Source organism: Vibrio sp. 10N.222.52.B12 (genome assembly GCF_002875385.1).
GTDB lineage: Bacteria > Pseudomonadota > Gammaproteobacteria > Enterobacterales > Vibrionaceae > Vibrio > Vibrio jasicida.
In genome coordinates, this window is record NZ_MDAW01000163.1 from 1 (window position 1) to 56751 (window position 56751).

Consider the following 56751-nt stretch of genomic DNA (forward strand, 5'->3'; position numbering starts at 1 on the left):
TATCAAAGATACCGACTTCGCGAAAGAAACGACTCAAATGACCAAATCACAAATTCTATCGCAAGCGTCAAGCTCAATTCTTGCGCAAGCGAAACAAGCGCCAAACTCAGCGCTAAGCCTACTAGGTTAATCAACCTAATACGACGCGATACAAAAGCCAGGCTCACCCCTGGCTTTTTGCTTATTCAAATCACGCATTAGGTACACCGAATAGGACAGGTGACAAGGAGTTCGTATCGATTAGATGGTCTCTTTAAATACCAATGTCACTGCGATGATGACGCAGCGACACCTCAGTCATGCGGCTGAGCAAAACATAGAGTCACAGCGAAATCTCACTTCAGGTTATCGGATTAACTCAGCCAGTGATGATGCTGCTGGTTTGCAAATTTCCAATACTCTTAATGTCCAAACAAGAGGGCTTGATGTTGCCTTAAGAAATGCGCACGACGCGTATTCGGTGGCACAAACTGCGGAAGGGGCTTTGCATGAGAGTAGTGATATATTGCAACGCTTACGTTCTCTGGGGCTTCAAGCTGCGAACGGCAGTAATGATTCAAGTGATCGGCAAAGTATTCAATACGAGGTCGTAGCGCTGCAAGATGAGCTTGATCGTGTCGCGATCACGACGACATTTGCAGATAAGAACCTATTTGATGGATCTTATGGTTCTCAAAGCTTTCATATCGGCGCGAATGCCAACTCAATCTCTTTGACGCTGAAAAATATGCGCAGCCATATCCCAGAGATGGGCGGCCAACATTATATTGGTGATGCCGTTGATAAAGATTGGCGAGTTACGAGTGACAATCAAAGCATATCATTTGAATATCTTGATAAAGAAGGGCGACACCAGACGGAATCTATCGAATTCAAATTGGGTGACCGCGTTGAACAAGTAGCGACTTATATCAATGCTCAGCAATCGATAGTAAGTGCCTCAGTAACAGAAAACCATGAACTGCAATTCTTTGCTTCAACCTTGAATGCACCAGAAGGTGTAGAGCTGAAGGGGCGTTTAGCGAATGGGCTTGATGTAAGTTCCGGTGAGCTCGTTACTATGGATGATATCGATATGTCGACAGTTGGTGGGGCACAGCTTTCGATTGGGGTGATTGATGCCGCTATTAAGTATGTTGATTCACACAGAAGTGAAATAGGTGGCTTTCAAAACCGTGTCAGTGGCACCATGGATAACCTGAATACGGTGAACCATAGCGTGACGGAATCCAAAGGACGGATACGAGATACGGACTTTGCTCGTGAGTCGACGGAGATGGTGCGTTCGAAAGTACTGCAAGATGCAACAACTGCATTGTTGGCTCAGGCGAAGCAGAAACCAAGCTCGGCACTTGGGTTGCTCAGTTAAACCAGTTTTAGCGATGAAAGTTGTTTGGAAACAAAAGCTTCAGGTAATAAAAAACGCTGCCAATGGCAGCGTTTTTTTCGTGTTAGGCTAGGTAAAAAATTACTTAGTTACACGTAGAACTGGAGTTTCACCAACAGTTACAGAACCAGAAAGCTTGTTCAGCTCTTTGATTTCGTCCATGTTAGAGATAACAACTGGAGTTAGCGTTGATTTCGCTTTCTCTTCTAGAAGAGCAAGATCGAATTCAATTACAGTGTCGCCAGCTTTAACAGTTTGACCTTCTTCAGCGATGCGCTTGAAGCCTTCGCCTTTTAGTTCAACAGTATCGATACCGAAGTGAACGAAAAGCTCAACACCGTCGTCAGACTCGATAGAGAATGCGTGGTTTGTTTCGAAGATCTTACCGATAGTACCGTTTACAGGAGCTACCATTTTGTTACCAGCAGGCTTGATAGCAATACCGTCACCAACGATTTTCTCAGCGAAAACAACATCTGGCACATCTTCGATGTTCACGATCTCACCAGAAAGTGGTGCGATGATTTCGATTGCACCTGCGTCAGCGCTGTCGTCAGATACTAGCTTCTTAAGTTTGTCAAACAGACCCATTGTGTCATGCTCCTAACGTTTTATTTAATTCTGTCGAATTATAGTATACCAATCTTACGAGATAGACGACTTTTTTTAACCGCCTATCCCATTGGAATTAGTTGATTATTGAGTTTTCTCTGCAATGAACTTTTCTACAACAGCTTCGATTTCTGCTGCTGTTGGTAGAGAAAGTGCTTCTTCAGCCATTGCTTTCACTTCTGCGAAGTTAGAGTTACGGATAACTTTCTTCACTTTAGGGATAGAGATGCCACTCATAGAGAACTCGTCTAGACCCATACCTAGAAGTAGAAGTGTTGCACGCTCATCACCTGCAAGCTCACCACACATACCAGTCCATTTACCTTCAGCGTGAGAAGCGTCGATAACTTGCTTAATCACAGTAAGTACCGCTGGTGATAGTGGGTTGTAAAGATGAGAAATCATCTCGTTACCACGGTCAACCGCTAGTGTGTACTGAGTTAGGTCGTTTGTACCGATAGAGAAGAAAGCAACTTCCTTCGCTAGGTGGTGCGCGATAGCTGCTGCAGCTGGAGTCTCAACCATTACACCGATTTCGATGCTTTCGTCGAATGCATGACCTTCCGCACGAAGTTCCGCTTTGTACTCTTCGATTGCTTTCTTAAGCTCACGGATTTCTTCAACAGAGATGATCATTGGGAACATGATACGTAGCTTGCCGTGTGCAGATGCACGTAGGATACCGCGTAGCTGGTCACGTAGGATTTCACGACGATCCAAGCTGATACGTACTGCACGCCAGCCTAGGAACGGGTTCATCTCTTTTGGTAGATCCATGTATGGAAGATCTTTGTCGCCGCCGATGTCCATTGTACGGATGATCACAGACTCACCGTTCATTGCTTCCGCAACTTCTTTGTAAGCTTGGTATTGTTCTTCTTCAGTAGGAAGTGCATCACGGTCCATGAACAGGAATTCAGTACGGTACAGACCAACGCCTTCACCACCGTTACGGATGATACCGTCACAGTCTTTAACTGTACCGATGTTACCGCAAACTTCTACGCGGTGACCGTCAGTCGTTTCTGCGTGTAGATCTTTTAGCTTCGCTAGTTCTTCTTTCTCAGCGATGAATGCCGCTTTAACTGCTTTCGCGTCTTCTAGTTCAGCTTCAGATGGGTTGATAACGACTTTGTTGTTCATCGCATCAAGAATCAGCATGTCGCCGTTCTTAACTTGCTTAGTGATGTCGTTAGTACCAACGATCGCTGGAAGTTCTAGTGAACGAGCCATGATTGAAGTGTGAGAAGTACGACCGCCGATGTCACAAGCAAAACCAAGAACGTAGTCTAGGTTGATTTGTGCCGTTTCAGATGGCGTTAGGTCGTAAGCCACTAGGATAACTTCTTCATTGATGTCGCTTAGCGAAACAATGTTGATGCCTAGAGCGTTCTTAACGAAACGAGAACCGATGTCACGGATATCAGTTGCACGTTCTTTCAGGTATTCGTCGTCTAGTGACTCAAGAGCACATGCTTGCTCTTCGATAACTGAATGAATAGCGTGGTCCGCAGACATTTTGTCGTTTTTGATAAGTGCTAGGATTTCTTCTTCTAGCTCTTCGTCTTCAAGAAGCATGATGTGACCTTCAAAGATCGCTTCTTTTTCTTCGCCAAACGTTTCAAGCGCTTTTTGCTTGATAGTTTCTAGTTGAGCAGAAGATTTGTTACGAGCGTCAAAGAAACGTGCAACTTCTGCTTCTACTTGATCATCAGAAATAGTGTTTGTGTTTAGGACAATTTCATCTTCTTGAAGTAGTAGTGCTTTACCGATTGCAATACCAGGAGATGCTAGGATGCCTGAAATCATAGCCTTACCTTAAGTTGGTCAACTTTATAAAACGGGAGAATAATGGGTGCGCTAACGAATAGTATTAGCTTAGTTTTGAGCCTATTTCCAACGAAGCCATTTTGCTTTCACAAAATGGCTTCTGAAATAGGAGACCGAATTAGTGTAGTTGGTCCATTAGAGCAACTAGGTGGTCTACTGCTTGCTGAGCTTGTGGGCCTTCAGCAGAGATAGTTACTAGAGTACCTTTTACTAGGCCTAGTGTTTGCAGCTTGAATAGGCTCTTAGCGCTAGCGCTTTTACCGTTAGAAGTCACAGTGATGTCCGCGTCGAATGCTTTAGCTTCTTTAACGAACTGTGCAGCTGGACGAGTGTGAAGACCGTTTTCTGCTGTGATTTCTACTTGCTTCTCGTACATGTGATATACCCCAATAAATGTATTTTTTTGTTAGTTTGTGACTGAGTTTTAGCTTAACTGCTTTACTTCATGTGCGCTAGCACGGGAGAGTTCAAAGCGTGTCAGAACTGATACTAGTCAAAAGTTTGGTAATTACGCAACTGTTTGCGTGCACAATTACTTAGAAAACTTTTTGGTTTAGATTCTTTATTTTGAACCTAAAAATAAAACACCCTGATATTACCAAAGGTGGGGCAGGGATCAACAAAAAAGCCCCTGACCGGGGCTTTTTTAAACGAAAAATTGATTTGACCACATATTACTGTTGGTTCTCTTTCTCAGTAAAGATACCGGCAAATAGTGCTGTACTTAGGTAGCGTTCACCTGAGCTTGGAAGTACAGTTACAATTGTTTTTCCTTCAAATTCAGGAAGTTCCGCAAGGCGGTTTGCTGCCACTACTGCTGCACCCGATGAGATGCCAGCCAGAATGCCTTCCTCTTCCATAAGGCGCTGAGCCATCTCAATTGCCTCTTCAGAAGTCACTTGCTCAACACGGTCCAAAAGCTCTAAATCTAGGTTGCCTGGGATGAAACCAGCGCCAATACCTTGGATTTTGTGTGGTGCTGGTTGGATTTCTTCACCTGCTAGTGCTTGTGCGATAACCGGTGATTCTGCTGGCTCAACAGCGACAGAAGTGATTGCTTTGCCTTTTTCACCTTTGATGTAACGGCTTGTACCAGTGATAGTACCGCCCGTACCAACACCTGCTACGAATACGTCGATTTCACCGTCTGTTGCTTCCCAAATTTCAGGACCCGTTGTCTTCTCATGAATCTCTGGGTTTGCAGGGTTGTTGAACTGTTGTAGAAGTAGGTATTTATCTGGGTTGCTTGCTACGATTTCTTCGGCTTTCGCAATCGCGCCTTTCATGCCTTTTGCTGCTTCTGTTAGTTCTAGGTTTGCACCTAGCGCTTTTAGCAGTTTACGACGCTCAAGGCTCATTGATTCAGGCATCGTCAGTGTTAGCTTGTAACCGCGAGCTGCTGCTACGAATGCAAGCGCAACCCCTGTGTTACCACTGGTTGGCTCTACTAGCTCAACGCCTGGCTTGAGCGTGCCTGCTTTTTCAGCTTCCCAAATCATGTTGGCACCAATACGGCACTTAACGCTGAAGCTTGGGTTACGCGCTTCGATTTTCGCCAAAACTTTACCTTTGCTCACTTTATTCAAGCGAACAAGAGGCGTGTTACCAATAGTAAGAGAGTTATCTTCGTAGATCTTGCTCATAGTGATGTTCCTTCATTACACGATTTGTGAATATGATTAGAAGAATATGCGGTATGAAAAAAAGGGAAAAGGATTAAAAAGTTATATCTTATGAGGTTGGTCGAGAATTGAACAAAATAACAGAGGAGGCTTATTCGGCCTCCTCTGATTGATTCAAAACTGCGCTATTGCTGGTGTTTAAACTCAGTTACCCACATTGCAGTTGCACCACATACAGCAACAGGCATAACAATGAGGTTGAGAATTGGAATGGTGGTAAATACGGAAACCAAAACACCAAACCCATAAGCTTTACCTTGCTTTTGTTTCAATTTGTAACGCATGTCATTGAACGGCACTTTATGGTTATCAAATGGATAGTCGCAGTATTGGATCGCCAACATCCAGGCTGTGAAGAAGAACCATAAGAAAGGTCCAACCGTTTGACCCAGAGCAGGAATCAACAACAACAGGAATAAACCAATCGCTTTTGGCAATACATACAGCAGTTTTCGCCATTCACGAGCCATAACACGAGGTACATCTTTGACCAATGCTGCAAACCCATCGTCATTGACTTTCTGACCAGTCAGCGACTCTTCTACTTTTTCAGCAAGCAATCCGTTGAATGGTGCGGCGATAAAGTTCGCTAAGGTGCTGAAAAAATATGAAAAGGTGGCGAGAATCGTTAGGACGAGCATTGGCCACAAGAGGTAAGTCAACCAAGACAGAAACTCAGGGAGTTGCCCAATCCAGCCTTCAATCCAAGCGTCTAAGTGAGAGAAAAGATAGAAGATAGCACCACCAACTAGCAATATATTCGCCAGCAGAGGGAGAACGACAAAACGTCTGATCTCTGGAGAGAGCGCCAATTGAATTCCGTATAGGAAATAACCAAAACCGGTTCTTTGTTGAATGTTCGACTTCATATCTATTTTATTTCTTGTGAGTGAAAACTCATTGTACCTGTCGATACTTTTCTTTCAATGCCCTAACAAATGAGGTCTTGTAAAGTGGAATCGTGGCAAGAATCACAACAAAAAACGGAACTTCTTGCATTAAGTTGTTCTAAACCTGCATATAGTTTTGGTAAAGTAAACGCATCATTCAGATTTATTGCACTTGGGTTACTGCTCAAGGATGTGCGAGTAGTAAGAACAGGTAGATTGAGAGTAAATAATGCAGGAATTGCGATTCGTACTCATTGTTGTTGGCGCATTAGCCATCGCCGCATTGCTTTTTCATGGCCTATGGACAAGCAAAAAAGAAGGCAAAGCGAAGTTTGGTAACAAACCACTTGGTAAGTTGGATGTTGACCAAGAAGAAAAAGAACCTCAAGAACAAGAGCGAGATTTTGCTCCTGCTCCAGAAGATGATTTCGAGATTATCCGTAAAGATCGCAAAGAGCCAGACTTTGGGATGGAAAGCTCGTTTGACAACAAGTTCGCCTCAGACCCTCTGATTGATGATGTTCTTGATGTAAAAGAGAAAGAGCATAAAGAAGAACCTGAGATCCCTGCTTTTGTTGCAACTAAAGCGGAACAAGAGCCTGAGCCAGAAATTGTTGAGCCTGTTCAAGCGACGTTCGAAGAAGAGATTATCGAGCCAGTGTTCGAAACACCTGAAGTTGTCGAACCAGAAATCGATGTTGCACCAGTTGTTGTAGAGCAACCTGAAGAGCCAAAACCAGAACCTGAAATGCAAGTCATTGTGTTGAACGTTCACTGCGCTGGCGATGAGCCGTTCATCGGTACTAAGTTGTTCGATAGCATGCAGCAAAATGGATTGATTTACGGTGAGATGAATATCTTCCATCGTCATGTTGATTTGTCTGGTAACGGTAAAGTGCTCTTTAGTGTCGCCAACATGATGCAACCGGGCACATTAGAACATGGTGACCCTGCCGAATTCTCTACCAAAGGTATCTCGTTCTTTATGACATTACCTTGCTACGGTGAAGCAGATCAAAACTTCAACCTAATGCTGCGTATTGCACAACAAATTGCAGACGATATGGGTGGTAATGTCCTTGATGACCAACGAAACCTAATGACGCCGGACCGATTGGCATCTTATCGTCGTCAAATAGTTGAGTTTACTGCCGCTAGCGCATAATCTTAACACCAAATAAAGAGAGGGCTCCGTTAGGAGCCCTTTTTCATAGAATTCTCAACCTCATTTATTGAATACACACGGGGCTTTAATATGTCTGAACCAGTACTTCAGCGACTAGAAGAACTCAAAGAATCGTTGCATTACCACGCTGTTCGTTACTACGTGGAAGATAACCCTGAGATTCCAGATGCAGAATACGATCGTATGATGCGCGAGCTTATGGATATTGAAGCCGAACACCCAGATCTTGTTACAGTGGATTCTCCAAGCCAGCGTGTAGGTGGTCAGCCGTTATCTGAGTTCAGCCAAGTGACGCACGAAGTTCCAATGCTGTCTTTAGACAATGCTTTCGACGATGGTGAACTGGATAGCTTTCATAAGCGCGCTCAAGATCGTGTTCCTGACCAAACTATCAAGCAGTATTGCTGTGAACCTAAGTTAGATGGATTAGCTGTAAGCTTGCTGTACGAGAACGGTGTACTTGTACAAGCAGCAACGCGTGGTGATGGTGCGACAGGTGAAAATATTACTGAAAACGTACGTACTATCAGCGCGATTCCACTTAAGTTGCAAGGCAAAGACTGGCCTGCTCGTCTTGAAGTTCGTGGCGAAGTATTCATGCCGAAAGCCGGTTTTGACAAACTTAACGAGACTGCTCGCAAAAAAGGCGAGAAAGTGTTTGTGAACCCACGCAATGCAGCTGCGGGAAGCCTGCGTCAATTAGATTCGCGCATTACTGCTTCACGCCCATTGAGCTTCTACGCGTACAGTGTTGGTGTTGTGGAGGGCGCAACGTTAGCATCAAGCCATTACGAGCGATTCCTTCAAATCAAATCTTGGGGTTTGCCAATGTGCCCTGAAACCAAGCGAGTCGATAGCTTGGAAGAAGTGAAAGCCTACTATCAAGATATTCTGACTCGTCGTGAAGCATTAGCTTATGAAATCGACGGTGTCGTAATAAAAGCTGATGACATTGCTATTCAAGAGCGATTGGGCTTTGTTGCTCGAGCACCTCGTTGGGCTATCGCATACAAATTTCCGGCTCAGGAAGAAATTACAACGTTAAACGAAGTCGAGTTCCAAGTGGGTCGTACCGGTGCGATTACTCCAGTTGCGAAGCTTGAGCCTGTCTTCGTTGGCGGTGTAACCGTCAGTAATGCAACCCTACACAATGCAGACGAAATTGAACGTTTAGAGGTAATGGTTGGTGATGAAGTTGTGATTCGTCGTGCTGGTGATGTTATCCCACAAGTTGTTTCGGTGATCAAAGAGCGTCGTCCTGAAACTGCGCGAGAAATTATTTTCCCTGAAGCGTGTCCTGTATGTGGCTCTCATGTTGAACGTATTGAAGGGGAAGCGGTAACACGTTGTACTGGTGGATTAGTGTGCCAAGCACAACGTAAAGAAGCACTAAAACATTTTGTTTCTCGTAAAGCCCTTGATGTTGATGGTCTTGGCGACAAAGTGATTGAACAGCTCGTTGACCGAGAAATGGTTGAGACACCAGCAGATCTGTTTAAGTTGTCGGCCGGAGTGTTGACAGTCCTAGAGCGCATGGGCCCTAAATCGGCAACCAACGTAGTTAGTGCTCTTGAGAAATCAAAATTGACAACATTACCGCGTTTCTTGTATTCGCTAGGTATTCGTGAGGTAGGGGAGGCGACGGCTGCCAACCTAGCGCAACACTTCAGGTCACTGGATTTGATTCAGGCAGCGACAGAAGAACAGTTAATTGAAGTTCAAGATATTGGCGTTATTGTTGCCAAACACATCACGACCTTCTTTGGTGAAGAGAAAAACCAGGTTGTTGTACAGGATTTGTTGAATCAAGGTATTAATTGGCCTGAGATTGCCGCTCCGCAACAAGGTGTTGAGTTACCGTTAGAAGGCAAAGTTGTTGTATTGACGGGCACGCTTTCTCAGCTGGGACGTTCCGAAGCGAAAGAAGCGCTGCAGAATCTAGGTGCAAAAGTGACGGGTAGCGTTTCAAAGAAAACCGATATTCTTTTTGCTGGAGAGAATGCTGGCTCTAAGCTAGCGAAAGCTCAAGAGTTGGGTGTTGAGGTTAAAACCGAACAAGACTTGCTCAATTTGATGAAATAACTTCCATCAAAAAAGATAAAAAAATAACTAAAAGCCCTAAATGACAGTCATTTGGGGCTTTTTCTTGCCAATTAAAAAGTGACAAAATTAGCGCTATTTTCCTATTGAAATCATTTCAGTGATCAAGATCTCTCCTTTAATTTTTCCTCGTATCTAGCAGTAACTCTGCGATCAACTTCAAATTGACGTTTCCTGCTAGCTTTTAAGTCATTGATAAATAAGTTTTTTATATTGCCCCGCAGTTTGGGTGTTAAAAATAAGATCTGGATCAACAAGTTATATGGAACTTTGGCGTTGGTCATATTTTTTTAGAAAAAAAATAAGTTCCGTTTGGATGTTTTTAGATGCGAAGTTAGTCTTAGAAGCGTGGATACACGGTGTGTATGCAGGAACTAAAAAGAACCAATTTAGAAATATTGAGGTTCACTCAGGAATTTACTTCTCTCCTTCGGCGGCCAACTTAAGGTGAGATAGAAAAATACAGCTATATCCATTTTTAGGAGTTTTTTCCATGGACAAATTTTTTAAAGTATCTGCCCTTACTGCGGCAATGATGGGTGCAGTAGTTGCTGCTCCAGCAATGGCTGAAGATCCAGTAGGTCCAGAGTATGCAGGCGCAGTTTCAGAGTTTTTCTCTGAGTCGACTATCAGCGGTAACCTTAACTTTTGGATGCGTGCTCGTGACCGCGGTAACGTAGATGCCAATGGTAATGACACTAAAAAGGTAACGAACCTAGACCACGGTTCTATCTTTGCAAATCTAGGCTTCAACTCTGGCTATGTTGGCGGTGTTGCTGGTCTTGATGTTGTTATCTACAGCACATTCGACATGTGGCAAAATGGTGGTGCAGACCACGAAATGAACTTCTGGGGTGTAAACAACCCATACGATAAAGAAGCGAAAGACAGCGCATGTTCTGATGTATGGACTGACTGTACTGACAACGGCGTTTCATTTGCTACTGCGGCAGCGAAATTTAAACTAGGTGACTCTGCTACTGCGAAACTTGGTTACTTCCAACCATCTGTACCTAGCTCTCTAGGTGTTAACTGGTCATTCGCTCCTGGTACTTACCTAGGTGGTGAAGTTGGCGGAAAAATCGGTGGTTTTGACCTAGGTTTGGTTGTTGCAACTGAATACAAAGCACCGTGGTTCAAAGAAACTTACGAATTCAGAACAACTAAGGGTGAAGACGCAGGTACACTTTACTCTGTAGGTGGTCGTTACACTCTAGACAACGGTATCTCTCTAGATGCAGCATACGGTGGTCTATCTGATGGTGACCGTTGGAACGCTCACTTTAAAGTGAAAGGTACAACAGACGGCGGTCTATACTGGTCTCCTCAACTATACATCGTTGACGATAGCGAACAGTACGACAGCACTGCATTCCAGTTAGCACTTTTGACAAGCTTCTCTTCTGGTCAGTACTCATACCGTGCTGAAGCGACATACACTGGCGCAGATTCAGGTGACCCAGCAAACGTTGGTAACATGTCTTACCGTCTAACTAGCCAATACGGTGGTTCTAATGGTGCTTATGAAATCTGGTGGAACAACCGTTCAGACTTTAACCACGATGAAGAGCTAGCTGTATTTGGTTCTGTGTCTCGTGATTTCTCAGACATCGGTGGTAAAGGCTTTAGTGCTGGTCTAAGCGGTGCTTATGGCTTTGGTTCATCAGCTCAAGGCTACGATGATCTTAGTGAGTATGCGTACAGCTTGTTTGCAAACTATGCAATCCAAGCAGGTGCTCTTAAAGATGCTAACATCAGCTTCTACTACACTAACTACTACAATGACACAAACGCTCCAAACTGGACTGGCTACTCTAACTTGTTCCAAGATGAGGAAGATTTCAAGCTAGCATTAACTATTCCTTTCGCTGTTAAATAAGCGAACTGAATATACTAAATAGTGTCTAAAAAGCTGAGCATACGCTCAGCTTTTTTTGTCTCAGAGACCAAGGAGCTAACCATGAAGAAAGCACTGATCATTCCATTTGTATTATTCTCCCTTCAAGCTTGTAGCACTGCCCCTAAAACTCCAGCCGAATATTGGTATGGGCAAGGTGAACGTTTTGGCTCAAATGGCTACCGCTACGACAACGATGTTTTAGCGAACTTAAAAGAGAGTGTTTCTTTTGACGAAGCATCCTACAAGGCGGGCTATGAAGCAGGTAAAGCAGAGTACTGTGATCCTTTCAAAGCGTTTGAAAAAGGTATCCAAGGTACTCGTTATACTGACCAATGTGCAGGTCAGCCTCAAGAAGTCATGATCAAAGCGGAATGGCAAAGAGGGTGGGATGCATTTATCGGTTCTGACTTCTACAAGTTCTAAGTTTTTTCATTTAATGGCCAACGAAGTTTATCCCCGTAAAATAGATAAACTTCGTTAAAACCATTGATAATGTTAATTATTTAAATGTCCCACCGTACATTGTGCATAATTCGCGTGGTAGGTGTTTTACTGTACCATCACTAAATGTGCAATCTACGCCGGCACCGAATGCATGTCCCGCTGAGTTTTGTGCTAAAGAAATTGGAGACGCAAAAATAAAGCACGCGATAAATAAAGCAGCAATCTTTTTCATGGTGAATCCTCTCACTCATTAAATTTCCAGTTTAGGCTGAATAATTAATTTATCTTTCAATTTAAAGTTAGAGTTATTTTATTTCTTTATCGTACCATTTTGATGTTGGCATAAGACGATTGGCATATAATCGCTAGTCCCGTTTGGTAGATAGCATTGCACGTTAGGCCCTGTAGCACTGTTACCGTTTGAGCCTGAATAGGCAAACACGCTTGATGAGAACAACATCACAGCGAACAACATCATTGTATTTTTCATAGTACTTCCTCTTACTTACCTTAAAAAAATATAAGCACTTAATAGACATGCTTATGCGTTAAGTATGTATGGAGACCTAGAAAGATCAAAATTAAATTCAACAAGGTTTTATTTTTTAAAATAAATTTAGATTTTGAAAAAGTAATTATATTTCGCTATGTGTTTGAATTATTAAAATTGAAAATTTAAAAATAGGTAGAAAAGAGAGGATATTGATAATATTTCTATCACTTAATTCACATGATTAATTTAAATAAGTAGATGAAATAAAAGAGGTAGTGGGGTTAGGAATAGAATAGGGCGCATAGCACCCTATTATTTTGACAAACATCATCGAGAAATAGGTTTTATCTTAAGAATTATGCCATCAACAGCAATAATTTCGACTCGAGTTCCTGCTGGTAAATCGTGTTCTGACTCAGCAGACCAAGTAGTATCTGCCACTCGTAAGCGGTTCATCCCCACCGTGAAGTCTTCATCTAACGTCACGATACTGCCGACTAATTGCTTCTGTTTTTGGTTAAGATCGCGCGCACTGTCGCTCTTGCGATCTTTCGACCATTGTTTTCGCCACCATAGCCAAGTTGTCACCAAGCTGAATGCCGCAAAGGCTAACCACTGCATTTGCCAGCCGATTGGTAGCACAGATAAAATCGCACCTACGATCAATGCAGAGATGCCAAGCCATAGGAAGTAGCCTGCTGTGCCGAGTAACTCAACAGCTAACAATGCGAGGCCGAAAGCAATCCAATGCCAGAAAGTGATGCCTTCTAATAAACTAAATAAGTCCATAGGCTAGCCTTTGTCTTTGCTTTGTTGGAACATTTCAGCAATACCAGCAACAGAGCCCATTAAACCAGTTGCTTCGATTGGTAGCATGATGATTTTCCCATTTTCTGCTTGGCCAATACTCTTCAATGCGTCGGTATAGCCTTGAGCAATAAAGTAGTTCACCGCTTGAACGTCACCTTTAGCGATGGCTTCTGACACCATGTAAGTCGCTTTTGCTTCCGCTTGCGCCGCACGTTCGCGGGCTTCTGCGTGTAAGATCGCAGACTGCTTTTCACCTTCCGCTTTTAAGATCTCTGATTGTTTTTGACCTTCTGCTCGTAAGATTTCTGCTTGGCGCACACCTTCAGCTTCTAAGATCTCTGCACGTTTATTACGTTCTGCTTTCATCTGAGCATTCATTGCCGCAGTCAGATCTGCTGGTGGCTGAACGTCTTTAATCTCAATACGTGTCACTTTGACACCCCAAGGGTTAGTAGCTTGGTCAACAATAGAGAGAAGCTTGGTGTTGATCATGTCACGCTGGCTGAGCATTTCGTCCAGCTCCATTGAACCAAGTACGGTACGGATGTTGGTTAATGTGAGGTTACGAATAGCATGTTCTAGATCGTTGACTTCATAAGCCGCTTTGGCTGCGTCGATAACTTGAACAAAGCCGACTGCGTCGATGACGACATTCGCATTATCTTTAGAAATAACCTCTTGAGCTGGAATGTCGAGAACGCGTTCCATCATATTGATCTTCTGACCAATTCTATCAATAAACGGAATAATTAAGTTCAGGCCCGGTTTAAGTGTGTGGGTATAACGTCCAAAGCGTTCAACTGTCCAGTTGTTCCCTTGAGGTACAGTCTTAATCGCAGAGGCAAGAATAATAACGGCTAGAGCAACGAAAATACCGATGGTGATCAATGAGTCAATTGGCATGTGCTATTCCCTTAAGTGCATAATGTTTAATCCATTCTTACTTATTTATGCGTATTAAACAATCGTAGAAATGAGAGCTTGGATAGATAACAGGCAGAATAAAGGCCGGAATACACCAGCCTTTATTATTGCTAAAAATTCATGCCGTTAACATGTGAATGCTATTTAGTTGGGTATTCAATCCAACTGGTACCATCTAATGAGACGTAGTACTTACCATTTACCTCAATTACGGTTGAGCCAGAGTTTTGAGCGACCACACGGGTTTCTGGTAAGTTGCCAGCCAATTTGCTCGGGTTGAATGATCCCTTGTCATAAATGTTTTGTTCAAGAATATTCGATACCAATTGTGATAGGGCTAAGTAGCTTGAAGGCGCTTTAACGTGCTTCGTATTGCCTTGGCGTTGAATTCCTTCACCGAAGACTTTAATCCCAACCGGTGTGTGAACGATGGTCGGAGCTGGAATTTCACGCATACCAGAGATCTGCATTCTATCACCTCGCATACCGGCGCCATGTTCTGGCACTAATGCAACAACAATATTACGTTTGGAGGCTTTTAGCTCTTGGAAGAACGAGTAAAGATCATCAAGAAGATTCTTTAGGCGTTTCTTGTAACTCACCATAGACGTTGTCGAGTTTGCATTGATGATGCGGTTACCATCATGCAATGAAATGGTGTTATACAACACAACCACTTTCTTATCATCGCTTTTGATTCGTTGCTGCCACCAGACATCAAGCACCTGTTTATCACGGAAGATCGAGGAGCCATCAAACGACTTTTGGTAAGGCTTGAACCCTTCTTGAGACATCAGGTTCGTTTTTAGATCGCCATCTTTTTTGATCAGTTCTAAGAAGCTATCGAACACACCGTTGTGGTTCATCAACAGATTTTCTTTGAAGCCGAGATCTTTCAGGTTATCGAACAAGTAACATTGCTTTGGAGCAGGCTCGAACAATTTACTGTGTTCTTGCTGGCCACAACTTGCTCTCAGCAGCCTTACAACGGCTGGTCCGCTGTAGGATGTTGCCGCGCTGAAGTTATCAAACATGACATCAAATTCTTTGAACAACGGGTGATCGGCCAAACCAGCAATCTCGATGTCATCCCAAGCGACGGAACAGATGCTCAAGAACAGCAAATCAAACGGAGCATCTTGTGCACTATCAGGGCTGAACGAGACACGTCGTGACGCTTCTTTCGCAAAGAAATCCGCGGTCATACTGTTGAGCGACTCATCGTTGATTTCTGTGACTTGAGGTTGTGCCGTTTCCGCCACTTCCGTAGTTGCTGGTAGCGTAGGTTGAGTTGTCTCAACGGTGACTGAACTCTGTGGCGTTTTTGGAATGCTGACGTAAATCATCGCGATGACAACGAATACAGAAACACGTAAAAACTTACTCAGAATGAAATACGCTGCGCACAAAGCAAACAACCCAAGCAATGCTTGAACAGAGATGAAACGTCCCATGAGCTCGACAAGATAGCTAAACTCAAACTGCATCAACTGACCCGCCTGAGCCCATAATCGCTCTAGCGGAGGTAAGAAAGAGTCATAATGCAGTAGCCATGCAGCGATGATCACTGCGATAACATGTCGCAGGACATTCAATGCTTTGATTGGCACTGGTAACAGAATAAAGAGCAAGAGCGCAAAGTTTTCTAGCGGATGGAAATCGATGGTCCCTTGGAGGAAAAGGGCTACTTTGGCAATAAAATAAATGTTCCACCAACCCAATCCAATTGTGAACTGAGCAGGCTGTTTAGAGTGTGAAGTCATCACTTAAGCTTCTTGTTTTTGTTTACAGAAAGATCTTGCTCAAAGTACTGAGCGCGTTTTAAGTATCTATCGTAGAATCGCTTTATCGCGCTTACTGCATCACGCAGAAAGTAGCCTAGGATTAATCCGATGCAAAGGCTAATGCCTACGGTGAGCATAAAGTCATCAATGTTCATTCCTGCTCCTTAATGTTGATGGCTTTCTTTACTGCGAACAAAGCAGGTACCTCGCTCATCGGCTTTTTAGTTACCGCGAAAATCTGCTTCTCAGTGGTCAAGCTTGATACCTCCTCAGAGATGCTGACTTCATCCTCTAGGATGTATTTTAGTTCAGCTTCGATGTCATAATGGGTATCAAAGGTGCGCGTTGAGTGAAACAGATCTCGAGGTGGAAACTCGAAAATATTATTAAGAGCAACATCGATGTCGTTATGACGAATAGCGCTGAACAAAACATAAAGTGCTTTGTTACACGCGGTGACGACATCACCATCTCGTCGGATGTGGCACAAACGAAGACATTCTTCAGGACTCATTCCCAGCAGCAAATTCAACTTAATCAGAGCAAAGTTGACGTTAGAACGGCTTGAACTGGCGATCACATCCGTACAGTATTGACTGAAGTCTCTGTTATGCAGGTAACCTTTGCTGCCAAATTTAACGTCGTACTTTAGTAAGGCCTCTAGGCTTTGAGGTAACGCACGCGTCAGCATTTGTCCTTGTATGGCCTCTACCTGAGTCATAAAGCGCATCTGAGGCACCTGCACCGGTGAAATCAGGTTTACGCCAGCACGAAGCAGAAACTTTTCGTCCGCATATCGTAAACATTGTTGTGTTTCTCTGATCACGAGCTTGAGTTGTCTGCCCGCTTTCGTGCGCAGTCGGTAGCAATCCAATGCCAACTGTTGTACTTCGCTTTGGCTTGAGCAGTTGAAAACCATGGTTGATGCTCTTGGGCTGTCTAACATCTCTAATAATTGTTGGTTATTTTCTGCTAGGTGCATTCCTTTCGGAACTTTTGTGCTATCACCTAAGGCTTCTTTCGTAATGTAAAGTCGTTCGCTATCGGCTTTGTCTTCTGTAACGTCGTTCGTTTGCAACTTCTCATAAGGTGTCGCGAGCAAGTGGCCGTCATCATCAAAAGATAGGATGTATTCTTCTTCTGATTTCACCCCATGCTTGTTGGACCAAAAGTCGACAAAGTAACTGTATCGTGTTTCATCTAATGCGCTCATCGTCGCGAGACCGGCGAGGTATTGATTATTCGTCAACAACTTAGGCTTAAGTATCGATGTCGCCAAATGACCATAGATACATATATTGATTATGAGCGATTTTTTATGAGCGAATTCATTAATTGTTTTTAGGAATATGCCTACATCTTTGTCGCTGCAGTGAGATAAAATCGAGTCGGGAATAAACAAAATATAGTTAGAGTTCTTAATGATATTTATTTTGTGAATGTCTTTGGCGAGAATAATTGGGTTTAACTTCTTTTTATGGTTTTTATTACTTACAAAGTAGACCTTATCAAGATAACTATCAGATAAGTCATTGAATTTTTGTGATGCTTTGCGATTTAGGCCGGATAGGAAGGTTTCTTTATTGGTGAAACTTGTAAGCGAAGTGTTGTGACTTTGGTCTGATGCACTAGTTAAGAATTCAATTGTCATGTGTTTGTGAGAAAATAAATTGACGTATACCGATTTACTTGCTCGATCACTGGTAATTGCGGACAGACCGTTTATTAATGACATCAAAATAGCCTTTTAATCAGATGGTTATGTTCAATCTTGGTTGTCTTTATCGTTGTGCTGTATGTAAAACGTTACAGAAAAAAATGCCAGTGTGACAATAAAATGACGCGAAGATATTAAACGAAATTGATCAAAAATAAAATTAGATATAGCATTATCTGCCTTGATGTTTATAAGTTTAAAATTAGGCATTTGCAAATCAATATATTTAAAGTTCGCCTATAGTTTTATCTTATATGTCGTAAACGGATAATTACAACTCATCTTCATAATCTCAGTTTCTGAAGCCTAACATCGTATAGGAATTTAATAATCATGTGATCAATGACTTAGGTTGTTCACATTTTTTCTCATTCTATAAATATGTGATGCACGGGTTAGGTGCGTCAAATTTTCATCATCGTATTTGATAAAAATTTAAGCAAGATAGGAATGTCTTAGCGCTTTATCAGATCCGTGGATAACGTGGAAAGATGTCGTGACAGAGCCAGCAAAAGACATTAATTCGATCTACTCTTCATATGACTTAACTCAGCATCAATATGTTGAGACGACAGAAAACGAGTCGTATCTCAATGTGAAAAGTAAATGGTTGGTTTTTCAATCTCAATCGACCAAAGACAGTGGCGTTGGGATCAAAAACAAACAAGCAGGTATTGAAACGGAAGCGATATGAAGCGCCTTCTTTTTGTTAGCCTGAGAGGCGGATGTGGATCAACCACGGTAACCGCAAACTTGGCTCAAGCTTTAGTCAAAATTAACAAGCAGGTTCTAGCTATCGACGCAGTGCCTGAGAATCTGTTACGCCTTCATCTTGGCCTTCCTTATGAAGAGCAAGACGGTTGGGCAGCACGTGTGTTGTCTGGCGATGCTTGGGTAGAGGCCGGGTATCAAAGCCCGCAAGGCGCTCTGTTGCTACCATTTGGCGAATTGGATGCCGATCAAAAGGGTCAGTTCGCTCAATCTTATCAATACCTTCAAGCGCTTGGTCGCTCAACGTTGCAAGTCACAGATGCAGAGCAATGGCAGTTGTTCCACGGTGATATGTCTTACCTCATGACTCCAGAAATGAACGCGTTTGTTGAGTCGGTGGACATGGTGTTTGTGGTTATTAACGCTGATGCAATGAACTACGCAGCGTTACAAACGGCGCTTAGACACTCGTCTCAAATCAGCAACCTAGTCGAGTCTGGTAAGCTGCGTTACATTCTTAATCAATATCAGCCTGAGACTGAGATTGGTCGAGATTTCATGCTGGTGTTTAAGAAGGAACTTCAAGCGTCGTTAGTGCCTATTCTCATGCACCGTGATACGGCATTGGCTGAATGCGCCGCCAATTTGACGACCGTTCAGCATTACTCTCCGACGAGCCAAGCAGCGAAAGATTACCAGTCTTTGGCATTTTGGTGCGTTTCTACGCTTGCTGCTGCAACTTCTCAGGGCTAATGCATGCGTAGCCTCAACCTTATCTTCCAAAGCTGGATAGTCGATCAATTTCAGTCGCACAAGCAGGCGTATGAGCAAGCTTGGGAGTGCAAAACCAATTGGTTGGGCAACATTGTGCTTTCTGTTTGGTTTTCATTGAGCTTTGTTTTCCTAAAACCTGTGATTTCTGGTGTTCCCTCTTGGAAGCTGCCTCTGGTCTATTTCCCACAAGTTAACTATGCCGCTCCTCGCTTGTTTGACCCGATTCGATTTGTTGTCCAGAGCGTTTGGTTACTGTGTTTTAAGCAAAGTGTGGCGTCCGCTTGGTCTCATCAAGCCAGTAGTGTCGTGATGCATCTTGCTGAGAAAATCCGCAATGCTTTCTACTTGCCGTTTGAGCTGGTGGCGAAAAGTGTTCGTTGGTTAGAAAAGGCCGCAAACCAAGTTAAAGATCCTGAAGTTCGTGAACGCATGAAAGCCAGCAAGTCTGCGATGGCCTTGAACTACGCATTGTTGTTCCTCGTTGTGTTGATCGCGTTGCTCTGTTTTACAGTGCCATTCGGTTACCAAGCGCAGACTGTATTTGTGCTGCTGTTGTGGGCGCTTGCCATGATGGTGCGACGTATGCCGGGGCGCTTTCCGACCATGTTGCTCATCATTCTTTCGGTGACAGCATCGTGTCGTTATCTCTGGTGGCGTTACTCATCAACCTTAAACTGGGACGATCCTATTGCACTGATCTTAGGGGGTATATTGCTTTTAGCAGAAACCTATTCTTGGATAGTGTTGATGCTGGGCTACTTCCAGAATATTTGGCCGCTTAACCGTAAGCCAGTTTCAATGCCACAAGATCAATCGACTTGGCCAACCATCGACTTGATGATTCCAACTTACAACGAAGATCTCGATGTGGTTAAAGCGACGGTATACGCAGCGATGGGGGTGGACTGGCCAAAAGACAAATTGAAAATTCACATTCTCGATGATGGTAAACGAGACAGCTTCCGTGACTTCGCAAAGAGTGTAGGGGTTAACTACATTCGCAGGCCGACTAACGAGCACGCCAAAGCCGGTAACATCAACTATGCGTTAAAGCAGACGGATGGTGAGTTTGTGGCGATCTTCGACTGTGACCACATTCCAACTCGAGCATTCTTCCAGCTCACCATGGGCATGTTCCTCAAAGATCCGAAGCTGGCGCTGATTCAAACTCCGCACCACTTCTTCTCTCCGGACCCGTTTGAACGTAACTTATCGAACTTCCGTAATGTGCCTAACGAAGGCAATTTGTTTTATGGGTTGATTCAAGATGGTAACGATTTATGGGACGCGACGTTTTTCTGTGGATCGTGCGCTATTTTGCGCCGTGAACCGCTTGAAGAAGTGGGTGGTATCGCAGTTGAAACCGTAACGGAAGACGCACATACGTCACTGCGCATGCACCGATTGGGCTATCGCTCTGCTTACCTTAAGCAGCCGATATCAGCGGGTTTAGCGACAGAAACCTTATCGGCACACGTAGGACAACGTATTCGCTGGGCGAGGGGCATGGCGCAGATCTTCAGGGTCGACAACCCGCTCACCGGTAAAGGGCTGAAGTTGTCGCAGCGGCTTTGTTACGTCAATGCCATGCTGCATTTCTTATCCGGTATACCGCGTATTGTGTTTTTGATTGCACCTCTGGCGTTTTTGTTGCTGCACTCTTACGTCATTTACGCACCAGCATTGGCGATTATCTTGTACGTTTTGCCGCACATGATCCACGCTAGTATGACCAACTCACGCATGCAGGGTGACTATCGTTACTCCTTCTGGGGGGAAGTGTATGAAACCGTGCTTGCTTGGTACATCGCAAGACCAACGACCGTCGCTTTGTTTGCGCCTCATAAAGGGACATTCAATGTAACGGCGAAAGGGGGCTTGGTTGAAAGATCGCATTACGACTGGGTGATCTCTCGACCGTATTTGGTGCTTGTGGCACTGAATATTCTTGGTTTTGCCGTGGGCCTGTATCGAATGGGGTGGGGGCCCCAAGATGAGGTCGGCACTGTTATCGTTAACTTAGTATGGACGATGTACAACTTGCTGATCTTAGGTGCAGCGGTCGCGGTTGCGGTAGAAGCGAAACAGGTACGAAAAGATCACCGCGTAGAGGTGGCAATTCCTGTTGCGGTGAGATTGCACTCTGGGCATTTGATTCAAGCTCAGATGAAAGACTTTTCATTGGGGGGCGTCCGCATCGAAATTGATGGCGTTGACGAACAAACTTGCCAGTACTTACTCGGTCAGTCACTCGAAGTGATTCTGAATCGTGGCGGGCAAGAATTCGTGTTCCCGATGACGGTTGCCTATGCTCATAAAGGCATGTTCGGTATGCAACTCAATGAGTTGTCGCATCAACAACAAATCCAATACGTCCAATGTACATTTGCGCGAGCAGATACATGGGCGAAATGGCAACAAGGCTATCAAGCAGATAAGCCACTATCGAGTATGCAAGCCGTTCTACAAGTCGGCTTTAATGGATACAAGCGCTTGCTACAACACTGCCCTAAATTTGTCGTGGTCAGTGTGGATGCACTTTTATTTTGTATCGAATTTATTTGGTCACTTCGACCTCGCTATGTCCCAATCAGGACCACAAGTCATGCTAAATAATAAAAAACTAACAGCGTTGACGACGGCAATCACTCTGATGTGTATGTCGGGCAGTCTCGCGGCACAAGAAGTAAAACAGCAATTGTCGGAACCCCAAGCTCAGAAACAAGACGCGGAAAATGCCACCGTCTTTAAGCGAGTTGTTCCATTTACTCAATTGGGCTACAGCGGCTCAATTGCAATTCAAGGCAGTGAAGCGAACGCTTATGTTGGCTTTGGCTCTCGCCTTGATGAGGTGGTTTCAAAAGCCACGTTGTACTTTGATATTACGCCTTCGCCGGCATTACTTGCCTTGGTTTCACACGTCAAAGTGTACTTGAACAACGAGTTGATGGGCGTGGCGTCTATCGTTGATGGACAGCAGGGTAAAAAGCTTAGTCTTTCTATGCCACTGGATACGCGCTACTTTAGTAACTACAACCAAATTCGTTTTGAGCTGATTGGCAATACTCAAAAAGACTGTGCCAACCCGAATGATTCCAGTATTTGGGCCGAGATCAGCCAAAGTAGCCGCATCGAAATGTTTGTGCAAAAAACGCAGCTAGAAAGCGATTTGAGCTTACTGCCAGCGCCTTTCTTTGATGTTCGTGACTTTAGCCAACTTAATTTGCCTGTTGTGATGGGCGATAAATATGACTTAGACGAAGTGAAAGCCGCTGGTGTTTTGAGTTCCTACTTCGGCTCTTTAGCGGCTTGGCGCGGTGCGCAGTTCCCTCTGAGTTTCGACACTTTGCCAGAGCGCAACGCCGTGGTGTTTATCACTAACGACAACAAACCTGAATTCCTAAAAGACTTCCCAGATACAGATGGCCCGCGTGTACAAGTGATCACCCACCCAACCGACCCATACGTGAAGCTATTGCTGGTAATTGGTCGTGATAGTGCTGACCTAAACACCGCAGTACGTGGATTGGCATTGGGTAACCAGATTCTTACCGGACCCATTGCCAAGATCAACGAGGTGAAGCAAATCAAACCTCGCGTGCCTTACGATGCGCCAAATTGGGTGAGCACAGATCGCCCGGTTGCGTTGTCTGAATTGGTTGAACAAAAGAGCATGCTGCAAGTGGAAGGTCGCACGCCACCACCTATCAGCGTGAGCTTACGTTTGCCGCCAGATTTGTTTACTTGGCAGAGTCGTGGTATTCCAATGGATCTGAACTACCGTTACTCACCACCGACGGAAGACCATTCTGGTTCCCGCCTGACGCTGAGCATTAACGACCAGTTTATCGAAGCTTTTAACCTGACCACTGCGGGTCAAGGTGGCGACTCCAACCGCGTTCGTGTGCCATTGTTGGATGACAGCATTCTGAGCAGCGACGACCGTGTTCGTATTCCGGCATTCAAAGTGGGTAGCAAAAACCAGATCGATTTTGAATTTGGCTTTGCCTCTGTCACAGATGGTCAGTGTCAGGTCACTCAACCAAGCAAACAATATGCCGTGGTTGATGGCGACTCTACGCTCGACTTTAGCGGCTTCCCGCATTACATCGAAATGCCAAACATGCGTGCGTTTGCAACGTCTGGTTTCCCGTACACACGCATGGCGGATCTGTCTGAAACCGCTGTTGTGGTGCCAAAAAACGCACCAAAAGAAGCACTGCAAACCTTCTTGAATGTGATGGGATCTTTGGGCGGTGATTCTGGCTACCCAGGCATCCAAGTATTGTTGACCGATAAGTGGGATGCACAAGCGCTAAAAGACAAAGATATCTTGAGCATTGGAGTGGTGCGTTCATTAGAAGAAGCGGCGAACGACCCAGATCAAGTGAATCTGGTTGTTGAAGCGGGCGAGCGTCAAATTCGTCTACCAAGCAAGAATGAACAGCAGCTTGGTATGAACTGGATGAACCCAAGCGATGCTAACCAAGTGCCTGCTGATTATGTTTCAGTGGAAGCCGGCGGCTCCTTTGCTGCGATTTATGGTATGGAATCACCTTACACAAATAATCGCAGTTTAGTGTCTATTATGGCTGCTCATCCTGCTGATTTTGCTACGGTTGATGAAGCTCTCGCGGATTCGGGCAAAGTGGAGCATATGTTTGGCTCTGTGGTGACACTAAGAAAAGATGAAGTCGCGAGCTATAACGTTGGTTCTCACTACTTTGTGGGTGAATTGCCAGTGTGGCAATTAGTGTGGTTCCACTTCTCAAATCATCCAATCATCGTGGCATGCTTCGCTGCGTTATTGATGGTGATCGTGACTATTGTGCTTTGGCGTGTTCTGCGTCAGGTTGCTGCAAAACGTCTAGAGAAGACTGAGGAGGAAGAGGAATGAAAAAGTTGATTGCACTTATCATGCTACTGACTTCTCCTCCGCTGTGGGCAAACACGTGTGACTGGCCACAATGGGACACATTTAAGTCGGTTTATATGGAACAAGGTCGAGTCGTGGATGGCAGCGATGAACGCATGATCACCACATCGGAAGGCCAGTCCTATGCGTTGTTCTTTGCTTTGGTTGCCGATGATCAAAAAGCGTTTGCCGATGTATTAAACTGGACTCAAGTGCATTTAGCTGGTGGCGACCTTACGGCAAGATTGCCAGCTTGGTTATGGGGCCGAAAAGCGAACGGCAGTTTTGGTGTGTTAGATACCAATGCTGCATCGGATTCCGACCTTTGGATTACTTACGCTTTGGTAGAAGCGGGTCGACTGTGGGATAACTATTATTACCAATCGCTTGGTCATCTGCTTGCTAGTCGTATTCTACGAGAAGAGACTGTGACCATTGACGGTTTGGGCACCGTGTTACTGCCTGCACCAACAGGGTTTGAGTTTGGTGATCGCTACCGTGTGAACCCGAGCTATGTGCCGTTACAGTTGATTGCACGAATGGAAGCTCTGTATCCGCAATATTCATGGGACGGCATGTATAAAGCAAGCGCGCAAATGCTAATGCAAACCATGCCAAAAGGTTTCAGTCCTGATTGGGCAACGCTCAGCCAAGGTCAGTACAGTGCTGACTCGGTGACTGGGCCAATTGGCAGTTACAACGCCATTCGTACCTACTTATGGGCGGGTATGCTTGATGACCAAGTCACAGAAAAAGCTCAGCTGATTCAGCAAATGCAGCCTTTTGTCGCAGCGACTAAAGCGCTCGGCGCACCACCACGAGAAGTGAATACAGAAACGGGTGAGTACACTCAAGTTGGCAGTGCAGGGTTTTCTGCTGCTGCATTGCCTTTGTTGGCGGCGTCTGGTGAGTCTGAGCTGCTCAAAGCACAAGCAAGCCGAGCGCAGCAAGAACTTATCTCGGACAGAAACGACCATTACTACGACAATGTTTTGAGCTTGTTTGGCCTAGGCTGGCATCAGGCACGCTACCGCTTTGGCAAACAAGGTGAACTGTTGCCGGCATGGAGCGAGCAATGCCAATAGCAAGACGTGCTTCGTGGTTGATCTCGCTGGCCATGATGGCGAGCGGGATTGCTCCTGTTTATGCACAAAGTTTTAGCTCAAAGCCGCTTAGCAAAGCGCAGTTAGCCGTGGTTTATCAACCGATCGAAACGGTTCAGTTCTCGACGTCTCTTGCTCGGGTAAACTCGGTGGAGTGGCTGGTTGAACAGCTGAAACTGGCGGATGCAATAGGACGCGACGACATTGTTGAAAGTACGTTAGAGCGTTTGTTTGCGATTGAGGAAGGCAACCCGATTGGCTTGTATTACCAAGCCAATATGTACTTAAAGCGTAAGCAACCTGAGTTGGCGAAGCAGACGTTTCAGCGTTTAACCAAACAATCGCCAAATTCTCCACAAGCCAAAGACTTGGCTGCCATCATGTCTCTTCAAGGAGATAAGAAAGGCGATTACCAACGAGCTAAGTTGCTAGCTAAATCTGGCCGTTACGAAGAAGCCATCCAAGCGTATAAAGTCATTTTTCCAAACGGCATGCCTTCTGCTGCATTGCAGTTAGAGTTTCTTCAGCTGCAAAGCAATCTTGATGGAAGTTGGCAGACAGTAAAACAAGGTTTAGAGCGCTTAAATGCAGATTACCCGGGTGTGCCTCAGTTTCAACTCGCATTGGCGAATCATATCCGCAAAGAGAATCCAGCTGACCCATGGATTTTGGATACCTACAAAAAGCTCGCTTTAGCGCCAGTCATTGGCAGCAGTGCAGCGACATCTTGGCTGCGTGCTCTCGATCAACTGCCTATCTCAGAACAAGTGGTTCAACAATACGCGATTCTTGCGAGTTACTATCCATCAGATCTTGAGATTCAACGCGCCAACCAAGGCGCAAAGAAGCGCTGGGAAACCGAGCAAGATCTACGTAAGGACCCAACCTATCTTGCCAAATTGAAAGGTCTCAAACTGCTGGATGAAGACAAAACCTTGCAAGCTGAGAAGCAGTTGCGTTATGCGATGACGACGCGTCCGAACGACCCAGAAATATTGGGTGGTATGGGCAAGGTCTATCTGCGTAAAGGTCAGCAACAAAAGGCACTTGAGTACTTTGAACGTGCACAGCAGTTAGATAAAGACCCGGATAGTGCCTCGAAATGGGCCACTCTGATTGAAACCTCGCAATATTGGGCTTATTTGGATCAAGGTGATGCACTGGCTGAGAAAGGGCAGTTTAAACAAGCTGAAAGCCTTTACCGTAAAGCCATTCAGTCTGATAAAACACAGCCTTATGCTTTTACCTCTTTAGGGGCGCTTTACTTAGCACAAAAGAACTATGCCGCGGCAGATAAAGCTTATATCCAAGCACTAAAACTTGAAGCGCTGAACGGATCTGCCTTACGTGGACGACTCGATGTTCGTATTGAGCAGCAGGACTGGGCGGGCGCGGCTTCGCTTGCACAGCGCTTTTCTCCAGCGCAAAAACAGGTGGTGTCTGAGAAAATCAATGGCATTCAATCTGAGATCATTCTGGCGAGATTGCGCATTGCGATAGCGAAAGATAACCAAGTAGGTATGCAATCTGCAGTGGAAGAATTGATTGAGCTAAAACCAACATCGCCTTGGTTGAGACTGGACATCGCCGATGTGGTTCACTCTATGGGTGATAAACGTCGTGCCGACAGGCTGATGTCTGAATGGGCGACGAACAGCACTGATCCGGAAATGAAGTTCGCGTATGCCTTGTATCTCGCTCAAGATTTTAAAGTCGATGCGGCGATTTCTGAGTTAGAGAGTGTGCCGAAGCGCGAGGTTACCCCAGCCATGGAGCGTAACCTCACACGCTTAAAGCTCAATGCCGATTTACAAGATTTACCCGCGCGTTATCAGGCCTCACCGAAGACGGTTACTACCATGTTGACGTCGCTTGAGTCGCAATATGCTGGGCAAGTTCAACCTCTAGCGAGGCTTGTAAGTGCTTGGGTAGAGATTGAAAAGGTCAATGAAGCGCAGCGTATTTATCAAAGTATTCGCCCCTCAAGCAAATGGTCTACCGACGAAAAACTCGCTTACGGCAGTATGATGGTGAGCCTGAATCAGTTTGACGATTTCGACCAATGGTACGAAGGCTTGGCGTTGAGTAAAGACCAGCAAGCAGTCAGTGCCTCTGAAGCGCTGCAATTTGATGAACTCAAAACACGTCGTACTTTAGCGCAAGCGGATTTGTTACTCGCGAATCAACGACCAGAGCAAGCAATGGCTTTGTATGAACGTATCTCATCAAAACCTGCACCATTCAAGACGCAAGCTCAGGTGGGGTTGTTGCAAGCCAGTGTGCAGAGCGGAGATGAGGCAACCTATCACGACTTGCATCTGAGCTTGAATAAGAAACGCGACACGCTGAATGCTGCTCAGTTGATGACCGTTGCTTCGGTATTCAATCAACTCGGTTACCGCAATGATGCGAACACCCTGAACCGCTTGCTCGATGATACACAGGACGCTGACGCTCTGGCGTATCGAAACAGCATGTCTATTGCGATGGACAATCAGCAATGGACGTTAGCAGAAGAGCGCGGACGTCAGGCACTGAACAGTGATCGAATTGAAAAAAGTACAAAACCAGATGAAGCAAGTCTAGAGACGCTTACTTTGCGTGAGTTGTATGACACAGCCGATGACTACTGGCTAACGCGAAATGTTAAGTCGGACATCGATACACTCCATGACCGCAGTGATGGTCATGTACTTATTGGTTGGGATTACAGTGCGCGTGATGGGCGTAACTCATCTAACCAAGTGCCAATCGAAGCGCGTATTCCGATTGAGTCACTCGATGGGCATCTGCTGCTGAGAGCGGATTACGTATCTATCGATTCGGGTAAGTTAGATTACTACGAGAAGGATCCTAAAAACTTCCCAACCATAACAACGGTTCAAAATGATGCATCAGGTATGGCGCTGGGTGTGGGTTGGCAAGCCAAAGATTGGCAAGTGGATATCGGCACTACACCGATTGGTTTTGACCATACTACTTGGGTAGGCGGGGTCAGTGTGGATGGTGATCTCGGGGACTTCGGATGGACAGCAGAAGCGTCTCGCCGACCTGAAACCAGCAGCACACTTTCTTATGCTGGAATGACAGTACCGAGTGGAACCAGTGATCCCCAAGGCAAAAAATGGGGTGGTGTAGTTCGAACTGGCGTTAAGCTCAATTCGAGCTGGGATATAGGTGGCCCTTACGGTTTTTGGAGCAGCCTGCAATACCATGCACTGACGGGTGAAAATGTTGAAGACAACACTCGCCTCGGTGTGCTTGGTGGGGCTTACTACAAACTGATCGCAACGGATGATCAGCGCCTGAGTATTGGCACTAACTTGATGTACCTCGACTATGACAAAAACTTGGGTGAATACACACTTGGTCATGGTGGCTACTACAGCCCGCAAAGTTATTTCTCTGTGTCATTGCCAGTCAACTATTACGGTCGCTACGACAGCACATGGTCGTATCAATTGAGTGCTTCCATTTCTAACTCATGGACAGAAGAAGATGCGCCTTATTTATCTTCTGGTGATAGTTCTGAGCGCGGTGGCGGCTTTGGTGCTTCGCTGCAAGCAGCCGTTGAGAAACGAGTGAGTAAACGTTGGTATATCGGTGCGCTGGTGGATCTACAGCGTTCAGAGTTTTACACGCCAAACCATTTCATGCTGTACGGAAAATACACCTTCAATGACCGCTGGCAGCCGATTGAATACCCACCTGCGGTACCTACGCTGTACAGTGATTTTTAGTACCAGTCTCTCGCGACGAGTATTTTAGGAATGGTAGAAACAACAAAGGCCGGAGTTTTCCGGCCTTTTCTATTTGAGCTGTCCTGATTTAAATCGATTCGCTTAGTACAAAATCGAGTAAAGTTGACGGCGGTACTTACTTGCCAGAGCGTTGCCTTGGCCAAGTGCGCTCAAGATATCCATAAAGACTTTCTTCACTTCACCATCTTGTGCGCCTAGGTTGGCCTTAAGAATGTTCCAAAGTAGCTCTAACGCTTCTTCATCGCGACCTACTTGGTTGTACTGAACGGCAAGTTCACACGCCAATTCAATGTTATCAGGGTTTGCTGCTAGTTCTTGTTCAAGACGTTGAAGCTCTGGGCTTTCCGCTGCTTGAAGATGCAGGTCTAACTTCGCGATCAAACCTTTGTAGTAGTTGTCTTGGTATTCCAGTGGAATCGCGCTTAACAGCGTTTGTGCCAATTCAAACTGTTTGGTTTCCAGCAAGCAATCTGCCATCGCCAGTTTCACGTCGCCGCGGTTTTGAAGCTCTTCCGATAGCGTTTGAAGAATCGCTAATGCTTGAGCGTGCTCACCTTGTTGGAGCAATTCATTTGCTTGCTTCAACTGCATCTCATCTTGGCTTGGTAGATGCTTTTGCAGCATTGCTGTAATCGCATCAATAGTCTGAGGGCCACCCATACCATCGACAGCTTGACCATTCATGAACAATGCGATGGTCGGTAGCACTTGCACGCCAAATTGAGAAGCAAGGGCCGGTTGCTGTTCACAGTTCAATAGAGCAAGGGTAAATGCGCCGTTGTATTGCTGAGTCAGCATTTGTAATTCAGGAATCACTTGTGCGCTTTCTGGTTGAGCGCTTGCCCAAAAGTGGATCAATACAGGCGTGTTCATTGACCCTTCAAGCGTTTCACGGAAGTTTTGTTCTGTTAACTCAACGATAAATGGGGATTGCATCAGAGTATCCTTGCTTTTTGTTTCTTGTCGTTGATTGTAGATATGGAGTTGATATTTGGGAAATTCAAGCGATAGAAAGGAAAAACGCTGCCGAAGCAGCGTATTCCTGATAGCAAGCGAAAGTGCTATTAAATTTGGCTAGTCCAGCACGCTTTAGAAAGTCTTGTTAGACGTTATAGTGGTGTGCTGGGTGTGGTATCAAAATAGGATGAACATGGTCAACACTACACCCACACTAAGCCAGTTAAGCTGATTTAATGTCATTATTGTCTCGCGAAAATACAAAACAGAAAGGGTGGCGATACCAAATCTAAAGTGAGTATCCACATCGCGTTCAGGCACGATGGATGAAGATACTGACTTAGAAATTGATTCGAACATTGAGGCTTTCTTAACCTACATGCTCATAATGACATCACATTGTTACGGTAAAATTACATCGTGATAAAAATTTTTTATGCTGCTTGTCGCAAAATCTTATCAAGAATACGAGTTGGTAACAGGCGCTTCAATACCGCAAAAACTTTGGTCGGTGTGGTGATTCGGTAACGGATTTTGGGTTTATCACTGGTGAGTGCGTGAAGCACTGGCTCAATACAAGACTCAGCTGGAAGGACAAATTTGTTGTTCGACTTGTCGTTATCCAAACGCTGCTTTTGTCCTTCGTAAGCCGCTCTGTGGGCACTGTTTTCCACATCAATCCACTGCTCAAACGCTTTTAAGGCATTTTGTCTAAACTGGGTTTCTATTGGGCCGGGTTCGATCAGTGCAACTTTGATGTTGGTGTCCATCAATTCCAAACGTAGCGTGTCTGTCCAGCCTTCAAGAGCGAACTTAGAGGCGTTATAGGCACCACGATATTTCATCGCGGCGAATCCTAGCACAGAGCTGTTTTGGATGATTCTTCCTTCACCCTGTTTGCGCATGTGTGGCAACACTTCTCTTACGAGTTGGTGCCAGCCAAAAAAGTTGGTCTGAAATTGTGCTTGAAGTGCTTCTGTCGGTAGATCTTCTAATGCGCCAGGTTGTCCGTAAGCGCCATTGTTAAACACGGCATAGAGTGTCCCCTCGGCCAGTTCCAGAGCTGTTGAAACTCCAGCAGAAATACTTTGAGGATCATTAAGATCTAACTGAATGCAGATTAAGCCTTCACTGGTTAAGCGTTGAACATCTTGCTTGTTGCGACACGAGGCAATAACGTGAAAGCCCTCTTTTTGTAAAGCGTGGGCACACACGTAACCGATGCCTGTAGAGCATCCGGTGATTAAAACTGACTTTTTCATAGTAAGGGGCTCACTGGGAGGTAGTGAGCCTTATGATTCAACAACTTCTGTCTTGAAGCAAGTTCTTGAGTGCGGGTTCAACTCTTGAGTAGCTGAACTTGAAACCAAGCTCGGTCAGTTTCTTAGGCTTAGCGCGAATGCTATCAAACAGTAAGCACGATGACTCTCCCATCGCCATGTTCATCACCCATTTAGGAGTAAACAGGATATGCGGTCGCTTGAGGGTTTTCGCCAGTGTACCGCTAAAGATTCGGTTGCTGACAGGGTGGGGGGCGCACAAGTTGAACTCACCATGAGCATGTGGGGTTTCAAGTAGGTACATGATAGCGCGAACCATATCCAGAATATGAATCCAAGGCATGTACTGTTTACCGCTTCCCATCGGCCCACCTACACCTAGTTTGTAGGGCATCAGCATTTTTGCCAACGCACCTCCATTTTGACCGAGGACAACACCAGTACGAATTAAACACACTCGTGTTTGTTCAGATTCTGCACGCTTGGCAATTTGCTCCCAACGAGCACACACAGAATGAGCGAAAGCATCGCTATTCACGTGTAAGCACTCGTCAAACGGGTGGTCTTGCTGGTCACCGTAATAACCTACGGCAGAACCACTAATGAACACCGACGGTGGCTCAGTACTCGCATGAATCAATTCAACGATCCGCTCGGTCACTTTCCACCGACTGTTACAAATGACCTCTTTCTGCTCCTTGCTCCAGCGTTTATCTGCAATCGGTTCGCCGGCAAGGTTAATCACCGCATCGACGTCATTGAGATCTTCAATCGAATCAAGGGAGTCGAGGTATTCTATATTACCGACATCAGCATGCTGTAGGCGTTGCTTCGCCTGCTCTGGGGTGCGAGTAAGCAGCATGACTTGATGCGTGGTAAGCAGTTTAAGTAACTCAGAGCCAATAAAGCCTGTACCACCGGTCAGTAATATCTTCATGTTATCCCTTTGATTGTAAAACTATTCAAACATTATAGTCGTTAACGGCCTAGCATGATCATTTCAATGACTTGCGTTGTCGATTTTATTATTAGTTCCTAAGTAGTTAGAAGCGTTTTGTTGTGAAGCGATGTGAAGCTCACAATTTGAATAAATGTAACAAGATGTTATTAATCATCGAGTGCGGCTCACACTTAGTTGCAGGAAACTGTGTCATGCTGACTTTAAAGGAAGATGACATTAGGGTAGGAGGCGTATATGGAAGCATTTTTTGCTCTGTTTCGAGCCTTACTCAGCAGTGCTCGCGACCTACTACCTATCGTTCTTGTTATTACCTTTTTTCAGCTCGTTGTTTTGCAAGAGCCACTCCCTAATCTTGTCTCCATTCTATTTGGCCTTCTTTTGGTTATTCTCGGCTTGACCTTCTTTATCTTTGGTTTGGAGCTTGGGTTATTCCCGATTGGCGAAAACATGGCGCAAGCTTTTGCCAGTAAAGGCAGCGTGTTTTGGCTGCTGATTTTCGCATTCTGCTTAGGCTTCGGTACAACCATTGCTGAACCAGCATTGACTGCTGTAGCGGAAGAAGCTTCGGAGGTGGCGGCTGAGGGAGGGATGATTGCCAATACTGAGCAATCAATGGAGGAATACGCAGATGGCTTGCGCTTAACGGTTGCTTTGTCGGTGGGCGTGGCGATTGTATTAGGCGTACTTCGGATTCTAAAAGGTTGGCCGATTCAGTACATGATCATCGGAGGCTACATCGGCGTTGTGATACTGACGGGATTTGCGCCGGAATCTATCATCGGTGTGGCTTACGATTCTGGCGGTGTGACGACTTCTACCATCACGGTGCCTCTGGTTACTGCTCTTGGGGTTGGGCTCGCATCGGCGATCAAAGGACGCAATCCCATGATTGATGGGTTTGGACTTATCGCTTTTGCCTCCTTGTTACCGATGATGTTTGTGATGGTTTATGGGATGGTGGTGGCATGATTTCCTTTGCGCATTTCATCGATACTTTTATCTCAACCATCACTGATGTGGTTCCTATCGCGACCATTATCTTCGGTTTTCAGTTGGCAGTGCTGCGCCGTCCAGTTTCAAACTTACCCAAAGTAATACTTGGCTTTGGTTACGTTATTTTAGGGTTATCGTTATTTTTGCTTGGTTTGGAAATGGCGCTGTTTCCACTTGGTGAAACCATGGCGACTCAATTGACTGCACCAGCTTTCTTGCTGGAGTTTAAAGTCTCAATCGGCCAAGCCTTGAGTTGGGTTGATTATTACTGGGTGTACATCTTCGCTTTCTTTATCGGTTTTAGTACCACCATAGCGGAGCCTTCTCTTATCGCGGTGGCCATTAAAGCTAATCAAGTGTCTGGTGGCAGCATCAGTGTGAACGGGTTACGTGTTGCTGTTGCTTTAGGTGTCGCGGTTGGCATTGCGTTGGGCAGTTACCGAATCGTAGTGGGCGATCCGATTCACTATTACATCATTGCAGGTTATATCGTGGTGGTGATTCAAACCTTTTACGCGCCAAAGCTAATCGTTCCTTTGGCTTACGATTCGGGTGGCGTGACGACGTCTACGGTCACAGTGCCTTTGGTGACTGCACTTGGCTTGGGGTTGGCATCGACGGTTCCGGGACGAAACCCCATGATAGATGGCTTTGGTTTGATCGCCTTTGCCAGTTTATTCCCAATAATTTCTGTCATGGGCTATGCCCAAATCACCCAGTGGTTAAACAAAGAGACTGCGGAGGAAAAAGAGAATGCGCTTTAAACTAATACTGGCCTTTGTAGAGGATAGCAAGACCGACAAAGTGCTGGATGCGGCTCGTGATGCAGGGGCAACGGGTGCTACGGTGATTAACAACGCTCGAGGGCAAGGTTTAAACCAAAAACGCACCTTCTTTGGATTGACTTTAGAAGTGCAAAAAGACGTGTTGTTGTTTGTTGTTGAAGAGCATTTATCCAGACACATACTAGAGACAATCAGCGAGGTCGGAGAGTTTGACCAAGAGTCAGGCCAAGGCATTGCCGTACAAATTGATGTCGAGGATGCGGTTGGCGTCGCGCACCAAGTAGAAAAACTGACCAAAGTGGTAGAGGACGAATTATGAGTAATCACGAGTTAATTCGAGTCAGAGACGTGATGGCTGCAACGTATATCATTGTAGATGGGTTAATCACGGTTCATGAAGGTATTACGTTAGCGAAAAGGAGTGAAGTTAAAGCGCTGGTGATTAATAAGCGTGATAGCGATGATGAATATGGCATTGTTCTGATGAACGATATCGCTAAAAAAGTTCTGGCAAAAAATCGTTCTCCGCAACGAACCAATCTTTATGAAATCATGACTAAACCAGCACTGTCCGTCGATCCCAACATGAATGTGAAATATTGCGCACGCTTATTTGAACGATTTGGTATTAGTCGCGCACCAGTGATTGAAAATGGTGAGGTCATTGGCATGGTGAGTTACAACAACATTGTGATTAATGGTATGGCGAGAGAAGAGGTATAGGCGGCTCTTTTCGTTAATGGCTCAATAGAGGGTAAGAAGGGAAACATTCTCATCACAGCGACAAATAGCAAACCGAGTAATAATTACTTATTTGTGCCATTGCATATCCGTAAACTGAGGCTTATCCTTTGAGAATTAAAGAAATAATTGAGGATGTCATGTCATGCCGCTAGTTGCTTGCCCTGTGTGCGAGAAGCAAATATCAAAACGAGCTCACACCTGTCCAGGATGTGGAGAGCCAGACCCACTAAACCACCTAGCCAAGTCTAAGTTTTTATCGATGATATTTTGGGCTGTAATCCTTGTGGGGGCCGGTTATTTTGCTTGGTTCTACTTGGTGCCAATGTTGGTTGAAATGCTTCGTAATCACTAGTTTTGTACTTTGGTTGAGCTTCTATAAGAATGCCGTAGAATACCCTCATACATTTTGAGGAGACGATGTCGTGAAACTATTTTTTGCCTCAGACTTGCATGGCTCTTTGCCGGCAACCGAAGAAACTATCCAGCTTTATTTGGCCTCTGGTGCTGACCATCTGATCTTATTGGGTGATACGTTAAACCACGGGCCAAGAAATCCAATCCCAGAAGGTTACAACCCGCCACAAGTCGCAGAGTTACTTAATCAATATAGTGAGCAGATCATCTCTGTTCGTGGTAATTGTGACAGTGAAGTTGACCAAATGCTGTTGAACTTCCCAATGATGACGGAATACGCATGGCTACTATTGGAGTCGGGTAAGCGTATGTTCCTCACTCATGGTCATTTATACAACAGTACAAAACGCCCGCCATTGCGTGAAGGCGACATCATTGCTCATGGTCATACTCATGTTCCAGTGGCAGAGATGCAAGAAGGTGCGATCATCTTTAATCCGGGATCAATGACCTTCCCAAGAAATGGCTTGTCACGTAGCTATGGTTTGATGGAAGGCAACACACTAACGGTGCAAACGCCAGAAGGTGAAGTGTTAGCACAGACCACGATTTAATTTTCGTGTCATCGAATAAATCGGTAATTAGATAAGTAATCAAGGGGGCCATTGGCTCCCTATTTTGTATCTGAATGACCCAAATCGCGCTCTGGATCGATGATGTCTCTTACGCGTTGTTTTAGGATTTTGGCTTCAGGGAAACCCCCGTCTTTTTTACGTTCCCAAATCTGGACGCCATTGCAAAAAATCTCAAAACGGCCACCCGTATCAGGATGTAAGCTGACGGTTTCAATCTCTTCACTGAATGTATGAAGCAATTCTTGCGATAGCCAAGTTGAACGCAACATCCAATTGCACTGACGACAGTAGTGAATGTCTATGATGGCTTTATCCATTTCTAATTTCCTTTCTTTAAATACTAAAGCAACAGTTTGATGCCGACTGCAAAGGTGAGGATTTCAAACGCGATTTTGATAACTCGATTGCTGTACTTTGTCGCCGCCCATGCACCTAAGCTGCCGCCTAAAAATGAACTCACTAATAAAACCGGTAACCAGGCCCAATGAATTGGCGCTCCGGCTTGTACCACTGCGACGCCACCGATACCATTCCAAAACAGACCGACACAAATCATTGTATAGGCCACCGCTTGCTTGTAGTCGTAACCAAACCAACGCACAAGGAAAAGGGTAACAAGCAAGCCAGAGCCGGCAGTCAACGAGCCATTCACGATACCAATGAACATCAAACCTAACCCGCCGACTATCCAGCCAAACGTATCGCGATGAGTTGGTATCTCTGTCTGCCCCAACTGTTTCTTGAAGCGAGAGTAAATTCCAAGAGCTAGGATCATCGAGCCAAGCATTTTCTCTGCGATATTGTCGGGGATTTGGACAATCAAATTTGCACCAATTACAACGCCAATGCTGCCAACTAGAATCAGGTAAAGCGCAATTTCAGGCTTTATTGTTCCGGCTTTGAGGTGGGTACTCGCTGCGCCTAACCCAAGAGCCACTGATGCTACTTTATGTGTACCGAGTGCTACAGAGAAAGGCAAACCGAGAAAGATCAATAACGGAAATTGCAGCAAGCCCGCGCCTCCGCCAGAAAGCGAAGCAAGCGTATTTGCAATGAGGGAACCAAAGAAGAGGGTAAGGGTATCTAGCCAGTCCATGTCCAAAATAAAAGGGGGCATCTTGCCCCCTTATCATCGAATCAAAATCAGTTTCTAAACAGTACCGTAGAACCGTGGTTCAGGCTAGTCAGTAGTAACGTTTTTTCGTTCACGACATCAATGCGACGGCTCTGCTCGGCATCTAACTTAAAGATTTGAGTAATGAGACGAAGTTGCGATTCAGAGAAGTCTTTGGACTGAGAGGCCGAAATGTCTTTGAACTCAGCAGGCGATACCAACAAATAATTGTCGCTCACTTCCCATCGACCTTTTTCCGAAATGTTGATGGTTGACTCCGCCGTTGAGTCTTGCGCAAACAATCGAATATTTGCTACACGGATGTAGTCACCGTTTGGTAAATACTTCACGTTCGATTCTACATTGACTTTGCGTAGTGGGCCTACAGTATCGTCTGGCAAGTTATCAGTGATCAGTGTGACCATGGTAGATTGCCATTCGTTTGCTGTCAGTACTTGTTCTACTTTTAGGTCACTGCCCCAATATAACCAGCCACTAAAAAGGATAGATACGGCTAAAACCGCAGATGCTATTTTAATCTTCATTTCAGCCTCCTTTAGTTGCAGATGTCTGTTGGGTCATTACGACCAGCGAAGATTCGCAGCGTCACATTCTCGTATGAATGGTCGCTATCATGAATATAGTTAAGTATCAGTTGATTGTTCTGGCCGCCAGTGGCGATAACTTCGACTGGCGAAGACTCTTCCGCATGATGCTCCACATAACGTTTGATGCACTGCTCAATGGATGGCAGCCAATCGTTCAATTGTGGGTGATTAATGGGTGTCATAACGGGGACGTTATGGTACTCACCAACTTGACGGAATTGAGACTCTGCAGGATTAGTTAGTAACAATACGCACACTGGCAATAGCAGAGCGACAATAACAAGCACGCGCGCGATCCAGTGGTTTGCTTTTGGTGCTGGCGTTGTTTTTGGTGTTTCTAATGACGCTTCAAGTTCAACAGGGGCTTCAGCAATTGTTTCCGTCGAAGATTCTGTGAATTGCTCTAAATCTACGACAGGCGCTTCGTTTTCATTCTCTGGATCATCAAGCTCAGGGAGAGAATCAGAAGACAACGGGCTTAAACGTTCAACAGAACAAATCAATTGGTAACCGCGTTTAGGAACTGTTTTTACGAATTCTGGCGATTTAGTTGAATCCTTCAACATTTTTCGCAGGGTAGAAATTGCTTGAGTTAGGCTTGAGTCATCCACCTCGAAGCCTTGTTCGCGCCAAACAAACTCATGCAACTCGTTACGTGTTAATACTTCGTTAGGTCTCTCTGCCAACAACAGGAGTATACGGCTTTCGTTGCTTCCTAATCGTACAACTTCGTTGCCACTTTGTTGGTCAGCGAGCGAATTACTATTTGGGTCAAAGACAAATCTTTGAGCAAGCAGAAATTTGGTGCCGATGTTAGTCATTTAGTTCTTCTTAGATGGATGATTCTGAAATTATAGTGATTTGCGTCACAAAAAATGGCGTGCGCAAAAGGACATGTGCTCGTTTTAGATGCTTTTAGACAAATAGGATAATTAAAATTTTCTAAAAAAACACCGTTTTTAGCAATATTGACCTTGAATTTACATTTGTCAGCCACATGTTAAATGACATCGTGGTAAAGCTGTTTTTATAAGGCAGCGGTTAGGACTTTGTCATTTAAAGTCTTTTTAATTTAGAAGTTATGGAGCAAACATGAGCGACACCGTATCCCCAAACAAAGAAACTCGTGGCTTTCAATCAGAAGTAAAGCAGTTACTTCACCTGATGATCCATTCTCTTTATTCAAACAAAGAGATTTTCCTACGCGAGTTGATCTCAAATGCATCTGATGCATCAGATAAATTACGCTTCCAAGCGCTATCTAACCCAGATTTATATGAAGGGAATGCCGACCTTGGTGTAAAGCTTGCGTTTGATGAAAAGGCTAACACACTTACGATCTCTGATAACGGCATCGGCATGACGCGTGACGACGTGATTGAGCACTTAGGTACTATCGCGAAATCTGGCACGGCAGAATTCTTTTCGAAGCTGTCTGATGATCAAAGTAAAGACTCACAGCTGATTGGTCAGTTTGGTGTTGGCTTTTATTCAGCGTTCATCGTTGCTGACGCGGTGACTGTGCGCACTCGTGCTGCGGGTACTGCTGCTGACGAAGCGGTTCAATGGCAATCTGCGGGTGAAGGTGAGTACACCATTGAAACCATTACGAAAGTCTCTCGTGGTACCGACATTGTTCTTCATATGCGTGAAGAAGGTAAAGAATTTCTAAATGAATGGCGTCTGCGTGATGTCATCAGTAAATATTCTGATCACATTGGTATTCCAGTTGCAATTCAAACCACTGTTCGTGATGACGAAGGTAATGAAACGGGTGAGAAGAAGTGGGAGCAAATCAACAAAGCTCAGGCACTTTGGACCCTCAGCAAGTCGGATATCTCTGAAGAGGAGTATCAAGAGTTTTACAAACACGTTTCTAACGATTTCGCCGATCCGCTTACGTGGAGTCATAACCGTGTAGAAGGTAAGAACGATTATACCAGCCTGCTTTACATCCCAGCGAAAGCGCCATGGGATATGATGAACCGCGACCATAAGTCGGGTCTAAAGTTGTACGTGCAGCGTGTATTCATCATGGATGACGCTGAGCAGTTTATGCCATCTTACTTGCGTTTCATCCGCGGTTTGATTGACTCGAATGATCTGCCATTGAACGTGTCTCGTGAAATTCTTCAAGATAACAAGGTCACTCAGTCACTTCGCAACGCATGTACCAAGCGTGTACTTACTATGCTTGAGCGTATGGCGAAGAATGATGATGAAAAATACCAATCATTCTGGAAAGAGTTCGGCCTTGTCATGAAGGAAGGCGTTGCAGAAGACATGGCAAATAAAGAGAAGGTTGCTGGTCTATTGCGCTTTGCGTCTACTGAAGTGGACTCTGCTGAGCAAACCGTTGGTTTGGCTTCTTACATTGAACGCATGAAAGAAGGCCAAGATAAGATTTACTACCTAACGGCAGACAGCTACGCAGCCGCGAAGAACAGCCCGCACCTAGAGCAGTTCAAAGCGAAAGGCATCGAAGTTATCTTGATGTTTGACCGCATCGATGAGTGGCTGATGAACTATCTAACCGAATTTGATGGTAAGCAATTCCAATCGATTACCAAAGCGGGTCTTGATCTGAGTAAGTTTGAAGACGAAGCAGAAAAAGAAAAGCAGAAAGAAACGGAAGAAGAGTTTAAGTCTGTAGTTGACCGAACTCAGTCATACCTTGGTGACCGCGTAAAAGAAGTTCGTACGACTTTTAAGCTTGCTACTACGCCTGCAGTTGTCGTGACTGACGATTTCGAAATGGGCACACAGATGGCGAAGCTTCTTGAAGCGGCCGGTCAAGCAGTACCAGACGTGAAGTACATCTTCGAAATCAACCCAGAGCACGCACTTGTTAAGCGTATGGCAGATGAAGCCGATGAAGAAGCATTTGGTCGCTGGGTGGAAGTGTTGTTGGGCCAAGCGATGCTGGCTGAACGAGGTTCGATGGAAGACCCGACGCAATTTGTCGGTGCCATCAACAAGCTTTTGACTAAGGTTTAATAACCAAACATCAATGAAAAGCTCGCGAAATGCGAGCTTTTTGTTTGTAAACGCATAGATTCACACTTTGAGTGTTGAGTTAGTAATCAATAAAACTCGAAAGCAGGCATCGCTAACATTCTTTAGTCTTAATCTGCTCATTGCTTAGTGAACCTGTGTTAGAATCTCGAACTTGAATGTGAGTAATAAGGCGTGTATTTTGGCTCGCCTAAACGTTATACCGAAACTTATCGTTGCGACTGCCTCGACGGGTTGCGGCCCAAGAAGCCAGCTATTGTGAGCTTCGGTATAAATCTTAAATATTAAAGAGGATAAATCATGCGCATCATTCTTCTAGGTGCTCCAGGTGCTGGTAAAGGCACACAAGCAAACTTCATCATGGATAAATACGGTATTCCACAAATCTCTACTGGTGATATGCTTCGTGCTGCTATCAAAGCAGGTACAGAGCTTGGCAAACAAGCTAAAGCTGTTATCGACGCTGGTCAGCTAGTTTCTGATGAAATCATCCTTGGCCTTATCAAAGAGCGTATTGCTCAAGACGATTGCGCGAAAGGTTTCCTACTAGATGGTTTCCCTCGTACTATCCCTCAAGCTGATGGTCTAAAAGCAATGGGTGTTGATGTCGATTACGTAATCGAATTCGACGTTGCTGACAGCGTAATCGTTGAGCGTATGGCTGGTCGTCGTGCACACCTTCCATCAGGTCGTACTTACCACGTTGTTTACAACCCACCAAAAGTGGAAGGTAAAGATGACGTAACTGGCGAAGATCTTGTTGTACGTGATGACGACAAAGAAGAAACAGTACGCGCACGTCTGGGTGTTTACCACGAGCAAACTGCACCACTTATCGAGTACTACGGTAAAGAAGCAGAAGCAGGTAACACTAAGTACCTTAAGTTTGACGGTACTAAGCAAGTTGCAGAAGTAAGTGCAGATATTGAGAAAGCACTAGCATAATTTGCTAGCGGCAAAATTTAATATTTTGATATATTTAAAAGCGACCTTAGGGTCGCTTTTTTTTATTCAGCTTGTTTGAACGGTGAACCAATTTCTTATACTCATCGTACAATCAACGCCGTTTACCATGAATAGGATGTTATGAAAAACAATAATAAGCAAGGGGTGTTACTGGTTAACCTTGGCACTCCCGATGAGCCGACCGCACCGGCAGTAAAGCGTTTTCTCAGTCAGTTCCTTCATGATCACCGTGTTGTCGATATGACTCGTTGGCTGTGGTGCCCAATCCTTCACGGTATTATTTTGCCAGTACGCGCGCCGAAAGTTGCAAAACTCTACCAATCTGTATGGATGGAAGAAGGCTCGCCTTTGATGGTGCACTCTAAGCGACAAGCAGAGAAGCTCGCAGTCGCGTTAGACATGCCTGTGGAATTAGGAATGACTTATGGTACCCCAAGTCTTCTAAGTGGTTTTGAAGCCCTGCAAGCGCAAGGTGTCGAAGAAGTGGTCGTGTTGCCGCTATATCCGCAGTATTCGGGGACGACGACAGCTGCAGTCTCTGATGGCATGACGAAAGCGTTCAAAAAAATGCCAGTGATGCCAGAATTTAGCTTTATTCGTGATTATCACAACCACCCCAAGTACATCGCAGCATTAGCGCAATCAGTACGTGAACATTGGGAAGAGCATGGGAAAGGGGAGTACCTGCTGTGTTCTTACCATGGTATTCCAAAGCGCTATGCCGACAATGGTGATATCTACCCTAAACATTGTGAAGAAACGACGCGATTGCTAGGTGAAGCATTAGGGTTAACTGATGACCAGTTCGGTATGACGTACCAGTCTCGATTTGGCCGTGAAGAGTGGTTACAACCTTACACTGATAAAACGTTAGAAGTATTACCAAGCCAAGGTAAGAAGAAGTTAAGTATTCTAACGCCTGCATTCTCGTCAGATTGTTTGGAAACGTTGGAAGAGATTTCAGAAGAGTGCCGTGAGATTTACCTTGAAGCAGGCGGGGAGAGCTTTAGCTACATCCCTTGTTTAAACGACAATGATATGCACATTGATATGATGGTCGATTTGGTGCGTTCTAAGCTTTAATCTTTCAAGCCTTCGAGCTTCTGTTTTATTTACAGAGAACAAAAAGGGTCGCGATTGCGACCCTTTGTTTTATTTGTACTTTATATTAAGCAACTTGAGTTTGTTGCTCTTCAATTTGTTCTGCTGTGCTGTGTGTATTTTCTGCACCGTGCATCCAACGAACTAGCGTGTTAGAGAACAACAGTAGAATTACACCAGAGATAGTCGCTGTTACTGCAATACCACTGAAGATTGCTAGTGCACCTAGCTCACCAACGTGAGAACCAACATAACCTGCAACGTAGTTTGCGATTGCGTTACAGCCAAACCATGCACCCATCATAAGTGATGCAAGACGTAGCGGAGCTAGCTTAGTTACTAGAGATAGACCAATAGGAGATAGGCACAGTTCACCCAACGTATGGAAGAAGAATGCACCTACTAGCCATAGCATTGATGTTTTAACCGCAGTATCACCACCTTGCTCCATAACGGCACCAACCATACATAGGAAGCCTAGTGCTAGGAAGAACATTGCGAAGGCAAACTTCATTGGCGAGTTAGGTTCACGTTTACCCAGCTTCACCCATAGAACGGCTAATACAGGTGCAAGAGTAATAATGAAGAATGGGTTTAGTGATTGGAACCACGCAGCAGGCACTTCAAAACCACCGATCATACGATCTGTGTATTGTTGTGTGTAGATGTTCATTAGACCGCCGGCTTGTTCGAAGCCCGCCCAGAAAACGATAGTGAACAAGCTCATCACAAGGATAACTTTGATTCGGTCGACTTCTTCTTTAGTTAGAGGCTCTTTCTTCGCAGATTTTTTAATCGCTAGGTCACGTTTTGCTGCTGGTACACGGCCAATATCACCTAACCAAGATTGAGCCATGGTCATTTGCATCACAAGGCTGACAATCATACCAACACCAGCGGCAACGAAACCGGCTTTCCAACCAAATTCATTGGTTACTGAGCCAGATACCACGCCTGCAAGTAGTGCACCTAGGTTAATACCCATGTAGAAGATAGTGAATGCGCCGTCACGACGGTTATCACCTTCGTTGTAAAGGTCACCAACCATTGTTGAGATGTTTGGCTTAAATAGACCGTTACCACAAATAAGCAGAGCAAGACCTAGGTAGAAAGTGTGTAGAGAGCCAAGACCAAGCGCATCAGCTGGCATTGCTAGCGTAAATTGGCCGATAGCCATTAATGCACCACCAATGAGGATCGAACGGCGTTGACCTAGATAGTTATCCGCAAGGTAGCCACCAATAAGCGGAGTGATGTAGACAAGTCCAGTATAGATGCCGTAAAGGTCTAGGGCATCTTTAGTCGACCAGCCAAGGCCACCGTTCATGGTTGTATCAGTAAGATAAAGTACTAGAATGGCGCGCATTGCGTAGTAAGAAAAGCGTTCCCATAGTTCTGTACCGAACAATAAGAACAAGCCACGTGGGTGACCAAAGTATTGATGTTGGTTTGACATAAGCTCTTCTAATAGTAGTTATTACATTTTTTAACGAAATCTACGTATACATGGCAATTTTATGTCTGACAAACAATAAAATTTTATGTGACGATTCATTTACCTTATGAAACGACTGCTTAGTGTTGAAATGGCGGGGTTTTTGTCGGTGATTTGGTCGTGTTACAAACTTACTTTTCATTTTTGCCTATAGACTTATTTTCTTAAGCTGATGAAAAGGTGTAAGTTGTATGTGCAATATAAAGTGGCTTATTGATAGGTTACTTGAATATCCATGACTCATCTTGGGCTTAATGCTAGGATGAGAGAAAAATATAATTGGCTAGTAAAAAATGAAACGTTGGTATTTACTTTATTGTAAACGTGGAGAACAAGTTAGGGCAAAACAGCACCTAGAAAATCAGGGTGTAGAATGTTTTTACCCAACTGTTGAGGTCGAAAAGATCTTACGGGGTAAGCGACAGAAAGTCGAAGAGCCGTTGTTCCCGTGTTATGTATTTGCTCGATTTGATTATGAAAAAGGCCCTAATTTCACCTCAGTACGTTCTACACGTGGTGTTGTGGATTTTGTGCGTTTTGGTGCGCAGCCTAAAGAAATCCAAGGTGATCTGGTTTTTGAGCTTAAACAGCTGGAAACCTGCATAGACGATCATTCTGATTCTGAATGTATGCCACAGCCTGGTGATGAGGTTCGAGTTAAAAGCGGGCAGTTTGCGGGTATAGATGCCATCTTCCAAGAGCAAGATGGTGAGAAGCGCTCAATCATGTTAGTGCAGATGATCACTAAGCGAGTGCCGGTAAGCATAGACAATAATGACCTCGATTTAAAATAACCAACAGTCATTCTGGTATAAAAAAAGAGGTGCTTTTGCACCTCTTTTTGATCTTTGTGCCTAAAGACTGAAAGGCAGCTGGTGGAGCCAGTCCTACCTTAGAATCAATATGCGTCGTTATGAACGGCTTGCACAGCGCGTCCTGATGGGTCTACACAGTTTTGGAAAGACTCATCCCATTCAATCGCTTTCGCTGAAGAACACGCTACTGAAGGGCCTCCAGGAACACATTCAGCTGCAGAAGGTAGCGGGAACAGCTCTTCAAAGATCTCGCGGTACACATAACCTTCTTTTGTGGTTGGTGTGTTGTAAGGGAAACGGAACTGCGCTGTTTCCATTTGCTGGTCTGTCACTTTCTGCTCAGCCACTTCTTTTAGAGTATCGATCCAGCTATAGCCTACACCATCAGAAAACTGTTCTTTTTGACGCCATGCAATTGACTCTGGTAGGTAGTGCTCGAAACACTCACGTAGAATGTGTTTTTCCATTTTACCGTTGCCACACATCTTGTCCGCTGGGTTCAGGCGCATTGCAACGTCAATAAATTCTTTATCTAGGAATGGAACACGACCTTCTACACCCCACGCCGCTAGTGATTTGTTAGCACGTGCGCAGTCAAACATGTTTAGAGCGAGAAGCTTACGTACCGTCTCTTCGTGGAACTCTTGAGCGTTTGGTGCTTTGTGGAAGTACAAGTAACCACCGAAAATCTCATCCGCACCTTCGCCAGACAGTACCATCTTGATGCCCATTGCTTTGATCTTACGACCCATCAGGAACATCGGAGTAGAAGCTCGAATCGTTGTTACGTCGTACGTTTCAATGTGGTAAATCACGTCACGAATGGCATCCAAACCTTCTTGGATGGTGTATGTCATTTCATGGTGAACAGTCCCAATTTGGTCAGCAACTTCACGAGCAGCTTTCAGATCGGGCGCACCTTCTAGGCCGACAGCGAATGAGTGCAGTTGTGGCCACCAAGCTTCAGACTTCTCATCATCTTCAATACGCATCGCTGCAAAGCGTTTCGCTACCGCAGACGTAATAGAAGAATCTAGACCACCTGAAAGAAGTACACCGTAAGGCACGTCAGTCATTAGTTGGCGCTTGACCGCTGCTTCTAGAGCTTCAGTCAATTCTTCTTTGCTAGTGCTGTTACCTTGTACGGCTGCGTATTCATTCCAGTCGCGAGTGTAGTAGCGTTGAGGCTCTGCATCTGCACTGCCGTAGTGACAACCTGGAGGGAACTCGCTCACGGTCTTACATACTGGTACTAGTGCTTTCATTTCTGAAGCAACATAGTAGTTGCCGTGCTCATCGTAACCTTGGTAAAGCGGGATGATACCGATGTGGTCACGGCCCACTAAGTATTCGTCCTTTTCTTCATCGTAAAGTACGAATGCGAAAATACCGTTTAGTTCTTCAAGAAGGTCTGCGCCCATGTCTTGGTATAGCGCTAGGATAACTTCACAATCTGAATCGGTTTGGAATTCGTATTTGCCTTCGTAGCGAGCACGAATCTCTTTGTGGTTGTAGATTTCACCGTTTACAGCAAGGATGAGTTTTTTATCAGGGCTGTATAGTGGTTGCGCACCACTATTTAGACCAACGATCGCTAGACGCTCATGCGCAAGAATTGCGCGTTCTGATGAGTAGATTCCAGACCAGTCTGGACCGCGATGACGAAGCTTTTTCGACATCTCAAGTGCGATAGGGCGCAATGCTGCTGCATCACTCTTAATGTCTAAAATGCCAAATACTGAACACATACAACATCCTTTTTAAACTAAACAATTTTTAATCGGTATGGCTTCAATTTGCCATTGTGAGTAAAAAAAGCAACGTTTTATGATTAAAAAAATGATAAAAAGGCTTGTCTATTAGATAGTGTTTAAAATAAGTCTTGTTTTGATGAATGAGATTAAGGTTTGGTATAAAAAACACACAAAAAAGCCCTCTTATTGTTAGAGGGCTCAATAAAAATATTGTTTTTGATGCTTATTTCATCGGGGTGAACTGAGGTTGAAGTTGCTCGCAAACATGACGCGCAAAACCGCTACCGGCTTCACTATAAATGTTCAGCGCCGCATCAACACCACTTTCTAGTAATCCTTCTAGCTGATCGGGATATTCAGCAATCGCTGCAATTTGGCCTTTATATTTGCGGCTTTGTAGTTGCTCTAATGCGGTTTGGTTACCTTGGTGATGTGGCATCGCCAGTAAGACCAACTTTACATTGGCTGTGTCTAAAATTCGTTCCCAGAAATCGGGGTCGGTCGCGTCGCCAGAAATTACATTGCGTCCTTCAGAACGGTGTTTATGCGCTGCTTCTTCACGGACTTCTACACCAAGAGAAATCTTGCCATAGCGAGAACGCAACTCATCGTAGGCACCAGTGCCAATTCGGCCCATACCTAAAATCAGGACTTGAGCATGGCCCGGGTTGATAAGTTGGTCGCGTTGATTGAGCTTTTCGGCTGCTGTTTCTTGTAGCCATTTCCCAGAATGCTGGTAGATCTGGTGACCCAAGCGGTTCAATGGTGCAGAGATAATGAAAGAAATGGAGACGGCAACTGCAATCGCAGCAAGCATATCACTTGGCATCCAACCCATTTTGTAGGCCAATCCACCGACGATCAAACCAAATTCACTGTAGTTGAATAATGATAGTGATGTCAGCAGTGAGGTACGTACGCGGAATTTGAAATAGTTGATGGTTAGGAAGTAAAGCAGACCTTTAATTGGCAGTAGTAAAATAAACAGCAGCGCCAAACCAATGCCTGTAAAGCTCAGAGATGCCGACAAACCAATATTCAAGAAGAAGCAGACTAAGAATAGTTCTTTCATATTGAATAGAGATTTGGATAATTCAGATGCTTTACGGTGTCCTGCCAAGAGCATACCGAGGATAAGAGCACCGAGGTCAGGCTTCATACCTACAAGCTCAAATAGGCCTGCGCCAACGACTAACGCAAAGAAGATACCGAAGAGAACCAGCATCTCGCCATGGCCTACCTTGTCTAAGAGTTTATAGAACAATGGACGAAGAAGAGGCAATGCAAACAAACCTATCGCATACCACTCCGGAATTTTACCTGTTGAAGCGGTAAGGAAAACCACGGCAAAAATATCCTGCATAACCAGAATACCAATAGCTAGGGTCCCGTAGGTCGCGTTCATCTCACCTTTTTCTTGCAGTGTCTTAACGGCAAATACAGTACTGGAAAATGATAAAGCAAAAGCGAGAAGTAGGATTTGCGAGCTATCCATGCTTGTCAATGAGGATAAGCCGAGCAGTTTTAGTCCAATAAGAACAAGCGCAAAGAAAAGAGTTGAAAGAACGTTGTGCGCCGTGGCTCCTCCCCAAATTTCTTTAGAGAGTAGGGTTTTGACATCTAGCTTTAAGCCAATTGTAAAGAGGAGAAGCGTAACACCAAGATCTGCAAGGGTAACAATGACGTCATTACTTTGGTAACCAAACGCGTGCAAGCCAAAGCCGGCAAGTAGAAAGCCAACCAATGGAGGGAGGTGGCATTTGAGCGCAATAAAACCGGCGATGAAGGCCGTTGTAATTAGAATAATTTCCATACTGTTGAGCTATATTCCTGATATACAAAAACGGGCTGTGAAATCACAGCCCGAGATTGTAACTCAATTGGTTGTATAAACTTAGTCTTCTAGTAACTTTTGTAACAAAACTCCGTTCAACATGGCGCGTTTAATCATCGCAAATGCGCCCATTGTTGGGTGTTTATCAATATGAGAAGCAACAATTGGAAGTTCGTTATGGAAGGTCTTCAAAGATTGGTTTTCTACGTTTCGCTGAATCGCTGGGAAAACAATTTCTTCAGCGGCAGTAATGTCACCAGCAATGACAATTTTTTGTGGGTTGAATAAGTTGATGGTAATTGCAATCGCTTTACCAAGTTGATTACCCACACGAACCAGACTTTGTTTCGCCAGTTCATCACCATTCATTGCGTGGTTACAAACATCTTCAATCGTGATGTGTTCAAGCTGAGTTAAACTAGATTCGTAACCTTGTGCAATCAGTTTTTTCACACGTTGAATGATTGCTGGATTTGCCGCTACGGTCTCTAAGCAACCAAAGTTACCGCATTGGCATTGCTCACCGAGTGGGTCAATTTGGATGTGGCCGATTTCACCTACGTTGCGGTTAAAGCCCAAGAAAACTTGACCATTTACGATGATGCCCGCACCAGTACCGCGGTGAACACTGACCAGAATTGAGTCTTGGCAATCTTGGCTTGCACCAAAGTAGTGTTCAGCCAGAGCCATACCACGTACATCGTTACCAACGAAACACGCAGTATTGAACTTCTCACGGATGATTTCGCCAAGCGCTAAGTTATCGATATCTGTGTTTGGCATGTATTCAACAACACCTGTAGTTGGGTTTACCAAGCCAGGTAGGGTGATGCCGATAGCAATAAGTTGGTCGATTTTGTCTTGGCAGCGATTTACGAAGTCTTTCAACAGATCAATCAAACCAGCGATCAAGTCAGCCTGATTGGTGTAGTGAAGTTCGTGCTGGTCTTCTGCCAACGCCGTGCCACCCAGATCGTACAAACTAAATTGCACGTAGTCTCGGCCTAATCGCACAGCGATAGAGTGGAAGGGTTTTACCTCAGTGGTCAACGATATCGCTCGGCGACCACCGGTAGATGCTTGTTGCGCGACCTCTTTAATTAAGCCGCGCTCTAAGAGTTGGCGGGTTATTTTGGTAACACTCGCAGGGGCGAGCTGACTAACATCCGCGACTTGAATACGGGAAATTGGACCTTGTTGGTCAATCAGCCTGTATACCGCAGCGCTGTTGAGCTGTTTTACTAAATCTACATTACCAATCTGTCCGCCATTCATGCTTAATTTTGCTCGTATTGTCCGTTAACAACCGTCGCTTTTACATTGAAGTCACGATCGAAAATAGTCAGGTTTGCCACCATTCCTTTTCGAACTCGGCCAAGACGTTCCTCAACACCGATTGCGGTTGCTGGGTACAGTGTAGCCATTCGTAGAGCTTCGTCTAAAGCGATGCCTGCGTGCTCAACTGTATTCTGAACTGCTTCTATCATAGTCAGAGCTGAGCCGCCTAATGTGCCATTTTCATCAACACATTTACCATCTCGGTAATATACTTTCTTACCAACAAAAATAAAGTGATCCATGTTAGCACCTGCTGGAGCTGTGGCATCCGTCACCAAAACAAGCTTTTCACCTTTGATTTTATGAGCAATTCGGATGTTTGCGTAGTCTACGTGAAAACCGTCAGCAATGATGCCGGCGTAAACTTCCGGAGTGTCATAAATCGCACCAACAACACCAGGTTCACGGCCAACCATTGGCGTCATTGCGTTGAATAGGTGAGTAGCAAAGGTGATACCTGCTTCAAAACCTTCACGCGCTTCTGCGTAAGTCGCATTTGTATGGCCGATTGATACGACGATACCTGCCGCTTTAAGACGTGCTATGTGCTCAGGATCATTTTGCTCTGGTGCTAGTGTTACTTTTGCTACGAGATCTGCATTCGCACAAATAAGGTCAATCATGCCGTCGTCAGAAGGGCGGATGAAGTCCACGCTGTGGATGCCTTTCTTCGCAACGTTAAGGTAAGGACCTTCAAGGTGAAGACCTAACGATTGGTTTTGGTATTTGTTGTGGTATTCACGAGCCGCAGCAATCGAAGCACGCATGTCTTCGTCTGAAGACGTGATAAGAGTTGGTAGGAAGCTAGTACAACCCGACTTTAGGTTGGCTTCGTGCATGATTTGCATGGTTTCAGGTGTGATTTCGTCGTTTAGCATCACACCGCCACAGCCGTTTAGCTGAAGGTCAATAAAACCAGGGCTTAGATTTGCACCGTCCAGATCTTTGATCTCAATACCTTCTGGTAATTGAGTTACTGGCACAACTGATTGAATCTGGTCATTGTCGATGATGACCGCATGATCGGTAAGAACATCACTACCGGTATAGATTTTACAGTTACTTAGCGCGTACATAGTCAGCTAGTCCTTATAGATGAGAATTCATTTTCTGTCCCGTTATCTAACTGGTGACTGCATGAGTCATGCTGGTACTTAGTTTGTATCACTGAATTAGATAACGAGTCACATACAGCAAGTCGCGTTTTATCGATGTCATTATCAGAGTAACTAACTGAAAAATAATAAATGAATTAGTTTTTATGATTGTTTTCCAGAGCGAAGTTACTGCGAATCATCTGTAGAGATACCAAAATAACACTGATTCTGTCTTGCATAAAGTGCGAGAATCTTATCTCTAAAACGCCATTTTTTCGTATAATAAAATAAGTTTTATGATCTCGCTAGCAAAAACCTTCCCAAAGGGCTGTTTCTGGTGATTATGATCACAAACAATGAGCTTTTAATTTGCGGAGCAAAATTAATATCATAAACTGGTAGCGACTAAATTGAACGACTGAAATAAGTCATTCGACAAAACATAAAATCCTATAGGGGGAACTTAAGGTGAATATTCTTGGATACGCGCAGAAGTTAGGTAAAGCTCTTATGCTTCCTATCGCAACGCTTCCAGTTGCAGCGCTTTTACTACGTTTGGGTCAACCTGACCTTTTAGACATTGCGTTTATGGCATCAGCTGGTAATGCAATCTTTAGTCAACTACCACTACTATTCGGCCTAGGTATCGCGATCGGTCTTTCTAAAGACGGTCAAGGTGCTGCTGGTCTAGCAGGTGCAGTTGCTTACTTCGTGCTAACTGCTACTGCAGCGACAATTGATGCAAGTGTTAACATGTCATTCTTCGGCGGTATCATTGCAGGTATCATCGCTGGTCACTCTTACAACGCTTTCCATGCTACTCGTCTTCCTGAGTGGTTGGCATTCTTCTCTGGCAAACGTCTAGTACCAATCATGGCGGGTCTATTCTCGCTTGTAGCTGGTGCTCTTGCTGGTGTTGTATGGCCAACAATTCAAGGCGGTCTTGACGCGCTAGCGCACGCAGTTTCTACTTCTGGTGCTATCGGTCAGTTCGTTTACGGCACGCTTAACCGCGCACTTATCCCTGTAGGTCTACACCACGTACTAAACTCGTACTTCTGGTTCGGTATGGGTACGTGTCAAGAAGTTCTAGTCTCTGGCGCAACTGCTGCTGGTCAAGCACTTCCTGCTCTACAACAGCTTTGTGTTGACCCAGCTCTAGCTAAGACTCTTGTTGCTGGTCAAACTCACACATTCGAATTCGCTAACTCTGTAACTCCAGAAATCACAGCAACAGTTAAAGAAGTAACTGAAACGCTTAAATCTGGTGACCTACACCGCTTCTTCGGCGGCGATAAGAGCGCTGGTGTATTCATGAACGGCTTCTTCCCTGTAATGATGTTCGGTCTACCAGGTGCGGCACTAGCTATGTACCTAGCAGCACCAGTTGAGAAACGCAGCCAAGTTGGTGGCGCACTATTCTCAGTAGCGTTCTGTTCATTCCTAACAGGTATTACAGAGCCTCTAGAGTTCATGTTTGTGTTCCTTGCTCCTGCTCTATACGCAATGCACGCCGTGTTTACTGGTCTATCTCTAGTACTTGCAAACATGCTTGGCACGCTACATGGCTTTGGTTTCTCTGCGGGTCTAATCGACTTCGTACTGAACTACGGTCTAGCTACTAAGCCTCTAGTGCTTCTTGCTCTAGGTCTAAGCTTCGGTGCTCTATACTTCTTCACATTCAGCTTCGCAATTCGCGCATTCAACCTGAAATCGCCAGGTCGTGAAGATGACGATGAAGATGCATCTGCTGCTCCAGCTGGTGATGCACCAAAAGGTGACCTAGCTCGTCAATACCTGAAAGCACTAGGTGGTCACGACAACCTAACTTCAATTGACGCATGTATCACTCGTCTACGTCTTACTCTTAAAGACCGCTCAGTCGCTGACGAAGCTGTTCTTAAGAAACTTGGTGCGAAGGGCGTGGTTAAGCTAGGTGAAAACAACCTACAAGTTATCCTTGGTCCTCTTGCAGAAATCGTTGCTGGTGAAATGAAAGCAATCGGTGCAGGTGAAGACCTATCAGATGTAAAACTTCCTTAGTAACATCTTAAAGACTCTCTATAAAAGACCTCCTTCGGGAGGTCTTTTTTTGTTTCAAGCGTTTCAATATGCTTTGGTTTCCACCTAAGTAGAGAAATATTGCCTTTTTAACGACGGTTCTTGTTGTCTAATCGCTAAGAATTGTGGATCATTAGGAACAATGCACTCTGCAAATCCAACCTTGGTTGTGGAGTTCTGTTTTCTCTGACAATACTAATATTTTTGAGGTGCTATAGATGAGTGAAGCTGATGCTCGTCCATCAAACTTTATTCGCCAGATTATTGATAAAGATCTAGCGGATGGTAAACACACTAGCGTGCATACTCGATTCCCGCCGGAGCCGAATGGTTACCTGCATATCGGTCATGCTAAGTCTATCTGTTTGAACTTCGGTATTGCTCAGGACTACCAGGGTCAATGTAACTTGCGTTTTGACGATACAAACCCTGAAAAAGAAGACATCGAATACGTTGAGTCTATCAAGAAAGATGTAAACTGGTTGGGCTTCGAGTGGGATGGTGAAGTATGTTACTCATCAAACTACTTCGACAAGCTTTACGAATATGCAATTGAATTGATTAATAAAGGCTTAGCGTATGTTGATGAGCTAAGTCCTGAGCAGATTCGTGAATACCGCGGTACGCTAACGGCTCCGGGTAAACCAAGCCCATACCGTGATCGCCCAATCGAAGAAAACCTAGCGCTATTTGAAAAAATGCGTGCAGGTGAGTTCGAAGAAGGCAAAGCGTGTCTTCGCGCTAAGATCGACATGGGTTCTTCATTCATGGTAATGCGTGATCCAGTTATCTACCGTGTACGTTTTGCGACTCACCACCAGACTGGTGATAAGTGGTGCATTTACCCAATGTACGACTTCACACACTGTATCTCTGATGCATTAGAAGGCATTACGCACTCTATCTGTACTCTTGAGTTTATGGATAACCGCCGTCTGTACGACTGGGTTCTAGACAACATCACGATTGATTGCCGTCCACACCAGTACGAATTCAGTCGCCTAAACCTTGAATACACAGTGATGTCTAAGCGTAAGCTAAACCAACTAGTGACTGAGAAGTTGGTTGATGGTTGGGATGATCCACGCATGCCAACCGTATCTGGTCTGCGTCGCCGTGGTTTCACTTCTGCATCTATTCGAGAGTTCTGTAAACGTATCGGTGTAACGAAACAAGAGAACATGATTGAGTTCGGTTCACTAGAATCTTGTATTCGTGATGATCTAAACGAAAACGCACCACGTGCGATGGCCGTTCTAGATCCAGTTAAGATCGTTATCGAGAACTTTGAAGAAGGTGCGGTAGAAACTCTGACGGTTGCTAACCATCCAAACAAACCTGAAATGGGCGAGCGTGAAGTGCCATTCACTCGTGAAGTTTGGATTGAGCGCGAAGATTTCCGTGAAGAAGCAAACAAGAAGTACAAGCGCCTTGTTCTAGGTAAAGAAGTACGTCTACGTGGCGCATACGTGATCAAGGCTGAACGCATCGAGAAAGACGCGGAAGGCAACATCACGACAATCTTCTGTACTTACGATGCTGAAACGCTAGGTAAGAACCCTGCAGATGGCCGTAAAGTGAAAGGCGTAATCCACTGGGTATCAGCAGACAAAGCATTGCCTGCAGAAATCCGCATGTACGATCGTTTGTTCACAGTACCAAATCCAGCGGCTGCGGATGACTTTGCTGCGACAATCAACCCAGAGTCACTAGTGGTTCTAAACGGTTTTGTTGAGCCAAGTCTAGCAACGGCAGAAGCAGAAACAGGTTATCAGTTTGAGCGTATGGGTTACTTCTGTACAGATTCAAAAGATTCTTCAGCAGATAACCTAGTATTCAACCGTACGGTTGGCCTACGTGATACTTGGGCGAAAATCGAGAACCAATAATCTCAATACCTCGCTAACAAAAATGCCAGCAAATTGCTGGCATTTTTTATGTCCTATGGTAGACGAGAGGGCTTTGATGTCGTGACCGTGCCCGCTTTTGAGTCGTACCATATGACAAAGCTTGAGTTCTCGGGAGTTCGTTCGTAACCTTTTTTTGTATACGTGTAATAGCAAACGGATTGGTGGGAGTCATTGTCTCTGATACGGCGCGTTATAAAATCAAACCTATCGTTCGCATTCCGATTATTCGATAGCGAGTATTCATCACCTAATAGAGCTTGCCATACGGCAATACATCCTGCGTTCCCTTGGCCAATATTGTATGGGTTACCAATATTCCCACTGGCGTTGCCTTTGTTTGTTCCTAAAGGGTAGCCAAATTCATTGACATCAAGTTTTCCGCCACCATAGCCATCTATATTTTGCTGTGCTGCTGGTGTCCCCCCGTTAACTAACCACTGGCTTTGGGTGAACTTAACTGCCGTTTCAAATTGGTCTGCGATGGCTTCCATCTTGGCTTGGTAGGCTTCGTCTTGAAGGTTTAAGAATCGCGGTGCGACTACAACAGCCAGTATCCCAAGAATAACAATTGCAATAATCAGTTCGAGTAAGGTAAAGCCACAAGAATTCCTTTTCTTCATCGCTTGTCTCCATAAAAAAACGCCAGCCGAAGCTGACGTTTAGAGTCTTTATTAATAAAAAGCGTTACTTTTTATTTTGCAGGCTTGTGCGCGTCAGGATTCGTCTTACAAGAACCATCGTTACATTTACCGTATAGGTACAAGCTGTGGTTAGTAAGCGTAACATTGTACTTAGCTGCGATTTCTTTTTGACGTTCTTCAATCACGTCATCTGAAAACTCAATTACTTCACCACAGTCTAAACATACTAAGTGATCGTGGTGATGTTGAGTTGACAGTTCAAATACTGATTTACCGCCTTCGAAATGGTGGCGAGTAACAATACCAGCATCATCAAATTGGTTTAATACACGATAAACGGTTGCTAGACCAATCTCTTCACCTAGATCGATTAGCTTTTTGTACAAATCTTCAGCACTGATGTGCTGGCAGTCTGGCTGCTGAAGTACTTCTAGAATTTTTAGCCTTGGAAGGGTTACTTTTAAGCCCGCATCCTTCAGCGCCTGATTATTATCTGACATATACTTTCCCGTTGGATCATCTGCAGCGATTTAACAGAATTCAATATTCCTACCATTATAGGCGAAGCGTACTGAACATTAAACCACGAACTTCAAAGGGTTAATAGATTCTTTTTGTAAATTAGAAACAGGTCGATTATATTACAGATCAGACCAGTTACATTTTTATAACATTGCATCGCAAAGGCTATGGATAGGTATGAATAAGCGACTTGCCAAGATTTATAAACCAGGGATTGTTAAGTTTGCGCTTAATATTTGGCCGCCATTTTGGGGCTCAGGTATCAAAATCTTACATATTTCTGAAGACTTTCGAACGGTTAACGTTCGTTTGAAGCTCCGTTGGTGGAATAAAAACGCAAATCGTACCCAGTATGGCGGTAGTATCTTCTCGCTTACGGACCCAATTTATTCTCTGATGTTGATGGGCATTTTACGGGAAGAGTATTTTGTGTGGGATAAAGAGGCGAGTATCAACTTCATCAAACCGGGACAGAGTGATTTATTTGCCGAGTTTGAAGTAACAGAAGGAATGCTAGCTGACATTTACCAAATGACTCGTAACGGTGAAAAGTGCTTTCCAGAGTTTATTACCTATGTGAAAGACAAAGAAGGTAACGTTGTATCGGAAGTGCAACGGAAGTTGTATGTGAGGAAGAAACCTCAATATCGAGAAGAAGAGGTCGCAACGGAAGCTTCTTGATAGACAGATACAAAAAGACCTCCAAGGTGGAGGTCTTTTTCAATAGGTTGTACCGTCCTAAATAAGG

The 56751-nt window shown here is 44.8% G+C and carries 52 protein-coding genes; 25 read left to right on the forward strand and 27 right to left on the reverse strand.

Going from position 1 to position 56751, the window contains the following annotated elements:
• Positions 1–130: flagellin (locus BCT11_RS25585; RefSeq protein WP_277868756.1), on the forward strand; the 130-nt coding region annotated here is incomplete at its 5' end.
• Positions 131–244: 114 nt separating this feature from the next.
• Positions 245–1369, forward strand: a complete 1125-nt coding sequence (locus BCT11_RS25590) for a flagellin (protein ID WP_042604264.1) — start codon at positions 245–247, stop codon at positions 1367–1369.
• Between the two features lie 99 nt (positions 1370–1468).
• On the opposite strand, the gene crr is transcribed toward BCT11_RS25590, so the two are convergent.
• The 5 genes from crr to cysZ all read right to left on the reverse strand — a co-directional run bounded on the left by crr (position 1469) and on the right by cysZ (position 6380).
• Positions 1469–1978 (reverse strand): PTS glucose transporter subunit IIA, encoded by a 510-nt coding sequence (gene crr / locus BCT11_RS25595; RefSeq protein WP_005425608.1) that lies wholly within the window; start codon positions 1976–1978, stop codon positions 1469–1471.
• Between the two features lie 105 nt (positions 1979–2083).
• Positions 2084–3808: a phosphoenolpyruvate-protein phosphotransferase PtsI gene (gene ptsI / locus BCT11_RS25600; RefSeq protein ID WP_038877525.1), complete on the reverse strand. Its 1725-nt coding sequence runs from the start codon at positions 3806–3808 to the stop codon at positions 2084–2086.
• Positions 3809–3947: 139 nt separating this feature from the next.
• Complete coding sequence (locus tag BCT11_RS25605; protein ID WP_005436894.1) at positions 3948–4205, reverse strand: HPr family phosphocarrier protein; 258 nt, start codon at positions 4203–4205, stop codon at positions 3948–3950.
• 298 nt (positions 4206–4503) lie between these two features.
• On the reverse strand, positions 4504–5472 hold the full coding sequence (cysK, locus tag BCT11_RS25615; RefSeq protein ID WP_038865751.1) for a cysteine synthase A: 969 nt from the start codon (positions 5470–5472) through the stop codon (positions 4504–4506).
• Positions 5473–5636: 164 nt separating this feature from the next.
• Positions 5637–6380, reverse strand: a complete 744-nt coding sequence (cysZ, locus tag BCT11_RS25620; protein WP_102389589.1) for a sulfate transporter CysZ — start codon at positions 6378–6380, stop codon at positions 5637–5639.
• 250 nt (positions 6381–6630) lie between these two features.
• On the opposite strand from cysZ, the gene zipA reads away from it, so the two are divergent.
• From zipA to BCT11_RS25645, 4 genes are all read left to right on the forward strand, one after another.
• Positions 6631–7566, forward strand: a complete 936-nt coding sequence (gene zipA / locus BCT11_RS25625; protein ID WP_102389590.1) for a cell division protein ZipA — start codon at positions 6631–6633, stop codon at positions 7564–7566.
• 90 nt (positions 7567–7656) lie between these two features.
• Positions 7657–9669 carry an NAD-dependent DNA ligase LigA gene (gene ligA, locus BCT11_RS25630; protein WP_102389592.1) on the forward strand — a complete coding sequence of 671 codons (2013 nt, stop codon included), beginning with the start codon at positions 7657–7659 and terminating at the stop codon, positions 9667–9669.
• A gap of 511 nt (positions 9670–10180) precedes the next feature.
• Entirely contained in the window at positions 10181–11566 is a 1386-nt protein-coding gene (locus BCT11_RS25640) for a multidrug transporter (protein WP_102389595.1), read from the forward strand.
• 81 nt (positions 11567–11647) lie between these two features.
• Positions 11648–12010, forward strand: a complete 363-nt coding sequence (locus BCT11_RS25645) for a DUF2799 domain-containing protein (RefSeq protein ID WP_038893239.1) — start codon at positions 11648–11650, stop codon at positions 12008–12010.
• Between the two features lie 76 nt (positions 12011–12086).
• On the opposite strand, the gene BCT11_RS28175 is transcribed toward BCT11_RS25645, so the two are convergent.
• The 7 genes from BCT11_RS28175 to bcsE form a co-directional block, all read right to left on the reverse strand.
• Positions 12087–12263 carry a hypothetical protein gene (locus BCT11_RS28175; protein ID WP_020197694.1) on the reverse strand — a complete coding sequence of 59 codons (177 nt, stop codon included), beginning with the start codon at positions 12261–12263 and terminating at the stop codon, positions 12087–12089.
• A gap of 78 nt (positions 12264–12341) precedes the next feature.
• Positions 12342–12521 carry a hypothetical protein gene (locus BCT11_RS25650; RefSeq protein ID WP_102389597.1) on the reverse strand — a complete coding sequence of 60 codons (180 nt, stop codon included), beginning with the start codon at positions 12519–12521 and terminating at the stop codon, positions 12342–12344.
• A 330-nt stretch (positions 12522–12851) separates the two neighbouring features.
• Positions 12852–13313 carry an NfeD family protein gene (locus tag BCT11_RS25655; protein ID WP_038865743.1) on the reverse strand — a complete coding sequence of 154 codons (462 nt, stop codon included), beginning with the start codon at positions 13311–13313 and terminating at the stop codon, positions 12852–12854.
• A 3-nt stretch (positions 13314–13316) separates the two neighbouring features.
• On the reverse strand, positions 13317–14237 hold the full coding sequence (locus tag BCT11_RS25660) for an SPFH domain-containing protein (protein ID WP_038865742.1): 921 nt from the start codon (positions 14235–14237) through the stop codon (positions 13317–13319).
• Between the two features lie 161 nt (positions 14238–14398).
• Positions 14399–16021: a cellulose biosynthesis protein BcsG gene (gene bcsG, locus BCT11_RS25665; RefSeq protein WP_102389599.1), complete on the reverse strand. Its 1623-nt coding sequence runs from the start codon at positions 16019–16021 to the stop codon at positions 14399–14401.
• The gene (locus BCT11_RS28180; protein WP_173652484.1) at positions 16021–16197 is read right to left on the reverse strand and encodes a hypothetical protein; all 177 of its coding nucleotides are present in this window, start codon (positions 16195–16197) and stop codon (positions 16021–16023) included. The genes bcsG and BCT11_RS28180 overlap by 1 nt, the downstream gene beginning before the upstream one ends.
• Complete coding sequence (gene bcsE, locus BCT11_RS25670) at positions 16194–17777, reverse strand: cellulose biosynthesis protein BcsE (protein ID WP_102389601.1); 1584 nt, start codon at positions 17775–17777, stop codon at positions 16194–16196. Before bcsE ends, BCT11_RS28180 begins: the two co-directional genes overlap by 4 nt.
• A 478-nt stretch (positions 17778–18255) precedes the next feature.
• Here bcsE and BCT11_RS25675 point away from each other — a divergent pair, with 478 nt between their 5' ends.
• The 6 genes from BCT11_RS25675 to BCT11_RS25700 are packed head-to-tail and all read left to right on the forward strand — an operon-like array spanning position 18256 to position 29002.
• Positions 18256–18453, forward strand: a complete 198-nt coding sequence (locus BCT11_RS25675; protein ID WP_038865736.1) for a hypothetical protein — start codon at positions 18256–18258, stop codon at positions 18451–18453.
• Positions 18450–19223: a cellulose biosynthesis protein BcsQ gene (bcsQ, locus tag BCT11_RS25680; RefSeq protein ID WP_102389603.1), complete on the forward strand. Its 774-nt coding sequence runs from the start codon at positions 18450–18452 to the stop codon at positions 19221–19223. Before BCT11_RS25675 ends, bcsQ begins: the two co-directional genes overlap by 4 nt.
• 3 nt (positions 19224–19226) lie before the next feature.
• The gene (gene bcsA / locus BCT11_RS25685) at positions 19227–21860 is read left to right on the forward strand and encodes a UDP-forming cellulose synthase catalytic subunit (RefSeq protein WP_102389605.1); all 2634 of its coding nucleotides are present in this window, start codon (positions 19227–19229) and stop codon (positions 21858–21860) included.
• On the forward strand, positions 21850–24141 hold the full coding sequence (gene bcsB, locus BCT11_RS25690; RefSeq protein WP_102389606.1) for a cellulose biosynthesis cyclic di-GMP-binding regulatory protein BcsB: 2292 nt from the start codon (positions 21850–21852) through the stop codon (positions 24139–24141). Before bcsA ends, bcsB begins: the two co-directional genes overlap by 11 nt.
• Positions 24138–25244, forward strand: coding sequence for a cellulose synthase complex periplasmic endoglucanase BcsZ (gene bcsZ, locus BCT11_RS25695; RefSeq protein ID WP_102389608.1), 1107 nt, complete (start codon positions 24138–24140; stop codon positions 25242–25244). The genes bcsB and bcsZ overlap by 4 nt, the downstream gene beginning before the upstream one ends.
• Positions 25235–29002, forward strand: coding sequence for a cellulose synthase subunit BcsC-related outer membrane protein (locus tag BCT11_RS25700; RefSeq protein WP_102389610.1), 3768 nt, complete (start codon positions 25235–25237; stop codon positions 29000–29002). Before bcsZ ends, BCT11_RS25700 begins: the two co-directional genes overlap by 10 nt.
• A gap of 102 nt (positions 29003–29104) precedes the next feature.
• Here the strand turns inward: BCT11_RS25700 and BCT11_RS25705 are convergent, their stop codons facing one another.
• The 4 genes from BCT11_RS25705 to BCT11_RS25720 form a co-directional block, all read right to left on the reverse strand.
• Positions 29105–29959: a co-chaperone YbbN gene (locus BCT11_RS25705; RefSeq protein ID WP_045422547.1), complete on the reverse strand. Its 855-nt coding sequence runs from the start codon at positions 29957–29959 to the stop codon at positions 29105–29107.
• Positions 29960–30157: 198 nt separating this feature from the next.
• Positions 30158–30340 (reverse strand): hypothetical protein, encoded by a 183-nt coding sequence (locus BCT11_RS28185; protein ID WP_198594002.1) that lies wholly within the window; start codon positions 30338–30340, stop codon positions 30158–30160.
• Positions 30341–30414: 74 nt separating this feature from the next.
• Positions 30415–31242 carry an SDR family oxidoreductase gene (locus BCT11_RS25715; protein ID WP_102389612.1) on the reverse strand — a complete coding sequence of 276 codons (828 nt, stop codon included), beginning with the start codon at positions 31240–31242 and terminating at the stop codon, positions 30415–30417.
• 37 nt (positions 31243–31279) lie between these two features.
• Entirely contained in the window at positions 31280–32197 is a 918-nt protein-coding gene (locus BCT11_RS25720; protein ID WP_042604278.1) for a TIGR01777 family oxidoreductase, read from the reverse strand.
• A 258-nt stretch (positions 32198–32455) separates the two neighbouring features.
• Here BCT11_RS25720 and BCT11_RS25725 point away from each other — a divergent pair, with 258 nt between their 5' ends.
• The 6 genes from BCT11_RS25725 to yfcE all read left to right on the forward strand — a co-directional run bounded on the left by BCT11_RS25725 (position 32456) and on the right by yfcE (position 35711).
• Positions 32456–33190 carry a DUF1538 domain-containing protein gene (locus tag BCT11_RS25725; protein WP_038865727.1) on the forward strand — a complete coding sequence of 245 codons (735 nt, stop codon included), beginning with the start codon at positions 32456–32458 and terminating at the stop codon, positions 33188–33190.
• Positions 33187–33978, forward strand: a complete 792-nt coding sequence (locus tag BCT11_RS25730; protein ID WP_038865726.1) for a DUF1538 domain-containing protein — start codon at positions 33187–33189, stop codon at positions 33976–33978. The genes BCT11_RS25725 and BCT11_RS25730 overlap by 4 nt, the downstream gene beginning before the upstream one ends.
• A complete protein-coding gene (locus BCT11_RS25735) occupies positions 33968–34318 on the forward strand; it encodes a P-II family nitrogen regulator (protein WP_005436932.1) in 351 nt (116 codons plus the stop codon). The genes BCT11_RS25730 and BCT11_RS25735 overlap by 11 nt, the downstream gene beginning before the upstream one ends.
• The gene (locus tag BCT11_RS25740) at positions 34315–34722 is read left to right on the forward strand and encodes a CBS domain-containing protein (RefSeq protein ID WP_038865724.1); all 408 of its coding nucleotides are present in this window, start codon (positions 34315–34317) and stop codon (positions 34720–34722) included. The genes BCT11_RS25735 and BCT11_RS25740 overlap by 4 nt, the downstream gene beginning before the upstream one ends.
• Positions 34723–34885: 163 nt before the next feature.
• The gene (locus BCT11_RS28500) at positions 34886–35095 is read left to right on the forward strand and encodes a hypothetical protein (protein ID WP_080774343.1); all 210 of its coding nucleotides are present in this window, start codon (positions 34886–34888) and stop codon (positions 35093–35095) included.
• Positions 35096–35165: 70 nt separating this feature from the next.
• Positions 35166–35711, forward strand: a complete 546-nt coding sequence (gene yfcE / locus BCT11_RS25750; RefSeq protein ID WP_038877557.1) for a phosphodiesterase — start codon at positions 35166–35168, stop codon at positions 35709–35711.
• 59 nt (positions 35712–35770) lie between these two features.
• On the opposite strand, the gene BCT11_RS25755 is transcribed toward yfcE, so the two are convergent.
• From BCT11_RS25755 to BCT11_RS25770, 4 genes are read right to left on the reverse strand one after another with little or no spacing between them, the layout of a single operon-like run.
• Positions 35771–36049: a SelT/SelW/SelH family protein gene (locus tag BCT11_RS25755; protein ID WP_005436938.1), complete on the reverse strand. Its 279-nt coding sequence runs from the start codon at positions 36047–36049 to the stop codon at positions 35771–35773.
• A 23-nt stretch (positions 36050–36072) separates the two neighbouring features.
• Positions 36073–36828 carry a sulfite exporter TauE/SafE family protein gene (locus BCT11_RS25760; protein ID WP_102389622.1) on the reverse strand — a complete coding sequence of 252 codons (756 nt, stop codon included), beginning with the start codon at positions 36826–36828 and terminating at the stop codon, positions 36073–36075.
• Between the two features lie 47 nt (positions 36829–36875).
• Positions 36876–37391, reverse strand: a complete 516-nt coding sequence (gene toxS, locus BCT11_RS25765) for a transmembrane regulator ToxS (protein ID WP_038865718.1) — start codon at positions 37389–37391, stop codon at positions 36876–36878.
• Between the two features lie 11 nt (positions 37392–37402).
• On the reverse strand, positions 37403–38275 hold the full coding sequence (locus BCT11_RS25770; RefSeq protein ID WP_042604279.1) for a transcriptional regulator: 873 nt from the start codon (positions 38273–38275) through the stop codon (positions 37403–37405).
• A gap of 271 nt (positions 38276–38546) precedes the next feature.
• On the opposite strand from BCT11_RS25770, the gene htpG reads away from it, so the two are divergent.
• From htpG to hemH, 3 genes are all read left to right on the forward strand, one after another.
• Entirely contained in the window at positions 38547–40451 is a 1905-nt protein-coding gene (gene htpG / locus BCT11_RS25775; RefSeq protein ID WP_102389613.1) for a molecular chaperone HtpG, read from the forward strand.
• A 318-nt stretch (positions 40452–40769) separates the two neighbouring features.
• Positions 40770–41414, forward strand: coding sequence for an adenylate kinase (gene adk / locus BCT11_RS25780; protein ID WP_038865715.1), 645 nt, complete (start codon positions 40770–40772; stop codon positions 41412–41414).
• Between the two features lie 141 nt (positions 41415–41555).
• On the forward strand, positions 41556–42518 hold the full coding sequence (hemH, locus tag BCT11_RS25785) for a ferrochelatase (protein ID WP_042604281.1): 963 nt from the start codon (positions 41556–41558) through the stop codon (positions 42516–42518).
• An 85-nt stretch (positions 42519–42603) separates the two neighbouring features.
• Here hemH and BCT11_RS25790 read toward each other — a convergent pair whose 3' ends face one another.
• Positions 42604–43992, reverse strand: coding sequence for a peptide MFS transporter (locus BCT11_RS25790; protein WP_038865713.1), 1389 nt, complete (start codon positions 43990–43992; stop codon positions 42604–42606).
• A gap of 332 nt (positions 43993–44324) precedes the next feature.
• On the opposite strand from BCT11_RS25790, the gene rfaH reads away from it, so the two are divergent.
• Positions 44325–44825, forward strand: a complete 501-nt coding sequence (rfaH, locus tag BCT11_RS25795) for a transcription/translation regulatory transformer protein RfaH (protein ID WP_102389615.1) — start codon at positions 44325–44327, stop codon at positions 44823–44825.
• 104 nt (positions 44826–44929) lie between these two features.
• Here the strand turns inward: rfaH and asnB are convergent, their stop codons facing one another.
• The 4 genes from asnB to nagA all read right to left on the reverse strand — a co-directional run bounded on the left by asnB (position 44930) and on the right by nagA (position 50848).
• A complete protein-coding gene (asnB, locus tag BCT11_RS25800; RefSeq protein ID WP_038865711.1) occupies positions 44930–46594 on the reverse strand; it encodes an asparagine synthase B in 1665 nt (554 codons plus the stop codon).
• Between the two features lie 229 nt (positions 46595–46823).
• Entirely contained in the window at positions 46824–48413 is a 1590-nt protein-coding gene (locus BCT11_RS25805; protein ID WP_038865710.1) for a cation:proton antiporter family protein, read from the reverse strand.
• 81 nt (positions 48414–48494) lie between these two features.
• Positions 48495–49709 (reverse strand): ROK family protein, encoded by a 1215-nt coding sequence (locus tag BCT11_RS25810; RefSeq protein WP_038865709.1) that lies wholly within the window; start codon positions 49707–49709, stop codon positions 48495–48497.
• A 2-nt stretch (positions 49710–49711) separates the two neighbouring features.
• Complete coding sequence (gene nagA, locus BCT11_RS25815) at positions 49712–50848, reverse strand: N-acetylglucosamine-6-phosphate deacetylase (RefSeq protein ID WP_038865707.1); 1137 nt, start codon at positions 50846–50848, stop codon at positions 49712–49714.
• A 489-nt stretch (positions 50849–51337) separates the two neighbouring features.
• Here nagA and nagE point away from each other — a divergent pair, with 489 nt between their 5' ends.
• Positions 51338–52912, forward strand: a complete 1575-nt coding sequence (gene nagE / locus BCT11_RS25825) for an N-acetylglucosamine-specific PTS transporter subunit IIBC (RefSeq protein ID WP_038865705.1) — start codon at positions 51338–51340, stop codon at positions 52910–52912.
• 236 nt (positions 52913–53148) lie between these two features.
• Complete coding sequence (glnS, locus tag BCT11_RS25830) at positions 53149–54819, forward strand: glutamine--tRNA ligase (protein ID WP_102389617.1); 1671 nt, start codon at positions 53149–53151, stop codon at positions 54817–54819.
• Between the two features lie 53 nt (positions 54820–54872).
• Here glnS and BCT11_RS25835 read toward each other — a convergent pair whose 3' ends face one another.
• Together BCT11_RS25835 and fcrX are read right to left on the reverse strand one after the other, a co-directional pair.
• Positions 54873–55460, reverse strand: coding sequence for a type II secretion system protein (locus tag BCT11_RS25835; protein WP_102389619.1), 588 nt, complete (start codon positions 55458–55460; stop codon positions 54873–54875).
• A gap of 71 nt (positions 55461–55531) precedes the next feature.
• Positions 55532–55981, reverse strand: a complete 450-nt coding sequence (gene fcrX / locus BCT11_RS25840; RefSeq protein ID WP_102389621.1) for a ferric iron uptake transcriptional regulator FcrX — start codon at positions 55979–55981, stop codon at positions 55532–55534.
• Between the two features lie 199 nt (positions 55982–56180).
• Between fcrX and BCT11_RS25845 the strand changes: the two genes are divergently transcribed.
• Positions 56181–56684, forward strand: a complete 504-nt coding sequence (locus tag BCT11_RS25845) for a DUF4442 domain-containing protein (protein WP_038877569.1) — start codon at positions 56181–56183, stop codon at positions 56682–56684.
• Positions 56685–56751: the final 67 nt, after the last annotated feature.

Coding starts and splice junctions, on each gene's coding strand:
- glnS (WP_102389617.1), top strand. CDS start 53,149: ATGAGTGAAGCTGATGCTCGTCCATCAAACTTTATTCGCCAGATTATT.
- rfaH (WP_102389615.1), top strand. CDS start 44,325: ATGAAACGTTGGTATTTACTTTATTGTAAACGTGGAGAACAAGTTAGG.
- BCT11_RS25725 (WP_038865727.1), top strand. CDS start 32,456: ATGGAAGCATTTTTTGCTCTGTTTCGAGCCTTACTCAGCAGTGCTCGC.
- asnB (WP_038865711.1), bottom strand. CDS start 46,594: ATGTGTTCAGTATTTGGCATTTTAGACATTAAGAGTGATGCAGCAGCA.
- bcsB (WP_102389606.1), top strand. CDS start 21,850: ATGCTAAATAATAAAAAACTAACAGCGTTGACGACGGCAATCACTCTG.
- BCT11_RS28500 (WP_080774343.1), top strand. CDS start 34,886: ATGCCGCTAGTTGCTTGCCCTGTGTGCGAGAAGCAAATATCAAAACGA.
- BCT11_RS25660 (WP_038865742.1), bottom strand. CDS start 14,237: ATGCCAATTGACTCATTGATCACCATCGGTATTTTCGTTGCTCTAGCC.
- zipA (WP_102389590.1), top strand. CDS start 6,631: ATGCAGGAATTGCGATTCGTACTCATTGTTGTTGGCGCATTAGCCATC.
- BCT11_RS25700 (WP_102389610.1), top strand. CDS start 25,235: ATGCCAATAGCAAGACGTGCTTCGTGGTTGATCTCGCTGGCCATGATG.
- BCT11_RS25835 (WP_102389619.1), bottom strand. CDS start 55,460: ATGAAGAAAAGGAATTCTTGTGGCTTTACCTTACTCGAACTGATTATT.
- bcsQ (WP_102389603.1), top strand. CDS start 18,450: ATGAAGCGCCTTCTTTTTGTTAGCCTGAGAGGCGGATGTGGATCAACC.
- cysK (WP_038865751.1), bottom strand. CDS start 5,472: ATGAGCAAGATCTACGAAGATAACTCTCTTACTATTGGTAACACGCCT.
- htpG (WP_102389613.1), top strand. CDS start 38,547: ATGAGCGACACCGTATCCCCAAACAAAGAAACTCGTGGCTTTCAATCA.
- BCT11_RS25760 (WP_102389622.1), bottom strand. CDS start 36,828: ATGGACTGGCTAGATACCCTTACCCTCTTCTTTGGTTCCCTCATTGCA.
- toxS (WP_038865718.1), bottom strand. CDS start 37,391: ATGAAGATTAAAATAGCATCTGCGGTTTTAGCCGTATCTATCCTTTTT.
- BCT11_RS25730 (WP_038865726.1), top strand. CDS start 33,187: ATGATTTCCTTTGCGCATTTCATCGATACTTTTATCTCAACCATCACT.
- BCT11_RS25740 (WP_038865724.1), top strand. CDS start 34,315: ATGAGTAATCACGAGTTAATTCGAGTCAGAGACGTGATGGCTGCAACG.
- BCT11_RS25810 (WP_038865709.1), bottom strand. CDS start 49,709: ATGAATGGCGGACAGATTGGTAATGTAGATTTAGTAAAACAGCTCAAC.
- BCT11_RS28175 (WP_020197694.1), bottom strand. CDS start 12,263: ATGAAAAAGATTGCTGCTTTATTTATCGCGTGCTTTATTTTTGCGTCT.
- bcsG (WP_102389599.1), bottom strand. CDS start 16,021: ATGACTTCACACTCTAAACAGCCTGCTCAGTTCACAATTGGATTGGGT.
- BCT11_RS25845 (WP_038877569.1), top strand. CDS start 56,181: ATGAATAAGCGACTTGCCAAGATTTATAAACCAGGGATTGTTAAGTTT.
- BCT11_RS25590 (WP_042604264.1), top strand. CDS start 245: ATGGTCTCTTTAAATACCAATGTCACTGCGATGATGACGCAGCGACAC.
- BCT11_RS28180 (WP_173652484.1), bottom strand. CDS start 16,197: ATGAACATTGATGACTTTATGCTCACCGTAGGCATTAGCCTTTGCATC.
- bcsA (WP_102389605.1), top strand. CDS start 19,227: ATGCGTAGCCTCAACCTTATCTTCCAAAGCTGGATAGTCGATCAATTT.
- BCT11_RS25735 (WP_005436932.1), top strand. CDS start 33,968: ATGCGCTTTAAACTAATACTGGCCTTTGTAGAGGATAGCAAGACCGAC.
- BCT11_RS25715 (WP_102389612.1), bottom strand. CDS start 31,242: ATGAAAAAGTCAGTTTTAATCACCGGATGCTCTACAGGCATCGGTTAC.
- BCT11_RS25650 (WP_102389597.1), bottom strand. CDS start 12,521: ATGAAAAATACAATGATGTTGTTCGCTGTGATGTTGTTCTCATCAAGC.
- fcrX (WP_102389621.1), bottom strand. CDS start 55,981: ATGTCAGATAATAATCAGGCGCTGAAGGATGCGGGCTTAAAAGTAACC.
- cysZ (WP_102389589.1), bottom strand. CDS start 6,380: ATGAAGTCGAACATTCAACAAAGAACCGGTTTTGGTTATTTCCTATAC.
- crr (WP_005425608.1), bottom strand. CDS start 1,978: ATGGGTCTGTTTGACAAACTTAAGAAGCTAGTATCTGACGACAGCGCT.
- BCT11_RS25755 (WP_005436938.1), bottom strand. CDS start 36,049: ATGGATAAAGCCATCATAGACATTCACTACTGTCGTCAGTGCAATTGG.
- BCT11_RS25645 (WP_038893239.1), top strand. CDS start 11,648: ATGAAGAAAGCACTGATCATTCCATTTGTATTATTCTCCCTTCAAGCT.
- ptsI (WP_038877525.1), bottom strand. CDS start 3,808: ATGATTTCAGGCATCCTAGCATCTCCTGGTATTGCAATCGGTAAAGCA.
- hemH (WP_042604281.1), top strand. CDS start 41,556: ATGAAAAACAATAATAAGCAAGGGGTGTTACTGGTTAACCTTGGCACT.
- BCT11_RS28185 (WP_198594002.1), bottom strand. CDS start 30,340: ATGTTCGAATCAATTTCTAAGTCAGTATCTTCATCCATCGTGCCTGAA.
- BCT11_RS25720 (WP_042604278.1), bottom strand. CDS start 32,197: ATGAAGATATTACTGACCGGTGGTACAGGCTTTATTGGCTCTGAGTTA.
- BCT11_RS25640 (WP_102389595.1), top strand. CDS start 10,181: ATGGACAAATTTTTTAAAGTATCTGCCCTTACTGCGGCAATGATGGGT.
- BCT11_RS25770 (WP_042604279.1), bottom strand. CDS start 38,275: ATGACTAACATCGGCACCAAATTTCTGCTTGCTCAAAGATTTGTCTTT.
- BCT11_RS25790 (WP_038865713.1), bottom strand. CDS start 43,992: ATGTCAAACCAACATCAATACTTTGGTCACCCACGTGGCTTGTTCTTA.
- BCT11_RS25705 (WP_045422547.1), bottom strand. CDS start 29,959: ATGCAATCCCCATTTATCGTTGAGTTAACAGAACAAAACTTCCGTGAA.
- BCT11_RS25605 (WP_005436894.1), bottom strand. CDS start 4,205: ATGTACGAGAAGCAAGTAGAAATCACAGCAGAAAACGGTCTTCACACT.
- adk (WP_038865715.1), top strand. CDS start 40,770: ATGCGCATCATTCTTCTAGGTGCTCCAGGTGCTGGTAAAGGCACACAA.
- bcsZ (WP_102389608.1), top strand. CDS start 24,138: ATGAAAAAGTTGATTGCACTTATCATGCTACTGACTTCTCCTCCGCTG.
- ligA (WP_102389592.1), top strand. CDS start 7,657: ATGTCTGAACCAGTACTTCAGCGACTAGAAGAACTCAAAGAATCGTTG.
- BCT11_RS25805 (WP_038865710.1), bottom strand. CDS start 48,413: ATGGAAATTATTCTAATTACAACGGCCTTCATCGCCGGTTTTATTGCG.
- nagA (WP_038865707.1), bottom strand. CDS start 50,848: ATGTACGCGCTAAGTAACTGTAAAATCTATACCGGTAGTGATGTTCTT.
- BCT11_RS25655 (WP_038865743.1), bottom strand. CDS start 13,313: ATGGACTTATTTAGTTTATTAGAAGGCATCACTTTCTGGCATTGGATT.
- bcsE (WP_102389601.1), bottom strand. CDS start 17,777: ATGTCATTAATAAACGGTCTGTCCGCAATTACCAGTGATCGAGCAAGT.